Source organism: Acidiluteibacter ferrifornacis (genome assembly GCF_009909615.1).
Lineage (GTDB): Bacteria > Bacteroidota > Bacteroidia > Flavobacteriales_E > Vicingaceae > Acidiluteibacter > Acidiluteibacter ferrifornacis.
On record NZ_WWNE01000014.1, the window covers coordinates 454 to 58,124 of the forward strand.

The 57,671-nt window shown below is 36.0% G+C and carries 52 protein-coding genes; 18 read left to right on the top strand and 34 right to left on the bottom strand.

The window, feature by feature from the left end:
- Positions 1-258: 258 nt before the first annotated feature.
- The 4 genes from GQN54_RS13705 (at position 259) to GQN54_RS13720 (ending at position 6,761) form a co-directional block, all read left to right on the top strand.
- Positions 259-2,031: a T9SS type A sorting domain-containing protein gene (locus tag GQN54_RS13705; protein ID WP_160634137.1), complete on the top strand. Its 1,773-nt coding sequence runs from the start codon at positions 259-261 to the stop codon at positions 2,029-2,031.
- Positions 2,032-2,612: 581 nt separating this feature from the next.
- Positions 2,613-5,396 carry a DNA polymerase I gene (gene polA / locus GQN54_RS13710; protein ID WP_160634138.1) on the top strand — a complete coding sequence of 928 codons (2,784 nt, stop codon included), beginning with the start codon at positions 2,613-2,615 and terminating at the stop codon, positions 5,394-5,396.
- A gap of 52 nt (positions 5,397-5,448) precedes the next feature.
- Complete coding sequence (locus tag GQN54_RS13715) at positions 5,449-6,324, top strand: hypothetical protein (protein WP_160634139.1); 876 nt, start codon at positions 5,449-5,451, stop codon at positions 6,322-6,324.
- 11 nt (positions 6,325-6,335) lie between these two features.
- Complete coding sequence (locus tag GQN54_RS13720; RefSeq protein ID WP_160634140.1) at positions 6,336-6,761, top strand: hypothetical protein; 426 nt, start codon at positions 6,336-6,338, stop codon at positions 6,759-6,761.
- Positions 6,762-6,858: 97 nt separating this feature from the next.
- Here the strand turns inward: GQN54_RS13720 and GQN54_RS13725 are convergent, their stop codons facing one another.
- From GQN54_RS13725 to GQN54_RS13750, 6 genes are all read right to left on the bottom strand, one after another.
- Positions 6,859-9,009, bottom strand: coding sequence for a M43 family zinc metalloprotease (locus GQN54_RS13725; protein WP_160634141.1), 2,151 nt, complete (start codon positions 9,007-9,009; stop codon positions 6,859-6,861).
- 14 nt (positions 9,010-9,023) lie between these two features.
- Positions 9,024-11,093, bottom strand: coding sequence for a M43 family zinc metalloprotease (locus GQN54_RS13730; RefSeq protein ID WP_160634142.1), 2,070 nt, complete (start codon positions 11,091-11,093; stop codon positions 9,024-9,026).
- Position 11,094: 1 nt separating this feature from the next.
- The gene (locus GQN54_RS13735; protein ID WP_160634143.1) at positions 11,095-11,820 is read right to left on the bottom strand and encodes an SDR family NAD(P)-dependent oxidoreductase; all 726 of its coding nucleotides are present in this window, start codon (positions 11,818-11,820) and stop codon (positions 11,095-11,097) included.
- A 1-nt stretch (position 11,821) separates the two neighbouring features.
- Positions 11,822-12,520 carry a potassium channel family protein gene (locus GQN54_RS13740; protein ID WP_160634144.1) on the bottom strand — a complete coding sequence of 233 codons (699 nt, stop codon included), beginning with the start codon at positions 12,518-12,520 and terminating at the stop codon, positions 11,822-11,824.
- Between the two features lie 9 nt (positions 12,521-12,529).
- The gene (locus tag GQN54_RS13745) at positions 12,530-13,690 is read right to left on the bottom strand and encodes a cystathionine gamma-synthase (protein WP_160634145.1); all 1,161 of its coding nucleotides are present in this window, start codon (positions 13,688-13,690) and stop codon (positions 12,530-12,532) included.
- Positions 13,691-13,786: 96 nt separating this feature from the next.
- The gene (locus tag GQN54_RS13750; protein WP_160634146.1) at positions 13,787-14,827 is read right to left on the bottom strand and encodes a lysylphosphatidylglycerol synthase transmembrane domain-containing protein; all 1,041 of its coding nucleotides are present in this window, start codon (positions 14,825-14,827) and stop codon (positions 13,787-13,789) included.
- A gap of 71 nt (positions 14,828-14,898) precedes the next feature.
- On the opposite strand from GQN54_RS13750, the gene GQN54_RS13755 reads away from it, so the two are divergent.
- Entirely contained in the window at positions 14,899-15,255 is a 357-nt protein-coding gene (locus tag GQN54_RS13755; protein ID WP_160634147.1) for an arsenate reductase family protein, read from the top strand.
- A complete protein-coding gene (locus tag GQN54_RS13760) occupies positions 15,252-16,148 on the top strand; it encodes a DMT family transporter (protein ID WP_160634148.1) in 897 nt (298 codons plus the stop codon). Before GQN54_RS13755 ends, GQN54_RS13760 begins: the two co-directional genes overlap by 4 nt.
- A 13-nt stretch (positions 16,149-16,161) precedes the next feature.
- Here GQN54_RS13760 and GQN54_RS13765 read toward each other — a convergent pair whose 3' ends face one another.
- Positions 16,162-16,416 carry a T9SS type A sorting domain-containing protein gene (locus GQN54_RS13765; protein ID WP_160634149.1) on the bottom strand — a complete coding sequence of 85 codons (255 nt, stop codon included), beginning with the start codon at positions 16,414-16,416 and terminating at the stop codon, positions 16,162-16,164.
- A gap of 231 nt (positions 16,417-16,647) precedes the next feature.
- Here GQN54_RS13765 and ispG point away from each other — a divergent pair, with 231 nt between their 5' ends.
- Complete coding sequence (ispG, locus tag GQN54_RS13770; RefSeq protein WP_160634150.1) at positions 16,648-18,591, top strand: (E)-4-hydroxy-3-methylbut-2-enyl-diphosphate synthase; 1,944 nt, start codon at positions 16,648-16,650, stop codon at positions 18,589-18,591.
- Positions 18,592-18,907: 316 nt separating this feature from the next.
- Here ispG and GQN54_RS13775 read toward each other — a convergent pair whose 3' ends face one another.
- Complete coding sequence (locus GQN54_RS13775; protein WP_160634151.1) at positions 18,908-19,519, bottom strand: DUF3109 family protein; 612 nt, start codon at positions 19,517-19,519, stop codon at positions 18,908-18,910.
- Between the two features lie 80 nt (positions 19,520-19,599).
- Here GQN54_RS13775 and GQN54_RS13780 point away from each other — a divergent pair, with 80 nt between their 5' ends.
- Entirely contained in the window at positions 19,600-21,141 is a 1,542-nt protein-coding gene (locus GQN54_RS13780; protein WP_160634152.1) for a glycine--tRNA ligase, read from the top strand.
- A gap of 192 nt (positions 21,142-21,333) precedes the next feature.
- Here GQN54_RS13780 and GQN54_RS13785 read toward each other — a convergent pair whose 3' ends face one another.
- The 7 genes from GQN54_RS13785 to GQN54_RS13815 all read right to left on the bottom strand — a co-directional run bounded on the left by GQN54_RS13785 (position 21,334) and on the right by GQN54_RS13815 (position 29,146).
- Positions 21,334-22,851: a T9SS type A sorting domain-containing protein gene (locus GQN54_RS13785; protein WP_160634153.1), complete on the bottom strand. Its 1,518-nt coding sequence runs from the start codon at positions 22,849-22,851 to the stop codon at positions 21,334-21,336.
- 106 nt (positions 22,852-22,957) lie between these two features.
- A complete protein-coding gene (locus GQN54_RS13790) occupies positions 22,958-23,689 on the bottom strand; it encodes a LytR/AlgR family response regulator transcription factor (RefSeq protein WP_160634154.1) in 732 nt (243 codons plus the stop codon).
- A 65-nt stretch (positions 23,690-23,754) separates the two neighbouring features.
- Entirely contained in the window at positions 23,755-25,836 is a 2,082-nt protein-coding gene (locus GQN54_RS13795; protein WP_160634155.1) for a tetratricopeptide repeat-containing sensor histidine kinase, read from the bottom strand.
- 200 nt (positions 25,837-26,036) lie between these two features.
- On the bottom strand, positions 26,037-27,065 hold the full coding sequence (gene darG / locus GQN54_RS13800; RefSeq protein WP_160634156.1) for a type II toxin-antitoxin system antitoxin DNA ADP-ribosyl glycohydrolase DarG: 1,029 nt from the start codon (positions 27,063-27,065) through the stop codon (positions 26,037-26,039).
- 1 nt (position 27,066) lies between these two features.
- Positions 27,067-27,702, bottom strand: coding sequence for a type II toxin-antitoxin system toxin DNA ADP-ribosyl transferase DarT (gene darT, locus GQN54_RS13805; RefSeq protein ID WP_160634157.1), 636 nt, complete (start codon positions 27,700-27,702; stop codon positions 27,067-27,069).
- 217 nt (positions 27,703-27,919) lie between these two features.
- Positions 27,920-28,738: a T9SS type A sorting domain-containing protein gene (locus GQN54_RS13810; protein ID WP_160634158.1), complete on the bottom strand. Its 819-nt coding sequence runs from the start codon at positions 28,736-28,738 to the stop codon at positions 27,920-27,922.
- Between the two features lie 9 nt (positions 28,739-28,747).
- Positions 28,748-29,146: an energy transducer TonB gene (locus tag GQN54_RS13815; protein WP_160634159.1), complete on the bottom strand. Its 399-nt coding sequence runs from the start codon at positions 29,144-29,146 to the stop codon at positions 28,748-28,750.
- A gap of 128 nt (positions 29,147-29,274) precedes the next feature.
- On the opposite strand from GQN54_RS13815, the gene GQN54_RS13820 reads away from it, so the two are divergent.
- Positions 29,275-30,084 (top strand): TMEM175 family protein, encoded by an 810-nt coding sequence (locus tag GQN54_RS13820; RefSeq protein WP_160634160.1) that lies wholly within the window; start codon positions 29,275-29,277, stop codon positions 30,082-30,084.
- On the opposite strand, the gene GQN54_RS13825 is transcribed toward GQN54_RS13820, so the two are convergent.
- Positions 30,081-31,304, bottom strand: coding sequence for a T9SS type A sorting domain-containing protein (locus tag GQN54_RS13825; protein ID WP_160634161.1), 1,224 nt, complete (start codon positions 31,302-31,304; stop codon positions 30,081-30,083). The genes GQN54_RS13820 and GQN54_RS13825 overlap by 4 nt on opposite strands.
- Positions 31,305-31,425: 121 nt before the next feature.
- On the opposite strand from GQN54_RS13825, the gene GQN54_RS13830 reads away from it, so the two are divergent.
- The gene (locus GQN54_RS13830; protein WP_160634162.1) at positions 31,426-32,697 is read left to right on the top strand and encodes an acetyl-CoA hydrolase/transferase family protein; all 1,272 of its coding nucleotides are present in this window, start codon (positions 31,426-31,428) and stop codon (positions 32,695-32,697) included.
- A gap of 3 nt (positions 32,698-32,700) precedes the next feature.
- On the opposite strand, the gene GQN54_RS13835 is transcribed toward GQN54_RS13830, so the two are convergent.
- Positions 32,701-33,663: an alpha/beta hydrolase family protein gene (locus tag GQN54_RS13835; RefSeq protein ID WP_160634163.1), complete on the bottom strand. Its 963-nt coding sequence runs from the start codon at positions 33,661-33,663 to the stop codon at positions 32,701-32,703.
- Between the two features lie 93 nt (positions 33,664-33,756).
- Positions 33,757-34,239, bottom strand: coding sequence for a hypothetical protein (locus tag GQN54_RS13840; protein ID WP_160634164.1), 483 nt, complete (start codon positions 34,237-34,239; stop codon positions 33,757-33,759).
- A 152-nt stretch (positions 34,240-34,391) separates the two neighbouring features.
- Here GQN54_RS13840 and GQN54_RS13845 point away from each other — a divergent pair, with 152 nt between their 5' ends.
- Positions 34,392-35,036 carry a DUF2202 domain-containing protein gene (locus tag GQN54_RS13845; RefSeq protein WP_160634165.1) on the top strand — a complete coding sequence of 215 codons (645 nt, stop codon included), beginning with the start codon at positions 34,392-34,394 and terminating at the stop codon, positions 35,034-35,036.
- 51 nt (positions 35,037-35,087) lie between these two features.
- Here GQN54_RS13845 and GQN54_RS13850 read toward each other — a convergent pair whose 3' ends face one another.
- The 3 genes from GQN54_RS13850 to ctlX form a co-directional block, all read right to left on the bottom strand.
- Entirely contained in the window at positions 35,088-38,024 is a 2,937-nt protein-coding gene (locus GQN54_RS13850; protein WP_160634166.1) for a M16 family metallopeptidase, read from the bottom strand.
- 128 nt (positions 38,025-38,152) lie between these two features.
- Positions 38,153-40,249: a 7TM diverse intracellular signaling domain-containing protein gene (locus GQN54_RS13855; protein ID WP_160634167.1), complete on the bottom strand. Its 2,097-nt coding sequence runs from the start codon at positions 40,247-40,249 to the stop codon at positions 38,153-38,155.
- Positions 40,250-40,411: 162 nt separating this feature from the next.
- Positions 40,412-41,326, bottom strand: a complete 915-nt coding sequence (ctlX, locus tag GQN54_RS13860; protein ID WP_160634168.1) for a citrulline utilization hydrolase CtlX — start codon at positions 41,324-41,326, stop codon at positions 40,412-40,414.
- A gap of 134 nt (positions 41,327-41,460) precedes the next feature.
- On the opposite strand from ctlX, the gene GQN54_RS13865 reads away from it, so the two are divergent.
- The 5 genes from GQN54_RS13865 (at position 41,461) to GQN54_RS13880 (ending at position 43,374) form a co-directional block, all read left to right on the top strand.
- Entirely contained in the window at positions 41,461-41,724 is a 264-nt protein-coding gene (locus tag GQN54_RS13865; protein WP_160634169.1) for a hypothetical protein, read from the top strand.
- Positions 41,702-41,881, top strand: coding sequence for a DUF7793 family protein (locus tag GQN54_RS15655; protein ID WP_449369400.1), 180 nt, complete (start codon positions 41,702-41,704; stop codon positions 41,879-41,881). The genes GQN54_RS13865 and GQN54_RS15655 overlap by 23 nt, the downstream gene beginning before the upstream one ends.
- Before the next feature lie 88 nt (positions 41,882-41,969).
- A complete protein-coding gene (locus GQN54_RS13870; RefSeq protein WP_160634170.1) occupies positions 41,970-42,392 on the top strand; it encodes a DUF7793 family protein in 423 nt (140 codons plus the stop codon).
- 66 nt (positions 42,393-42,458) lie between these two features.
- A complete protein-coding gene (locus tag GQN54_RS13875; protein ID WP_160634171.1) occupies positions 42,459-42,887 on the top strand; it encodes a DUF7793 family protein in 429 nt (142 codons plus the stop codon).
- Between the two features lie 58 nt (positions 42,888-42,945).
- Positions 42,946-43,374: a DUF7793 family protein gene (locus tag GQN54_RS13880; RefSeq protein WP_160634172.1), complete on the top strand. Its 429-nt coding sequence runs from the start codon at positions 42,946-42,948 to the stop codon at positions 43,372-43,374.
- On the opposite strand, the gene GQN54_RS13885 is transcribed toward GQN54_RS13880, so the two are convergent.
- Positions 43,364-44,719: a PrsW family intramembrane metalloprotease gene (locus GQN54_RS13885; protein ID WP_160634173.1), complete on the bottom strand. Its 1,356-nt coding sequence runs from the start codon at positions 44,717-44,719 to the stop codon at positions 43,364-43,366. The two genes, GQN54_RS13880 and GQN54_RS13885, sit on opposite strands and share 11 nt — an antisense overlap.
- Here GQN54_RS13885 and GQN54_RS15545 point away from each other — a divergent pair.
- Positions 44,709-44,831, top strand: coding sequence for a hypothetical protein (locus GQN54_RS15545; protein ID WP_262885892.1), 123 nt, complete (start codon positions 44,709-44,711; stop codon positions 44,829-44,831). The genes GQN54_RS13885 and GQN54_RS15545 overlap by 11 nt on opposite strands.
- 180 nt (positions 44,832-45,011) lie before the next feature.
- Here GQN54_RS15545 and GQN54_RS13890 read toward each other — a convergent pair whose 3' ends face one another.
- The 8 genes from GQN54_RS13890 to GQN54_RS13925 are packed head-to-tail and all read right to left on the bottom strand — an operon-like array spanning position 45,012 to position 51,434.
- The gene (locus tag GQN54_RS13890; protein ID WP_160634174.1) at positions 45,012-45,524 is read right to left on the bottom strand and encodes a DUF2480 family protein; all 513 of its coding nucleotides are present in this window, start codon (positions 45,522-45,524) and stop codon (positions 45,012-45,014) included.
- Between the two features lie 4 nt (positions 45,525-45,528).
- On the bottom strand, positions 45,529-45,861 hold the full coding sequence (locus tag GQN54_RS13895) for an SUF system Fe-S cluster assembly protein (protein WP_160634175.1): 333 nt from the start codon (positions 45,859-45,861) through the stop codon (positions 45,529-45,531).
- Position 45,862: 1 nt separating this feature from the next.
- On the bottom strand, positions 45,863-46,288 hold the full coding sequence (locus GQN54_RS13900) for a SufE family protein (protein WP_160634176.1): 426 nt from the start codon (positions 46,286-46,288) through the stop codon (positions 45,863-45,865).
- Complete coding sequence (locus GQN54_RS13905; protein ID WP_160634177.1) at positions 46,288-47,508, bottom strand: aminotransferase class V-fold PLP-dependent enzyme; 1,221 nt, start codon at positions 47,506-47,508, stop codon at positions 46,288-46,290. Before GQN54_RS13905 ends, GQN54_RS13900 begins: the two co-directional genes overlap by 1 nt.
- A gap of 2 nt (positions 47,509-47,510) precedes the next feature.
- Positions 47,511-48,803, bottom strand: coding sequence for a Fe-S cluster assembly protein SufD (sufD, locus tag GQN54_RS13910; protein WP_160634178.1), 1,293 nt, complete (start codon positions 48,801-48,803; stop codon positions 47,511-47,513).
- Positions 48,804-48,827: 24 nt separating this feature from the next.
- On the bottom strand, positions 48,828-49,586 hold the full coding sequence (gene sufC, locus GQN54_RS13915; protein ID WP_160634179.1) for a Fe-S cluster assembly ATPase SufC: 759 nt from the start codon (positions 49,584-49,586) through the stop codon (positions 48,828-48,830).
- A gap of 57 nt (positions 49,587-49,643) precedes the next feature.
- Positions 49,644-51,086 carry a Fe-S cluster assembly protein SufB gene (gene sufB, locus GQN54_RS13920; protein ID WP_160634180.1) on the bottom strand — a complete coding sequence of 481 codons (1,443 nt, stop codon included), beginning with the start codon at positions 51,084-51,086 and terminating at the stop codon, positions 49,644-49,646.
- A gap of 21 nt (positions 51,087-51,107) precedes the next feature.
- Entirely contained in the window at positions 51,108-51,434 is a 327-nt protein-coding gene (locus GQN54_RS13925; protein ID WP_160634181.1) for a HesB/IscA family protein, read from the bottom strand.
- 405 nt (positions 51,435-51,839) lie between these two features.
- Here GQN54_RS13925 and thiL point away from each other — a divergent pair, with 405 nt between their 5' ends.
- Positions 51,840-52,907, top strand: a complete 1,068-nt coding sequence (gene thiL, locus GQN54_RS13930; RefSeq protein ID WP_160634182.1) for a thiamine-phosphate kinase — start codon at positions 51,840-51,842, stop codon at positions 52,905-52,907.
- A 76-nt stretch (positions 52,908-52,983) separates the two neighbouring features.
- Here thiL and GQN54_RS13935 read toward each other — a convergent pair whose 3' ends face one another.
- The 4 genes from GQN54_RS13935 to speE all read right to left on the bottom strand — a co-directional run bounded on the left by GQN54_RS13935 (position 52,984) and on the right by speE (position 57,603).
- A complete protein-coding gene (locus GQN54_RS13935; protein ID WP_160634183.1) occupies positions 52,984-53,931 on the bottom strand; it encodes a DUF4476 domain-containing protein in 948 nt (315 codons plus the stop codon).
- Positions 53,932-54,019: 88 nt separating this feature from the next.
- Positions 54,020-54,937 (bottom strand): DMT family transporter, encoded by a 918-nt coding sequence (locus GQN54_RS13940; protein WP_160634184.1) that lies wholly within the window; start codon positions 54,935-54,937, stop codon positions 54,020-54,022.
- 325 nt (positions 54,938-55,262) lie between these two features.
- Positions 55,263-56,315, bottom strand: coding sequence for an agmatinase family protein (locus GQN54_RS13945; protein WP_160634185.1), 1,053 nt, complete (start codon positions 56,313-56,315; stop codon positions 55,263-55,265).
- Positions 56,316-56,319: 4 nt separating this feature from the next.
- Complete coding sequence (gene speE / locus GQN54_RS13950; protein ID WP_160634186.1) at positions 56,320-57,603, bottom strand: polyamine aminopropyltransferase; 1,284 nt, start codon at positions 57,601-57,603, stop codon at positions 56,320-56,322.
- Positions 57,604-57,671 lie beyond the last annotated feature (68 nt).

The following is a 57,671-nucleotide window of genomic DNA, read 5'->3' on the forward strand; positions in this document are numbered from 1 at the left end:
GAAATGAAACTTTAGAGAGACGGAGAAGTTCCGATTTTAAGAGGAAATCACTCCGCCGAAGTTAAGATTTAGGAAGAGGGGGAATTTATTTTTTTCAAAGACTTGACCTTTTGTTTCATTTTGGGTCAAGCCAAAAGAAAAAAATGCATTTATAAATCACAATGTATTTAATTAAAAAAGTGTAATAATTACAAGTACTAGAAACACCAAAACAAAGAATCAGCCAACAATTGATTATCAACTCCAAATACTAAACCCATGAAAAATCTCAAAAAATACATTACAAGAATAAACCTCCAATTATTATTAATTTTTTTATTGCCTACTATAGCCACCGCCCAAGGCGGTTGGCAGTGGGCAACTAACTATGGGGGAGATAGGAACCCACCTTATGAGACTGTGAAAAGTCTACAAACGGATCAATGGGGGAATATCTACATTGCAGGAACTATAACAGACATTTACCAGCGGGATAGTGCAGGAAATGTGCTTTACGATAGCAACTTTTTTCCATTGCTACACAATTACGGCAAAGAAGACATTTGGGTAGCGAAGTATAGCCCTACCGGCAAGAGCCTTTGGCATGAATATGCTGGAAGTGGAAACCCTGATGTTATCTATGCTTCAATAACTGATAAAATTGGGAATACTTTTATCGCCGGCAGGTTAAGCTATAATTCCTTTCGATTGCCACATACTTTTAACAAAAAAAGAATTTCAAATGACAGTCTTACAACTTTTATTGCTAAATTAGATTCTTCTGGAAAGTTGCTGTGGCACAAGCCATTTGGGTTTGATTCTATTAATAATATCAGACTTACAATGGCTAACATTGGAGTATCAATAAACAAATACAATCAGCTAGTATTCTTTATTAATTCAGATTCTAGAAAATTGATTTTCAATGTAGACACCATTGATGAGGGTTGGCATGCTGTTAAGTTGGACTTGAATGGTAGTTTCATTCAATCGAAGCGATTGCCTTTTAAAGATTACCAAAATAGCCCATCTAATTTAAAAACAAATATTGACGCGAATGGCAATTATTATTTTCATGGTTCTTTTCAAAGAGATACGCTTTTTCTATTGAATGACACTATTGTGCGAGATGGGCAAAATGTCGCCAATGGCATTGTATTGGCGATAGATTCCAATGCCCATTACAAATGGAGCTTTGTGAGTAATAATAGTTACGATCCAATTACAAGTGGAAAGGTTCTTGGGGATACCATATTTACTTCCATTAATGTAACTTCTTTTCAGGTAGATACTGTTTCTTTTGGAAGTCATAAGTACAAAACCAACACAAAAACTACTCAAGAAAGTGTATTGTTAATGTTGAATTCCAATAATGGGAATGTTATAGGATTAAAGCATAATTCAGGCACACAGAGCCAATATTCAGTTAGCTATTCGGTTGCTGCCAATAAAGATTTTATGGCAATTGGCGGGAAGTTTGACAAAAAAATGACTTTTTCTGGTACGACTAATTATATGGAGAGTGTGAGTAAAAGTAGTGGGTTTACCAACTCCGATAACTATTTTGCATTATTCGATCGGCAGGGCAACTTTATCTGCGAAGATTTTTTATACACCTTTGGTTCTGTTGATGGCATTCAGCAAATTACATTTGTAGATTCCACTATTTATGTGGCTGGTTTTTTTAGCGATACCTTGTATGTGAATGGAGATACATTAATTGCAGCAGGAGGAAATGATATCTTCTTAGCTCGTTATGATTTGCCTTGCGGCAAAGGCATACCAGTAGGCATAAAAAACAAGTACATTCCTGCAGAAAATGGCGTATTGGTGTATCCCAATCCTGCTGCTGAATTCACTAACCTGATCGGAAAACCAATCAGCAACACGGCACAGTTATTAGACATAAAAGGGCGAGTAGTAAAAAGCTTTTCATTAGATGTAAATCTAATTCAACAACAAATTCCATTAGATGAAATAGAGCCCGGGATTTATTTCTTAACCATTGTTGGCAATAAAGAAAAGCAAGTGTTGAAGATTGTGAAGAAGTGAATGGGATAATGAATCAATGCGTTAATTAGTCAATTTTTAATGGTTGAATTAATGAATTCAATTCCCATACCTTTGTTATCCATAGTTTATTAAGTTTACATTGAGCGTAGCCGAAATGAAGCGACTGTCCTTGAAAGAAATGAATTAGAACTCAAAGTGAAACTATAGAGAGACGGAGAAGTTCCGATTTTAAGAGGAAATCACTCCGCCGAAGTTAAGTTTTAGGAAGAGGGGGAATTTATTTTTTTCAAAGACTTGACCTTTTGTTTCATTTTGGGTCAAGCCAAAAGAAAAAGGAGTAAAAACAACTTTATTTTTATTTGTCCAACATTTCACTTCGACTCTGCTCAGTGTAAACATCTCGCTCAATGTGACAAATAAAAAGAATACTCAGCTAACGATAAACCTCCGAGGGATCACGCTCAAGGGTTAAATTGAGGGATAATCAATAAAAATTAAACCCACACCAATTCAAAAAATATCTAAATAGAAGATATAATTCCTACCCATTTTTAGTTTTCAAAAAGCAGTGCTTTTATGTAACTTCAACTTTTCAATTGTAATTCATAAAATCACTGTTCATGTCCGAAAAAAAGACACTCTATCTCCTTGATGCATTTGCACTTATTTACAGAGCCTATTTCGCATTTAGTCAAAATCAAATCATCAACTCTAAAGGTCAGAATACATCAGCAATTTTGGGCTTCACTAATACACTATGGGATGTATTGCAGAACAACAATCCAACACACATCGCAGTAGTTTTTGATACCGACAAACCTACTTCCAGACACATTGAGTACAAGGAATATAAAGCACAGCGTGAAGCAATGCCCGATGATATTCGTTCAGCGATTCCTTACATCAAAGAAATTATAGAAGGTTTTGACATCCCTATTTTATTTTCAGATGGTTTTGAAGCAGATGATGTAATTGGAACGTTGGCTAAAAAAGCTGAAAAAGAAGGCTATACCACTTACATGATGACTCCTGATAAGGACTTTGGACAATTGGTTTCTGAAAACATATTTATGTACAAACCTGCTAGAATGGGAAACAAGGCAGAGATTTGGGGAATTAAAGAAGTGTGTGAAAAGTTTGAAATTACTGAGCCCCTTCAGGTAATAGATTATTTGGGTATGTGCGGCGACGCAGTGGATAATATACCTGGGATACCTGGGGTTGGCGATAAAACAGCTAAAAAATTCTTAAAGCAGTATGGGAGTATTGAAAATTTACATGCTCACAGCCATGAATTAAAGGGTAAAATGAGAGAGAAAGTAGAAGGCAGTATAGAGCAGGCACTACTTTCTAAAAAATTAGCAACGATTATTGTAGATGCCCCTGTCGAGTTTGACGAGAGCAAATTAATAAGAGGAGCTATGGATAAAGAAAAGTTGGGCGAAATTTTTTCAGAACTAGAGTTTAGGACGCTGGGTAAGCGAATACTTGGAGAGGAAGTGGTGGTTCAGCGAGCAACTACTGATGGTCAAATGGATTTGTTTGGTAGTGTCACTCAAGAAGAGATAGAATTGAATGCACCATCAGAATACGCCACCATAGAATCAACTGATCACGCCTATATTTTTGCGGATAACGAATCGAAAATGCAAACTCTTTTGGAGGTTCTTTCTGAAGCTAATACCATCTGCTTTGATACGGAAACCACTGGTTTAAATCCACAAGAAGCAGAATTGGTAGGGATTGCATTTTCTACCAAGAAAGGAGAAGGTTTTTATGTACCCATTTCTGCTGATTTTGAAACAGCTAAAAAGGAAGTGGCAATATTCAAACCTTTCTTTGCTGATGCAAAAAAACAGCTTGTAGCACAGAACTTGAAATACGATTTAGCCATTTTGAAACGCTATGATGTCCAATTCAAAGGTTCTTTTTTCGATACTATGATTGCCCACTATTTGATTCAGCCCGATATGAAACACGGCATGGATTTTTTGGCGCAAACATATTTACATTATGATCCAGTTTCTATAGAAACAATCATCGGTAAAAAAGGGAAAAATCAAAAAAGCATGCGTGATATTGATCCATCGGCTATAGCTGATTATGCTTGCGAGGATGCAGACATTACGCTGCAGTTAAAAGCACTTTTTGAACCACAAATTAAGAAGCTGAATCTTTCTAAGTTGTTTTATGATATTGAAATACCCTTAGTGGAAGTATTGGCAGATATGGAGAATGAAGGAATCAATCTTGATATAGCAGCTTTAAAAATATTTTCAGAAGAGTTAAAAGATGACCTTGCTCGATTGGAGCAGTCTATTTTTGACATGAGTGGCGAACAATTCAACGTAGATTCTCCAAAACAGTTGGGAGAAGTTCTGTTTGAGAAAATGGCAATCACCGAAAAGGCGAAGAAAACCAAAACAGGACAGTATTCTACATCTGAAGATACCCTATCTAAATTGGCTGATAAGCACGAAATTGTGGGAGTTATTTTAGAGTATCGTTCATTAAAGAAGTTAAAATCAACTTATGTAGATGCTTTACCAGAGTTGGTAAATCCGCACACACATAGACTGCACACCAATTATATGCAAACGGTGGCAGCTACAGGTAGATTGAGTTCTACGAACCCTAACTTGCAAAACATTCCTATTCGAACAGAAAAGGGCCGTGAAATAAGAAAAGCATTCATTCCTAGAAATGATGACTATACTTTGTTAGCAGCGGATTATTCTCAAATAGAATTACGGATTATCGCAGCTTTGAGTAAAGATGAAAGTATGATTCAAGCGTTTCAGAGTGGAGATGATATTCACGCTGCAACAGCTTCAAAAGTTTTTGAAGTGGACATCAAAGATGTTACTCGAGAGATGAGAAGTAAAGCCAAAATGGTCAACTTTGGAATAATATATGGCATTTCTGCCTTTGGGTTATCTCAGCGTTTAAATATATCTAGGGGTGAGGCAGCAGAGATAATCGAAAGTTATTTCAATAAATACCCGAGTATTAAAGCCTATATGGATAATGCGATCGAAACCGCTCGAGAAAAAGGCTATGTAGAAACCATTATGGAACGTCGCAGGTACTTGACAGACATCAACGCGAAGAACGCTGTGGTGAGAGGTTTTGCAGAAAGAAACGCCATTAATGCACCTATTCAAGGTTCAGCAGCTGACATTATAAAAATTGCCATGATAAATATTCATAAAGCATTTAATGCGAATAATTTTAAATCAAAATTATTGTTGCAAGTGCATGATGAATTGGTCTTTGATGTACTTAAAGAAGAATTGGAAACCATCAAACCTATCGTGAAAAAGGAAATGGAAAATGCGGTAAAACTCAATGTGCCTTTGACCGTAGAAATGAATAATTCGATTAACTGGTTAGAAGCACATTAAATTGGAACTTCAATAAGATTTATTATATTTAGTTCTTTAAAACTCAGAGAAAATGAAGAAACTCTTGATTGTTTTTATCTCCTTCTCCTCATTAGCAGCATGTGTCACTAAGCACGAAGAAAAAAAGGAAGTTCTAGATGATCCTGTATTAATAGAAGCAGAAGTTAGTATTAAGGAACTTTTTTATGCAGTCCCTTCACCGATGGAATTGAGTACTTTATTCAAAAAGGCCGGTTTGCAGTTTGAAAAATCATACTTACTTTCTCACGAAGAGATGAGTCATTATCACGAGTCTGAAAAAATGGCCTTGATTTTAGGTGTATATGGGGCAGACTTAAGCTACTCCAGTATTTTTAAACGAACACAAGAAGCCATGGTTTACATGTCCGTTTGCAAAGATCTATCAGAAAACTTAGGAATTGGCACAGGTTTCAACGAAAAAATGGTGATGCGATTGGAGTCTAACATAGAAAATAAAGACTCTATAATTTCCATTATAGCTGCTTCGTTTTTAGACATGGACAACTACCTGAAAGAAAACAAACAAAGTGAAAATGCTACATTGGTAGTTATAGGAGGTTGGATTGAAGGTATCTATCTTGGTACCTCAATGATACAGACTAGCGAAAGCAATCAAGAAATAAAAGAGGTAATTAGAGACCAATATGGATCTTTAAAGAGCTTAATAAAATTAGCAAACAGCCAGACCTACACTAGTCAAACTCAAATTGCTATGCTTTTGGCTAAGCTGGAGTCTGTTTTCAAAACTATACAACCAACATCCGCTAGCTCGGGAACAATGCAGCAAGAAGGAGAATTATTAGTTTTAAAACAGACAAAAATCCAAGAGCAAGAAATTGATGATACGGCTTTCGAAGAAATCAATGAACAAATAAAAATAATTAGAAACACGATTATTCAACATTAATTTAAACGGTTATGAAGAAATTATTAATCATTGCTTTATTGCTTTCTTCATCGTTACTAACCTTTTCTCAGTGTAAGTCATTTACTAAAAAGAATTGTCTGCCGGCGCTTCAACCTTTTATCTCAAACGGACAAATGAATGCAGCTAAATTAGCTCCTGGAGAATCTGCGGAACTGCAGATTTCTTTTTCTAAAGGATTAAAATATAGGTTGCTATTGTGTACTTCAGATTTTTTGGGAGAGGTGGAAATGATTATCCTAGATCAGAATAAGAATAAACTGTTTAATGATCAGGTTGAAAAAAATACCTCCTTTTGGGACTTTAAGGCAGAAGCTAGTCAAGTATTAACTATTCAAGTTAAAGCGCCTGAGAATACATCAGAAAACGAATTAATGGGGTTAGGGTGTGTCACTATCATGAGTGGCTTTCAAGAATAGCGCTCTTTCTTTAAATCTAACAATAGATAGTAAAACGAAAAAAAGGAGTTCAAATTTTGAACTCCTTTTACATTATACTACAGTTATTCTGTCAACCTTATTGTACGATGAGCTTTTTCACTAAACGTTCACCATTAATTTCTATTGTCATTAAATAAACACCGGAATGGACATTTGAAGTATTTATATCAAATCGTTGTTGTCCACTGGTTAATAGAGTATTGTCAACAATTGTCTGAACTCTCTTACCTGTTAAATCGGTAAGGAATATAGTTGAGATAGACGATTGATCTAGAAAAAACTTCAAGGTTGTCTGAGAATTCGATGGATTTGGGAATAAATTCAGTTGCAAACGGTTGGAGGCTTGCTCTTCAATTCCTACAGGAACGCCATAAATTCTAATATCATCAATATATGCATTGTTACCGTCTGCTGAGTTAAACTTAAATCTAAAGCGAACATCTGATTGCCCGTTTAAACCACCTTGAAAGGTGAAAACCTTTAACGTAGTCCATTGAGATGCAGCATTAGGTGTAAAGTCGGCTTGAGATATTCCATTTGAACCTGCCATTTCGCTAGTCAGGAAGGTCCATCTATTTTGCCATGTTTCTCCACAGTCTATTGATGTTTGTATTTCCAATTCATCAGCTGACAAACTTGATCGTCTCTGATAGGCCATTTTAAAATCTAATTGTGGGGAATTTACATTTGACATATCTATACTTGGAGTTGTAAAAGATTCTATTTCTCCACTAACTTGAGTAAAAGTAGTTCCATTTTTGGCATTGTTCTCCAATTTCATGGAAGAGGAGCTGTTGTGTCCTACGTTTCCTACTCTAGTCCATCTAGTGGTTCCTGTTGGGTTTTCAACCGCAAATTCTTGAAAAACACGAATTGAAGATTCAAAGCCCTCAGAGTAGGTTAATCCATCATAATTGGTAGCATTAGGGTCTAAAACAAAGACTTTTTGAGATAAGAACTGTGAGGAACTGCCTTGCGCATTCGACACCGTGAAAGTCACATCATAAGTTCCTACAGTGTTGTAAACCACTGTTGGAAAAGTATCTGTTGAAGTAGATGGAGTAGCTCCATTAAATGTCCAATTGTATGAAGTTGGAACACCATTATAGGAGAAGTTGTCAGTGAATTGAACAGTATCACCTACACAAGCATAAACTAGACTTTTGGGGCTTTCCATGTATGCGATAGGAGCACAGGGCTGAGTTACATATCCATCATTTGTCCCTGTTGCAATTAGATTGGAAGCAGAAACTAAATTTTGTAACCAAGGATAACTTGCAGAAGACAATGTAGCTCGCATTACCGCTACTTGACCTTCGGTAAACATGTATTGGCAATCATCATAACTCATGTAGTTTTCCATTTGATCCGGTACATTTGTTGTAAAAGCGGATGGTCCAGAAGCATCATTGGAGCAAGTGTTGTTTGAAGTATTACATCCAAAAGTTTCATTTGCTGCAGGTGGAGTGTCACAAATTCTGTCACCACTACTTGAGCAATTCGATCCACAGCCACTTTGAAAAGTGTGAAGTAAATTGAAGCAATGCCCCATTTCGTGAGTTACTGTTCTACCATTTCCACCTTGAGCAGTTCCAATACCTCCCCATTCGTCATGTCTAACTACGATACCATAAGTATTCAAAGAAGCAGAAGTAGTTGAAAATGGAAATTGTGCATACCCTAATGTGGTACCAGTTCCACCACTAGAAGCAATAGAGTTCACTAACCATACATTGAAATATTTGTTTTCATCCCATTGAGCTAATGCCTTAACTTCATTTCTTCTATTAAATGTTAGCATTGAGTTCACTCTTGTGACACCCTCAGTACATTGTCCATTAGGATCGATCTTCGCCAAACGAAATTCAATATCAGCTCTACCTGATAAATTTGCGAATACGGGTCGAATTAAATTGGTGTCGGCATTCAACTTATTGAAATCGACATTGATTTTATCTATTCCGTCTTGAATTTGAGCTAGTGAAATGTTCCCTCTTTCATTACTATGAATAACATGAACGACAACAGGGATTATTATTTTGGGAGCTTTATTTCCACTTGGAGCAATTTGTGCCTCTTCGTATATTTTTTGTAACTGTTTTCTGCCAGCAGGGTCTTGCATCATTTGCTCGTATACAGAATGATCTGTTCCACATTTTTGGGCACTAGTCGGGTGAAAAGCAAATCCTAAAAATGTAACCGCTACTATTTTAATTAATTTTCTCATTTTTACTTGTTTAATTATTTGATCAATAGTTTTTTATTGATCCACTTATTGTCAATTTTCATTCTTATTAAATACATACCACTTGTCAAACCCTTTGTAGCTATTGCTGTTTGGAATGGTCCAGCTTTAATATTGCTACTTTCAAATTCAGAAATTTTTACACCCTCTATACTATATACCTCAAAGTATAATTTAGCAATGTCTTGATTAGCTATTAAACTAACTGTTACATCCCCGGAGGATACTGGATTTGGGAAAATAGAAACGCTTCCTGACGCGATACTATTGCTATTGAGCCCAACTTTTGTGCCAGACACATTGAAATCGTCTAGATAAAAATTATTTCCGTCAGAACCTTTAAATTCAATTTTGAATCGTACGTTGTTACTGAAGTTAATAGAAGGAAGTGATATGGTGTATGTGACCCACTCTGATGGACCTGATGGGACAAATACACCAGTTGTTGGTGCAGCTGTTGCCATCAAATTTCCTACAAAACCAATTCTTGGAGACCATGTTTTACCACAATCAGTAGACGAATAGATGTTGAATTCATCATTACTATTACCATCTATTGTAGAGTAGGCATAATAAAATCTAAGCTTTGGGCTACTTAAAACGGATAAATCAAACGATGGAGTGATGAAGGAAACATTTTGATAGGAGACGTTGTCTGCTCGATTGTTGAAATAAATGCAATTAGACCCTGTGATTGCAGCGCTATTGAACACCTCAAACTTCCCATTACTGAACCCATCTTGAAAAATGTATTTTTCTGTTAAGAAATTCGGATCTTCAAATGATTCTGTGAAAGAAGTTGTAATGGTATCCGCAACATTCGATAATACCCTCACCATATTTGTTTTTGAAACCGATTTAGAGATAGAACCTTTTTGTACATTTAATGAAGCTCCATATTGTCCTGGTTGGCTGTAAGATACTTCTGGGTTTCGCATTGTACTATTAGAAGGAGTTCCGCCAATAAGACTCCAATCCCATGTGTCTGGTGTGTGGTAGGAACGGTCAGCAAAAATGACTGTATCACCAACACAAACCATTTTTTGATCAACATTAAAATCCGCTGCACATAATTGTTGAGGTAATCCTATTCCTGCTGCAGCTAGGTTGGCTGCCGACCATAAATTATTTCTACCTGCAACAGAACTGGTCATTGTAGCTCTCATTCTAGTTCCTTGGCCGGCAGTAAACATTCTGGAACAATAACTATATTCCATGTAGTTTTGAACATTATCCAATGAACCGCAAGTAGTCCCTGATAAATTACAACTCTCCCAACCGATTGTATTTGGTGTGTCTGCAATGCCATCATCAGAATTACAATTGCTTTGATCGGCAGGGTCATTAGTGCTACCCCATAAATGTGGTAAATCTAAGTAGTGTCCAATTTCATGAGTTAGTGTTCTTGATCTTCCAGGCACGCTTGTTCCAATGCTGCCAACATAGTTGTTCAGTACAACAATTCCATCAATTGAAGGATTAAAAACAGTACTTGACGGATAATAGGCATATCCTGCAGCTCCACTACTAATCACTTTTACTACCCATACATTTAAATATTTGTCTCTAGGCCATTGATTCAATTTTGAAGCATTAGTTCCGCTATTGGTTTCGCTGGTATAAATTCGATCAATGCCGTTTGTGCAATTGCCATTTGGATCTAATGTAGGTAATGCCACTTGAATTTCCATGTCAGCTGCAATTCCTTTAAAAGCAGGGACAATTGAAGTGGTATCTTTATTCATTTTTCTAAAATCTTCATTGATACCTCTCACGCAGTCATAAATCTGCTCGTCTGTGATATTCTCCGGACCATCTTGATGCAGAACATGAAACACAATCGGAATAGTGTAAACCGTACCTGCTTTTTCTTTATTTTGTTTTTCAAAATTAGCGGCATGTTCTAGCAATTCTTCTTTTGCTTTATGAATAGCGGCAGCTTCTTCTGGGTGTTCTTTAATATATAGCTCGTTCATTTCATCTGTAGAGCATGGCCTAACAGATTGAGAATTAGCATTTATGGAAGCTACTAAAGCTAAAAATGCGATGAATACTTTTTTTATCATTTTAATAATCTCTTAATGAACAAATAACATTTTCTTTGTCGAAAAGGAGGTGCAAATTACTAATTATTTTCCCCGCGGTTTGTTGTGCAGATTGCAATTCACCATTTTGTTTATATAATTTAAACTGTTCCACAGCCGAGAAATCAGAAGAGTTGGACTCACGTATTTCGGCTTGCATCTCAGTATCAATTACTCCAGGAGAAAGAGCAATCACCCTTATTCTTTTATAGACGTACGAAATTAAATTTTGTTCGGCTTGCATAACTTCCGAAAACATATTCAGCCCACTTTTAGTAGAGCAGTATGCAGCCCAACCATCGATTGGCTTTTTTCCAGCTCCACTACTTATGTTGATAATCATTCGTTTGCACTCCAACTGTTGGAATTGTTTTATAAAATGATTGCTCAACACTATGGGAGATGTAAGGTTTACTTGGATGTTTCTAGAAACTTCTTCAGCAGAAAATGTCCCTATTTTTTTGATGGGATTGAGCATTCCTGCATTATTGATCAATAAAATTTCTTCAGCATCACTTAATTGTGGGAAAGTAAAACTGTTTACCATTTCTGGATTGGATAAATCCAATGGGTGATGGGTATAGTTTTCATGTTGAATTGTGCAAGTTCTGGCTATTCCAATTACTTGTGTATTGGATTGCTCTAAAAAAAGTTCAGCAAGAGCTTTTCCCAAACCCTTGCTGCTTCCAGTTATAAATATATACTTCATTCTATTGATTTATGTCTATAAATCGCCCGATATCTTTCGTGGTGCCGAATACTACGATAGTGTCAGTTTCATAAATAATTGTCTCAGGGGTAGGTACTCCGATAATGTGCTGATCAAAAATATTTTCGCCTTCCTCAGACTTTACTTCATACTCTCGTTTAATAGTAACCAAGTTTAGCTTGTACTTTCCTCTTAAGTCGATGTCTTGAAGTGATCTATTCAAAACCCCTTTAGGCGCCTTAACCTCGGCAATTTCATAATCATCAGGTAATTGCAATACTGAAACCACTGATGGATTCATTAATCGCTCTGCTACTACTTTCCCTACTTCGTCTTCTGGAGATAGAATTTCTTCAACTCCCATTTTCTCTAGAATACGACGTTGTTGTGCATCGTTTGCACGAGAAATAATTCGCTTTACTTTCAACTCTTGGCAGTAAACAGTGGACAGTAACAAGGCCTCAAAATCTTCACCAATACAAATGATCACTGCGTCTACATCTTGAATATTTTGGGCCATCAAGGCTTTCTTATCCGTAGCATCCATACAAATAGCAAGGGCTACATCATCAGAAATATCTTCAATATTACTCTCACTATTGTCAATCGCAATTACTTCAGCTCCTCTTTCAGAGAGTTTTTTAGCTATGACATTTCCAAACTGCCCCAATCCTATTACGGCAAAACGACTATTCTTCATCGGTAACGATTATATTAAACTTAATGAGTTTTCGATATCTGATAATAAATCATCAATATCTTCTACTCCTACACTCATGCGAATTAATGATTCTACTACTCCAATTTTTTCACGCTCTTCTTTCGGAATTGCAGCATGCGTCATTGTAGCAGGATGACACAACAATGATTCTACTCCTCCTAAAGATTCGGCTAAAGTAAATACTTTACAATTGGATAAGAATGTAAACGCATCATCTTTTTTATTTCCCTTGATGGTAAATGAGATCATTCCACCAAAATCACTCATTTGCGCCTTGGCAATTTTATGACCTGGGTGATCTTCAAACCCAGGCCAATAGACCTTATCTACTTTGGGGTGATTTTTTAAATAGTAAGCCACCGCTTTCCCATTTTCACAATGGCGCTGCATCCTTAAATGTAGCGTTTTAATACCCCTTAAGACCAAAAAACTATCCATTGGCCCACAAATGGCACCTGAACTTTTTTGAATAAAATACAATTGATCAGCAATTCTCTCATCATTGGTTATTAAGGCACCCATTACAACATCTGAATGACCACCAATATATTTAGTAACGGAATGCATCACTATGTCCGCACCTAAGTCAAGTGGATTTTGTAAATAAGGAGAAGCAAATGTATTGTCAACGACTAGTGTTAATTGATATTTTTTAGAAATTTTTGCAGCGGCACCAATATCGAGAATACTCATCATGGGATTGGTAGGAGTTTCTACCCAAAGTATTTTTGTCTGTTCAGTAACGTGTTTTTCGACTTCACTCATTTCACTCATGCTGATGAAGGTGAATTTGATTCCAAATTGAGCATATATTTTTGTAAAAAGGCGATAAGAACCTCCATACAAATCATTAGTGGACAACACTTCATCTCCGGGTTGTAACATTTTTAGAACAGCATCAATAGCTGCCATCCCACTTCCAAAACAGAATCCAAACTTTCCATTCTCAAGAGCAGCTATATTTTGTTCCAATGCGCTACGAGTAGGATTTCCGGATCTCGAGTATTCAAAACCTTTATGAATACCGGGTGCTTCTTGATGATAAGTAGAGGTTTGATAAATTGGTGTCATTACAGCACCAGTAGCTGAATCAGGTTCTAATCCAGCATGAATTGCTTTTGTCCCAAATTTCATATCCTTACTCTCCATATTGTAGTCACCGAATTTAAAAATTCTATATAATAGACTTCGAAGTTAATCAATTTTCAAGCCTTCAAATCCAATTTAAGGTAATATTAACAAGGGTTAAGAATGCGTTTTTTTGATCCACTTTGGTAAAATAATCGCTCCAATAAATAAGTAGGGGTAATAGCTAATTAATCGCCACACTAAAGCCAAGGCAGCGATCAATCCTATAGGAATAAAGTCGCGAAGAAATCCTGAGAATGCCAATTCGGCAATACCCGCACCACCGGGTGTAGGGCTAATGAGCATAATGACCCACATCACTAATTGTCTACCGTAAATTAATAAATGATCAGTGACTGGAATAAAAGCCAATATGATAAAGTTGACCACCCAATATCTTGCAGTCCATGAAACTAAAGTAGCACCAAACGACTTTATCCAAAACCGTTTGGGTTTTCCTTTTAGTTCTTTTGAAGTTACAATGATTTCGTCTCCTGTTTCGGCTGCTGAGGATCTCCACTTTCGCAAAAACGGCAATTTGAAAATTTGCAATAAAATCCATTTAAACCCTCTTGGACGAAAAAAGATGGCGTAAGTAATGACACTCGTTAAAAAAACAATGAATAAGTATCCAACAATAAAAATTCCTGCAGTGCCTAAAGTTACTCCAAATATCGTTTTTTCCATCTCTACCGGAAAGAGATTAGAATAACCGACGGCTAGAATAATGATGGGAACCATCAGAATGTAAAACAATTCATCCAACATAGCTGAAGTCATTACTACAGCAGTAGATCTACCAATCTTGACTCCTTCTTTATTGACAATATATACTGCCACTGCTGAACCTCCCACAACAGAAGGCGTAATCGCTGAGGCAAATTCCCAAAGCATAATGGTATCAAAACTGTTTCGCCAACTTATTTGATAATCTGTCAAAACCCGAATTCGATACATATAAGCTAGGTCTCGAATGGCCATCATGATTACAGCAACAATAATCCAAAAAGTAGAATACCACGTCCATTGAACGGCTTCAAAAGCTTTGATATCGAAACTATCAACCACCTGATAAGTAGCTACACTCACCCCCAAGAGTATGGCGATTGCGATACGACCAGGAGAAAATAATTTAAGTGCTTTTGGACTTTCGGCCATTTGGTTCGATATGTTTCAAATTAGAACTTTACTTTTGCAACTCAAAGGAACTAAAACTCTTCTTTTAAGCCATGAAAAAAGTCTACTATCTTCCGTCTTGCAATACGTGTGTTAAAATAATCAAGCAATTAAATCTTTCTGATAGATTTGAACTGATTGATATCAAAACTAATAAAATTACCGCCGAAGAGTTAGAAGAAATGAAAAATTTAAGTGGCAGTTATGAAAGTTTATTTAGCCGTCGTGCCATAAAATACAAAGCACTTGGTTTAAAGGACAAGGTCTTATCTGAAGAAGACTATAAAAATTACATTCTGGAAGAATACACTTTTTTAAAGCGCCCAGTTATTCTGTTCGAAGATCAAATTTTCGTTGGAAATGCTGCTAAAAATGTAGCAGCTGCAGATGCCGCTATCAATAACAAATGATAAATAAAACTGTAAAAGCTCACCTTGCATTATTAGGTGCCAACCTAATTTATGGGGTCAATTACTCTATTGCCAAGTTAGTGATGCCTGAATTTATTGAACCTTTTGGCTTTATATTTTGCAGAGTTTTAGGTGCCCTCCTCTTGTTTTGGGGATTGACCGTTTTCATGAAAGGTGAAAAAATAGAACGCAAAGATTATTGGCGATTATTTATTTGTGGAGCATTTGGTGTTGCAGGAAACCAATTGAGTTTCTTTTACGGATTAAATATCACATCCCCCATAAACGCTGCTATCATCATGACATGCAATCCTGTATTGGTATTAATTATGTCATCCATCATTTTGAAAGAGCGCATTAATGGATTGAAGTTAGGAGGAATTTTTATGGGATTAACGGGTGCTGTTGGATTAATTTTATTCAACAAAAGTTTAACTATTAGCACAGACACTATCATAGGAGACCTATTCATTTTTATAAATGCTACTTCTTATGCCATTTATTTAGTGATGGTAAAACCTTTAATGAAAAAGTATGAACCTTTAACTGTGATTAAATGGGTCTTCCTTTTTGGTTTTCTTTTTGTTTTTCCTTTTGGATTCAATCAATTCAAGGCAATTGAATGGAGTACTTTTACCACTAATACATGGTTAGCGTTTAGTTTCGTAGTGGTGGCCACAACGTTTTTTGCCTATTTGTTTAACATTTATGCATTAAAATCTGTGAATCCTTCTGTTGTTAGTATTTATATATACTCTCAACCCATAGTAGCCACGATGGTCGCCTTATTTATTGGACAGGATGAATTGAATTTTTTGAAGTTGTTTAGTGCACTGTTAATCTTTGTAGGGGTTTATTTAGTCAGCCATAAACCTAAAATGAAGAGCACCTAATAGTGCTAAGTAATTAAAATTGAACTTTTTCTTTAATTACTTTTCCTTCGTCTATAATGTATAAGATATAAATTCCTTTAGGAAGATTTGAAACATCTATTTTTTCTGTGCCTTTGATGTGTCCAGATTTAAGAATAGAGCCACTTAAATCACAGATATCAAATAATGCATCTTCAGAATTTGTTGAATAGTTTATTTCCAACCAGCCCTCTTTATATTGAGCGATTGGAGCATTTGGATTTTGGTTGGTCACTTGGTCGGTTTGCACTAGGATTTTTTTATTACACCTTAAATCTACGTAAATTATTAGTTTATAGGATGTCTATATTTATGTAAATTCGACCAATTGTGCATATTGCTATATCTATTAAACAAATCAATAGATGAATAAAAGTTCATTTTTTATTCAAAATCAGATTTTAATAATTTAACCCCTCAAATCAACAAAAGCGCATCCCAAAATGTTACTTTTGATGTGCTATTTTTTTGCAATTCTAATATGAGCAACTATCTTCCATCCAATCATTATTATGTAAAAAGCTTAACACAGTTTAATCGAGTTCCTAGTCGAGAAGTAACGATTGGTGAGGTGCCATTAGGTGGAACTAATCCTATTCGTATTCAATCGATGACGACAACGGATACTATGGACACTGAAAAAACTGTGGCGCAGTCTATTCGAATGATAGAAGCTGGGTGTGAATATGTAAGAATTACGGCACCAAGTAAAAAGGAGGCTGAAAACCTGAGAGCAATAAAAGAGGCTCTTCGTGCTAAAGGTCATAAAACACCTTTGGTGGCAGACATTCACTTTACTCCTAATGCTGCAGAAATAGCTGCTCGAATAATTGAAAAAGTAAGGGTTAATCCAGGTAACTATGCCGATAAAAAGAAGTTCGAAAACATCGATTATACGGATGAAACCTACCAAAAGGAACTTGAAAGAATAGAAGAACGTTTTACTCCTTTAGTAAAAATTTGTAAGGAAGAAAATGTGGCGATGAGAATTGGAACCAATCATGGTTCGCTTTCAGACAGAATACTTAGCAGATACGGAGATACACCAGTGGGAATGGTAGAGTCTGCGTTAGAATTTTTAAGGATTTGCGAAAAGCATGACTTTAAAAATATTGTGTTATCTATGAAAGCAAGCAATACTCAAGTGATGGTTCAAGCCTATCGACTTTTGCTTATAAAAATGGCAGAAGAAGGCATGAATTACCCACTTCACCTAGGAGTAACAGAAGCTGGTGACGGGGAAGATGGGCGAATAAAGTCAGCCGTAGGAATTGGAACATTATTGGAAGACGGTATTGGTGACACCATAAGAGTTTCATTGACAGAAGAGCCTGAAGCAGAAATTCCTGTGGCAAAAGCTCTGGCAGAGCGCTACGAGAAAAGAAAAAATCATAAACCAATTCCACCTATTTCGATTAATCCAATTAACCCATATGAGTATAAAAGACGGGCTTCAAGAGAAGTAGTCAATATTGGTGGAAAGCATCATCCTATTGTGTTCGGAGATCTTAGTGGCCGTGAAAAAATAACTGCTGCCAGTCTCTTTCCTTTTGGTTACAATTATTCTGTTTCATTAGACAAATACACTATTTCTGATTTAGCATGTGACTATATTTTTATCGGAAATAATACCGTTGATTTCGAAATTCCTGGGACCCTTGGTTTGGTTACATCGGCTAAAAATTGGCAAAAACAAACCGATAAACCACGACTTTATCCATTGTTTAGTGTAGACGATTATTTAGAGACAGATTTTCATTCTCCTCAACTAAATTTCATCAACGCCAGAATAGAAGAACTTTCAGAGCTTTTCATGGAAACACTAGAGAATGATCCGACTGCAGTGTTGGTTATTGAAACAGATAACGAACACGGAATGGCGGAGCAACGACGAATGTTTATCGAACTGATAAATAATGAATGCTCGACTCCTGTTATAATCAAACGTAGCTACAATGATTTAACTGATGATAAATTCCAATTGTATTCAGCTACAGATTTTGGTGCTTTGTTGATTGATGGTTTAGGAGATGGTATATGGATTGACGCCAACAATTGTGGTTCCAAGCAGTTTATGAATTCTACAGCATTTGGAATTCTACAAGCAACTAGAACTCGAATCTCAAAAACAGAATATATTTCATGCCCTTCTTGCGGACGAACATTATTCGATTTGCAAGAAACGACCGCTAAAATTAGAGCTAAAACCAATCACCTAAAGGGTGTAAAAATTGGCATCATGGGCTGTATAGTAAACGGTCCAGGCGAAATGGCTGATGCCGATTATGGATATGTAGGAACAGGTCCAGGAAAAATCACCTTGTACAAAGAGAAAGAAGTGGTTCGTAAGAACGTACCTGAATTAGAAGCAGTAGATGCGTTGATTGATTTAATCAAACAGCATGGCGATTGGGTGGAGATTTAATTTGCTAATTATTAATTAATTGCTCAGTAATATTAAATTCAACGTTCAAAAATAGACATTGAATCCATTAGAATTCAATCAGTCAATTGATCAATATTCAATTCGTCAATAAATGCATTGGTTAACTCGCTTACTGGCGAGCTTGTAAGTCAATTTAGCAATGATGTAATACTTCGTATTATTTATTGGCAATGATTTAATCTGCCAATAAGTCGATTGGATAATAGAACAATATTCAACCAGTTAATTTTCCGTTATAGAAATTGCGGAGCAATTTTAATCAACCATTTACAACTAATAATTATGGTTATTAGAATTATATCTCGTCTCCATTTTCAAATTCTATTTTACCGTCTTTTTCGTCGGTTAACAATTTGTCCACTTCTTCGAGTTGCTGATAGAATGCAGCGCCATATTTAGTAGTCAGCGGCCCTTTTAGAAATCGGAATACTTTAACATCGAGCTTACTTCCACATTCGCAAGCGGGCTTACAGATGTCCCATTGGTGATAGTTCAATGATTGATGGTACTTTAGTTTTCCAATTCTAATGGGATATAAACTGCATGATTCTGGTTTTTTCCATGTTGTTAATCCTTGATTAAAGCCTTCTTCTAGTCCACATTTTGCAGTACCGCTTTTATCAAAAATAGTATAAGCACATTCCTTACCTTCTACCAGCGGAGTCACATACTCTCCATCATAATCAACCACAAAAGGACCATCCTTCTCAATAGCTGCTATTCCATCTGGTCTCAATAAATGTTTTACCTGCTCGTAAGCTTCAGAAATTTTATCGACCTCATCAGCTTCTACAGGCGCACCTGAGTCGCCCTCCACACAGCAAGCGCCTTTGCAAGCGTTTAAATCACACACAAATTTCTTCTCAAAAAGCTCCTCAGAGAGCAGGATGTCATCTACCATTATCATACGGCAAATTTAATAGATTTTATTGTGCCAAAACCTACTAGAAATTAGTGCAATTTTGATTTATCCATTACTTTTGCGCCATGGCAAATACGAATGAAGATTTATTTAAAAACATCATTGGTCATGCGAAAGAGTATGGCTACGTTTTTCAATCGAGTGAAATATATGATGGACTAAGTGCCGTTTATGACTATGGTCAGAATGGCGTAGAGTTGAAGAAAAATTTGCGCGAATATTGGTGGAAAGCCATGGTGCAGATGCATGAAAATATTGTAGGAATTGATGCTGCTATTTTTATGCATCCAACTACATGGAAAGCTTCTGGTCATACCGATGCATTCAACGATCCATTAATTGACAATAAAACTTCTAAGAAGCGCTATCGTGCTGATGTTTTGATTGAAGATTGGGTAGAAAAAATCCGTCAGAAAATCGATAAAGAAGTGACTAAAGCTGAAAAACGTTTTGGAGAAGCTTTTAATAAAGAAGAGTTTTTAGCAACAAATCAACGAGTGTTAGCAAACCAAGCTAAAATAGACGAAGTAGAAAACCGGTTTAAAACAGCTATGGAAAATGAAGACTTGGCTGATGTTAAGCAACTCATCATCGATCTGGAAATAGCTGACCCGATTAGTGGATCTAAAGACTGGACGGATGTGCGTCAGTTTAACCTGATGTTTTCTACTGAAATGGGTTCAACTGCGGAAGGTGCAAACAAGATTTATTTACGTCCAGAAACGGCACAAGGGATTTTTGTAAACTTCTTAAACGTTCAAAAAACCGGCAGAATGAAAATTCCTTTTGGGATTGCACAAATCGGTAAAGCGTTTAGAAATGAAATAGTTGCTCGCCAGTTTATTTTCAGAATGCGTGAGTTTGAGCAAATGGAATTACAATTTTTCGTTCGACCTGGCGAAGAAATGAAATGGTACGACTACTGGAAAGAAGAGCGAATTAAATGGCATAAAGCAATTGGAATCGCACAAGAAAACTACCGCTTTCACGATCACTTAAAACTGGCACATTATGCCAATGCTGCTTCCGATATTGAATACAATTTTCCATTTGGTTTTAAAGAGTTAGAAGGAATTCATTCTCGTACTGATTTCGATTTGAAGCAACATGAAATTCACTCAGGTAAAAAATTACAATACTTTGATCCGGAAATTAATGAAAGCTATGTGCCTTACGTGATTGAGACTTCAATTGGATTGGATCGTTTGTTTTTAAGTATCCTTTCAGATTCGTATAAAGAAGAGCAATTGGAAGATGGAAGTTCAAGGGTTGTGCTAAAAATTCCTGCATTTTTAGCGCCTACGAAAGTGGCGGTATTGCCATTGACAAAGAAAGATGGATTGCCAGAGAAAGCGAGAGAAATCTTAGATGAATTGAAGTTGGACATGACTTGCCAATACGATGAGAAAAACGCGATTGGGAAGCGCTATAGAATTCACGATGCAAACGGAACTCCATTTGCCATTACAGTTGACCACCAAACATTGGAAGACAACACGGTAACTGTTAGAGACAGAGATACCATGGAGCAAGAGCGCATGCCAATTGCTGAATTGGCTGCATTTTTAGACAAGAAAGTAAATATGAAATATGTATTGAGGAGGTAATTCTCGTTGCACAAAATCCAAAACGCCCTTTTGATTTTCAGAAGGGCGTTTTTAAGATATTTCTTTTATATAATTTGAAATCATTCTGGGCAAAAAAGAAAAACCCCAAGTAAAATACTTGAGGTTTTAGTTTGAGGCCTTACTTATAAAATTTCACAAATGGCTAACTATAAATCATTTTCAGTTTTATAGTTACAGCTTTATAAATTTTTTAGTGCCTACACCTTCTTTACTACTTAAAGAAATAAAGTAATAACCTGGCATTAATCCGTTAAGTGAAATAGTAGCATTCTTTCCGCGTAGCATTTCACTTTTAACTTTTGCACCCCTAAGGTTGTGAATGGCGATTACAACTTCACCATCAAAATCTTGCGACACCTTTAAGAAATCTTGCGCTGGGTTTGGATAAAGCTGAAAACGATTATCTAAATTCATATCCGAAAGCCCAGTAGTAACACCTCTCTCATAAGCACCAATGGCTATAGTTCCGTTTACATAATCCATACGATCTTCTCCTGCCAAATCGTAAGCAGTCCAAGTTGAAAGATATGAAGCCGTATCTCCTTGAGTGGAGTAACTAGTTGTAGGTCTAAAGTCGCCTGCAGCGTAGTTTGCAAAAGGAGAAGCAGTGTTTACAATACTACCTGTTAAATTGTTTAATTCAACCCAATCTCCGCCATTGTTTTTACAGTTGGTATCTATATACTTTGTATAAGTGAGCGCATTGTTATTCATGACAATACTGTCTAAATTTTCATTGTCAAAAAATAGGTTGTTGTCCATGTCCACAGTAACGTCTGAATTAAAGTTGTTGGCTCTTTCTACAACAAACAAGGTTTTATAGAAATTATCTTCATCATTTTTATTGCTAATAAAAGTGTTGTTGGTGTATTGAATGTGGAACTCATCTGTAGACAAATTTGTAAATCTACCACCGATTCCACCACCTGAAGTTACGTCAAGAATAATATCGTTGTTTTCAAACAGGTTATTGGTAAAGGTTGCATAACTGTCATTCTGGTAGCTATAGGTAACTCTAAACTCAAGTAAATAACTTGTATAACTGCGGTTGTTTCTAAAGATACAATTAGAAACCTCTAAAACAGGATCTTTGTAGCTTGTATAGAAATTAAATGCCGCTTGACTGTATTGAATGTTGTTTTCAAAAATACAGTTGTACATACGGATTCCTTTCTGGTAAACTCCCGGATAATCAGTACCAACTCCGCCACCTGTAGTGCTTGAGCTGTTTGCATCTGAAATCGTTAAACCATCTAAAAGAACAACTTCATCACCATTCGAGGAAGAAGCTGGGTCGAGTGGATTTATTCTAATTACGCGATTAGCATTGTCGAGTGTATTATATGTAGAGTCATCTCCGTTTATGTCTCCACTTAACCTAGTTTCATGTATAGATGGATTACGTTGAGAAAGCGAAGTTTCAGTTCCATTAAAACCACCGTAGAGCTTTTCCCCATGGCGAATGTGAAAATAAGTCGATTTTGAAGATGGCGTATAGGTTCCCTCAGCAATCCAAATGTGTGCGCCTGTTACCGTGTTGTTGTCTAATGCGGTTTCTAGGCTAGTGTAGGCACTTAACCAAGAAATTCCATTGTTAAAACCTGTAGCGTCTTTATCTACATAGATGATGGTTTGTGCACTCAAGTAACTACTTCCCAAAAGGGCAAGACTTAGTAAAATTCGTTTCATTTTTTTGATTTTTGGAATTAATTAAAGTTTTACGCAAACTTAATTCCATCAGAGAAGCTCTAGAAATAGCTTTGAGGAAGTGCAAATTTTATTTGAGGAAGTGCATTTATAAGCGAACCATCTCGTAGAATTCTTTTGCCTTTTGACGCGATACTTTTGCTTCAATTCCTTGCGATAAATGAACAGTGCGATTGGTCTTGTTGACACTTTGAATGTAATTCAAATTGACCATCCAAGATTTCTGGCAACGATAGAAAAATAGGTCTTCTTTTAGTTCTTCTTCCAGTTGAGCTATGTTTTTACTTGCCGTATATTGTTTATTGGTAGTATGTATGACAGAGTATGCAGATTGTGCTTCAATGGCTATAATATCAGATTTTTTGAGCAGAACACGCTCTCCTCTATTCATTACCTTTATGGTATTTCTAAAAGAGGTGTTGATGTGATTAACTTGCGTTTGAGTCATTTTGAATTGCTGCTTTTCAGCAAGTTTCAGCGCCACTTGTTTTAACCTACCTACATCTATGGGTTTTAATAAATAATCAATGGCAGAAATTTCAAACGCCTTGATGGCGTATTTGTCATAAGCGGTGCAAAACACAATATCAAAAGTAATTTCGTCAAAAAAATCTACAATTTCATAACCAGCATGCTCGGGCATTTCAACATCCAGAAATACAACATCTATCGGGTTTACTTTGAGGTAGTCTACCCCTTTATGTAAAACATTACAAGCGTGAACAACCTCTATATTTGGACAAAACCGTGAAAGTAACAACGTTAGATTTTCACGTGCACTTGCTTCGTCATCAATTATTAAAGCGCGTATAGATTTCATTGATTTCAAATAAACAAGTTGTTTTTCTGTATTTAAAATATTCTTTAGGAATGGCTATGATTATTTTAGGAATGGTCAAAAAGAGGGATTTTGACCGTTACTCGAGTTCCTAAAACTTGATCGCCTTTTTTTAAGTCTTCGTAAACAACCCCTATTGTAGTTTTGAGTTTTTCCTGCATTAACTCTAGTCTTTTTTGGATAGCGCTGATGGCGTATGATTTATGGTTTGTATTGCGCATTTGGTTGATTTTATTGGAAGCCTCACGACCGATACCATTGTCTTCAATGATACAGGTAAGTGTATCTGAAATCAATATATCAACCTTTAGTTTTCTGTTGGTTTCTTTATGAAATAGCCCGTGCTTTAATGCGTTTTCAACGAACGGTTGAATCAGCATCGGAGGGATTAACTTTTTAGGAAATTGACTTGGGGTATTGATGTCATAGTTAAAGTCGTCTCTAAATCGCAGTTTCTCTAGTCTTAAATACGTCTCAAGAGTTTCTATTTCTTTTTCAATTGGAATAAACTCTTGTTCCGAGGCATTAAGGGTTTCGCGAATCAACATCGCAAATTTGTTAATGTAGTCGTAAGAACTGTCCACATCTCCATGCAATACTAATGTTTGGATAGAGTTAAGCGCGTTGAAGATAAAATGCGGGTTCATTTGGGCCTGTAATGCTTTGAGGTTTGAAGCTAAAATCTTATCGTGATTGCGAAGTTCTAATTCATGGTAAGCTTCATTTAGTTGTTCTTTTTGATTTTTAATCGTTTGAAGTCTGAAATAATTGATTATCAAGGCAAGACTAATTAATGCTAGAATAATTGCAACGGCCCAAATCACAATACTTTGTCGGGTTTCACGTTCTGCAGCAACGGCTAATTCCGCTTCATGTTTGGTTCTTTCTAAAAGTTGCTGTTTTTCGTAATCGTATTGAATGGCCTGCTTTAAGGCTTCGTTTTTCAACGAAACATTCTTGATACTATCATTTAGAGTAGTGTATTCAAGCATATATTTATAGGCTGAATCCAATTGACCCACTGCGGCATAAACTTCGGCTAAGTCTCTCGATGTTCGGCTTAGCAAGCTTTGGAATTCGTGGGATTTTGAAATTTTATAGCCAATTAGGGCATGATGTTTTGCTTCTGCATAATTTGTAGCTTTATAGGCTACACGGCTCAAATTACTATGCGCCATAATAGCATCTTCTGGTTGTCGGTTTTCAGAAGCAATTTTTAGCATTTCTTGAAAAAACAAACGCGCAGAATCCAACTCATTTTCATACATCGCGATATTTCCTAAAATATTAAATCCGTTGCCTTTGGCATTTTCATGACCTGATTCATCTAAGATTTTCATCCCTATTCGGCTTAATATCTTCGCACTGTCTAGTTGATAATTTTCGTAATAATCTGTAGCTATTGAGGTGTATGCAAAACCTTCAATACGTTTTTGGTTTGAAGCACGAGCCGCATTAATAGCCAATTTATAATACTTTTTGCCCAAGGTAAAATTTTGGAGTTGACCATGTAAATCACCCAAGCTTACCGCTACATTAGCAATGGCAAGTGAATCATTGCTTGCTTCGGCAATTTTTAGAGCTTTGTTGTATACATCAATGGCTTTGCGCATATCGCCTTTGAGCTCGTATATCATAGCAAGTGCATCATAAATGAGACTCTCACCTTGTGGATGATTTCCACGTTTAAAATAGGAAAGGGCTTTGAGGTAATAAACAGTAGCAGAATCGGTATTGCCAACTAAATCAAATTGATAACCAATACCACCATTCCCACTGCCTTGATAATAGAGAAGCCTGCGCCATTCTGCTGACCCAGAGTCTGCTTGTGCCACCAAATCAGTAGCTTTATGAAGCATGTAAAGATTGTAGCGGGGCCAAAGGTCATCGTTCCAGCAAGCATCTACTAATGCTTCAATAATTGACAGTTTGCTGGTGTCATGGATAGCTGCATGATAGTTTTTTACTGTTTCAATAACTAGACTAGAATCATCTGCTGAAAGCACTATTTCATTCAAGGAATCAACAAGAAAATACGCTGAATTTGAAAAATCAATTTGTGCCTTGCCGATACTAACAGAGAATACCATAAAAGCAAGGACGGTTATTCTATTTATTATTCGCCACAAAACTTTAAAAAAATGAATAAAAGTAAAGAATTGTGTGTTATTTGCCTCTCAAAATTTTACTTTATGGAGTCAGTATTCGTGTAAATAGTGGGCTTTACGGTATGGTAGACATAAAACATAATTGATCATAAAGTTATTCTATCAAGGTTTCTTTAAAGTATTAACGGCTTGGCTATGCGCAGTGTCCCGTAGGGTATGCACTATAGCCATTGTTGGCGGTAGTATTCTTTCAATCTCTTGTGTGCCACATCAATATGAAAGGGTTTCATAATTTCTTTTTTTCGCTCCGTCCATTCTCCAATTTTAGCAACTATTTCCTCTGTACTTTTAATGTTTTCATTTTGAGAAACGTAATCAACAGTTGCAAGAAGCTCTAATCCATATGGAGACTCGAAACCTTCGATTAGTTCCCTTGTCTTTTTAAGTCGTTCGAGTTGATTACTATCTAATTCTTTTTGAGCATAAGTTGAAACTTTATCAAAATGATTAATAGTGACAGTTGAGCTTGGCTTAGTTTCTTCATGCTTAAAATTGAGGTAATATCCGTTAAGATACTTCAGTAAATGTTGAAGTCGGTTAGAATAAGGCCCGTAATGTCCTTTTTCATATTGTAAATTTAAAGGCTCTCCTATTCTTTGCAGAAAATAAGCGATTTTTTGAGCAACTAATAAGTTTATTGAATAACCTAATACTTGGTAGTCTTTTAATGCGTAAAGAAGCATTGCTCTTGCAGGTGTTAAGGCAATTTCTTTTTTTACAGGAACTGTTTGGTTATTGAAGCCTGGTTCATAAATGACCACTTCAATATCATTATTAATATTTTGTAATTCATTAATAATTATTGGTTTAACTTCGTTCCAATTCAGTCCTCCATTTCCACATCCCAAAGGAGGTATTGCAATTGATTTTATCTCATTAGTTTTAATTGTCTCCACTAATTCTTTCATTCCACTTTTTACAAAATCAATTTTTGAACGCCCTTTCCAATGTTCTTTAGTGGGAAAATTTATAATAAATTTTGGCATTAATTGTCCTGTATTAGTTGTGAACATTGTGCCAACAGTAAATTCTTTATTGTCACAAGCTTCTTTATACAGCTTATAATTTAGTGGAAATGCTTTTTTGAATGCTAAAGCAATTCCTTTGCCCATTACACCAACTGTGTTTACTGTATTTACTAAAGCTTCAACATCAGCCTTTAAAATATTTCCTTTTGTGAATCGTATCATCTTAATAGTAATAATTTGGTTTCACAACTACATTACAACTAATGTTATTAGCTGCAAGTTTAGTTAAAACAATTGATTTAGCATTTTCATTATAAACAACTATTGCAAGTATCATTGAAAAGGTCAATTCGTTGTGAATTAAGAATTCTGCTTGCTTCTTCCTTTTTCGGTCAGGGTCTTCTTCTGTATCATTCCACCTTATAAGATTCACGGTTTTCCAATCTACTTCTTTTAAATCAGTTTCTTGCTTGAAAAATTGAGACAAATGGTGATATCCATGACCATCCGTAAAAACAAAGTCTGAATTGTTGTTTTTTACAGTTTCGAAATTTGTAATCAAATAGACTATATCTTCTGGAGGACGCTTGGTAACATTGTTGTATCCATTTTGAATATTAAAAAGCATTGGAGACCTCGCACCAAAATAAAACGCAACGTAATCTGAGAAGTCTACATTTGGCACAATTGGTATCTGCCTGGATTTTCTTCTCTGTATCAACGAAGAATCGCCAATTCCAATAAAATTAGAATCACTATCAGGAGAATTTGGGCAACTAATTTTTTGAGACTTAAAAATGAAGTCTAGATTATTAATATGCGTTATTCGATACAAGTATATAGTATCTGGAATTTTCATTCGTTCTATGTTATTACAGCCAACATTCTAATAAAGCGAAAAGTACATTTATTCACCTTATATGTCCAAGTTAAATTTATTTATATAAACGGCTAAAAACAAACTATTATTTACCGTTTACAATCGAGCAGCCTTATGGTAATTAATGGACTTAGCAGAAGTTTCATTTTTAACTTTTTTGACTAAAAAAAGGGCAAGTAATTTTAAGAAAATCGACCTATTCCTTAACCAACTTTTGTTGATGAATCAATTCCTGACTTTCATTAAACAATTGAATCAAATAAACTCCTTTGACTAAAGCAGCAACTGAAATTTGTTGATTGCTTACCGCTCCAGATTGAATTGCTTTACCTTGCAAATCAGTAATTACGTAATTATAAAAGCTAGGCTTTGAAATACGCACCTCATCTTTTACTGGGTTTGGATAAAGTTCAATATTAGATTGGCTTGTCTCTTCATTTAATTCAGTAGTGATGGGGTATTCAATCACAAAATACAGTTGATTGGCTGTACTTATATCATTCCACTGACCTGCTACTCCTAATGGCCAATTGTTAATGGCCAGCCCTAATCCATCTTGGTTATTATTAAAATCATCTGGTTCATTTCCCCAATTGGTGAATGCACCATTTACAGGCATTCCATTGGCTTTGCCTTGCCAAAATGGAGACGTTGACCCTTGGTTATCGCCATCCCACACCCACGAACCTTCGGAAGCAATATCATTTCCGCCCAACCACAAATAAGATGCTCCCCCACCATCAGGGGCTACTGTTTGGCTAGCCGTAATACCAGCTTGGTTCACAAAATAATACACACTATCTTGTTCCAACTGAGAGGTAATTTCTGCCAAAAATCCATTCCTACTTACTGCACAGGCAGCAGCAGTAGTCCAATTGAGCTTTTGTTTAATAACCTCGTAGTTTTTTCCCTGAATAGTAAATGCATAGATATTATTAGAAGAAATTGAACATTGTGCAAAAGCACTACCTGCGCTAAAAATTGTTATGAATATAAAGGCTAATTTTTTTATCATTTTAAACTATTAATTAAATCTGACTACAAAATTCATGATCACATCAACTGCTTTTCCTCTTTGAAATCCTGGTTTCCATGTTGTCATGCTATTGATAATCGTAATGGCAACATTATTGGTTTCATCCGAAAGGCCTCTTAAAATATTTGCATTGGTGACTTTTCCTTCTGAATCAATGGTAACATTTACAAATACATTCCCTTTTTCTGTAACGCCGGATGCTTCAGCTTTTTGTTCAATGTAATTCATCACTTTTTGAGTACTTTCTTCTTGCGTTGTCGCTCCATCAAATAAGGGCATTTGTTCTACAATTGTAAATGTTTGTTCAATTTCCTCAGGTACATTACTTTGACAGAATGAGGAGAAGGCAAGTAATATGATTACTAACAGAATCCCAATTTTTTTCATATGCTAAATATATGTTTTTTGTTTATTTAAGCGTTGAACTGTTTTTACATAAATTGACCATTTATGCTACAGTAATTCTCTGAACATAAATTTTACTATCTTCAAACCTCAATTTAATTGTATTTATAATGCTTCGAAATCTTATCAGCAATACTAAAGATCAATCAAAATCAGGGTTTCGCTATCGTGGTGATGGAAATACCAGATTGGAAAACCTGACCGATGCTGTTTTTGCTTTTTCAGTAACCTTGTTAGTGATTTCATCTGAAGTGCCAAAAACTTATGTAGAGCTTGAAGCATCTATGTATGGTTTTGTTGGCTTTATTGCTTGTACAATGATGTTGTTCGGAATTTGGAATTCACACAATGAATTCTTTTTGAGATATGGCTTGACCGATAAACTGACCAAAACGCTCAATTTCTTATTTCTCTTTTTGCTGTTATTTTATATCTATCCGTTAAAATATCTCTTCTCTTTTATCGGCACACTTTTCTATTTAAGGATAAAAATGGCGTTGGGAGACCAATCTGAGGCGCTTCTTATAAAAATGAACGAATTGTCTGCATCAAATATGGAGGTCGAACAATGGACAGATCTAATGGTACGGTTTGGAGTAGGTATATTTTGTATTTACACGATATTCTTTGCATTTTATAGAAATGCATTGAAAAAGAGGGAACAATTGCAGTTGAATGATTTAGAAATTCATGAAACTAAAACGTACATGCATTGCTACCTTTTTGTCATGGCCGTAAGTGTAATTTCTATTTTAGTTGTATTACTTTTTGGAGGGGATTATTCTCATGTTTCAGGCCTTATTTATGTTTCGATTGCCATCTTCACTCCAATCTATAAAAAAAGAAGAAATAGGTTGTATGTAAAGGCATCAGAAAGAGCTGCGGAGGAAAAAACAGAGGAAGATGAGCGTAAAGCCTAATATTTTACGATTCGATGAAATTGATCTTTTAAACGAAGAAAATAAATACCATTCGATTGGAAGGATAAATCTATTTTAGTTTCAGTACTTAAATTCTGAATATTTATCTGTCCTGTTATATCCTCACCAATAATCGAGAAAACTCTTATTTCATTAAGATCAACAATAGTCGATGGAAAGTAGAAAATGCCTTTAGACGGGTTTGGGTATAGCTTAATAGTTTGAGTTGCATCAATTTCTATTGTTTCTATTGTAGAGCAAGAAAATTTTCCATTAAAGTCGGTTTGTTTCAATCGGTAGTATTTAGTTTTTTCTGGAGAATTAATATCTAAATGTGTGTATTCCTGAGTGACAACTGAATTTCCTGCGCCTTTTATTCTTGAGACAATTTGCCAATTTATTAAGTCAGTTGATTTTTCTATAGTAAAATAGTCATTATTGACTTCTGAAAGGGTTATCCATTTAATCAAGATATAATTATCAATCGTTTGTGAAATTTCAAATAGATGTAGTTCAATTGGTAATGCTGATCCAGAAAAGGACGGGGGAACATCTGAAGGGAAATCAGGTGCATTTCCATCATTGGACTGATCTCCAGCTCCATCGTCAGTTGTCCAGTTTATAGGTAAGCCAATTAATGCAGCACAAGCACTGACAGTAGAATTACAAATACTTAGTCCGGTATAAACCATCACGTCGGGATCACCTAAGATAGTTGTTGCAGAAACCAAATCTATTAATCCAGTGCCTAATAATGTTCCATCACTCAATGTAAATCCCGAGTTGGTGATTGCTGATAGAAATTTAGTTGGTGTGACGTCATCGGAACCCAAGTAGGCATATAGTACTTCGTCTGCTGCATTTAAGTTAATTTCCCCTGAGATTGACCCTACTGAGGCTCCATAATTAAGATCAGCATCATCAGATGTGCTATTAAAATTTACTACGGTGCCTGCTGGTACTACACTGCCGCCCGTAGACCATGTTATCTCACCTTCAGTTGTATTTATAAATGCCCCTCCCAACCCAATCACCGAGCCATTCCATTCATTATCTGAGAAGTAAATAGTAGAACTAGAGGGAATATCAATTAAAGAGACTATTGCAAACCCATCTGTTCCATCAGCATTGAACCCAACAAACATAATGGTCCCTTCTACCAACTGAGCACTGGTACTTGAATAAAACATCAAAGAAAAAAGGAAGCTTAAAATTCTCATCCTTTTAAAGTTATGAAAAAATTATGAAAATTTAACAAAAGTCAGATAAATACTTTAATCGACTGATAATTATCATTTAACTGTAATAGTGTCCTTTTTATCTTTACAAAAACAAAAAAACATGTCTAATAAACTTGCTGAAATAATTAAGAATATCACTAGAGATCAGCGTATTTTCATTCAAGGTGCTGCAATGACGCCGAAGTTTTTGGTCGATGCGATGTGTCAAGATTACAAACGAATGTCGAATATTGAGATTATACATTTACATACTGAAGGGGAAGCGCTATACACTCAGGATCCTTATCGGGACACTTTTCACATCAATAGTTTTTTCGTTGGAGGAAATGTTCGAAACTGTATTAATCTGGGTTTTGGCGGATATATCCCTATTTTTCTGAGTGAAGTTCATTTATTGTTCCAACGAAATAAGTTGCCAATTGATGTGGCATTGATTCAAGTTTCACCGCCAGATAAGCATGGGTATTGTTCGCTAGGCAGCTCTGTTGATGTAACTTTAGCGGCTATCGAATCTGCCAAAGTGGTTATTGCTCAAATTAATGAGAATGTTCCAAGAACACACGGAGACGGGATAATTCACATTAGCCAAATCAATTATAGTGTATATCATAATCATCCTATATATCAAGCAACCACAAAGTCAGCGACAGTAATAGAAGAGCAAATTGGGAAACATGTAGCCAGTCTAGTGGAAGATGGGGCAACCTTACAGATGGGTATTGGTGGAATTCCAAATGTCGTTTTGGCGAACCTGACCAATCACAAAGATTTGGGAATTCACACTGAAATGTTCTCAGATGGAATTTTACCCTTAATAAAATCGGGTGTTATCAATGGAAAATATAAAAAACTAAAACCGGGAAAAATTGTCAGTTGCTTTGCCATGGGAACTCAGGAGTTGTATGATTTCATGGATGACAATCCTTCGGTGCATATGAAAGAAGCTTCATACACCAATAATACCGGATTGATACGAATGAATCCCAAAGTAACAGCGATTAATTCAGCAATAGAAATTGACTTAACAGGACAGATTTGCGCTGACACTATTGGGCAATACCAATATTCTGGTGTGGGTGGACAAATGGACTTTATTCGAGGAGCATCATTATCTGAGGGAGGGAAGGCCATTATTGCATTACCTTCTATTACAAAAAGTGGAGTCAGCAAGATTGTTCCGTTCCTGAAGGAAGGAGCAGGAGTGACAACTACACGTGCTCATGTTCATTATATCGCCACCGAATACGGCGTAGTAGACTTATTCGGGTTGAACTTAAAACAGCGCGCAAATGCGTTAATTTCAATCGCACACCCTGACCACAGAGAAGCACTCGATAGAGCGGCTTTTGAACGATTCAATGAAAAGTTCTAAAACTTACTTACCGTGAAATTCAGTTTTAGGCAATTGCTCAACTGCTTTCAAGAATCGAGCAAACCAGGCCATGGCTTCCGCATTCGACTCCTTTTTGTGTTTCGAAATCCCATGATCGTCGCCTTCATAAACAATCAAGCGGTAAGGAATTCTGTACCTCTCAAACTCTAAAGCTAAAGTGAGACTTTGATTAGGCTTGACTCTCCAGTCTGAACCTCCATGCATCAACAATACCGGCGTTGTCTTTGAAAATTGATCGACCCAATAAATGGCAGAACGCTTCTTTAACTCTTGTTCTTTGTTCTCCTCATAGTTTGGGATCAACTCGGCATAGACAGATGCTTCCATTACAGGGCGATCTTTTATCAATTCAATATGATCTGTGACTCCACCACCGACAACAACAGCTTTAATGTTATTCATTTTGGCCATTGCCATATACGTCATCATGCCACCTCTACTCCAGCCATACATCCCAATTTTTGAGGTGTCCGCTTTTTCTAATTCAGCTAGAACGTTTGGTAAAACAATTACATCATTTACATCAGCACCGCCAAATTCCTCGGTTCCTTCGCCTCCTGCATTTCCTCTATACTGGCTCGCAATGACAACATATCCTTCTTTGGCTATGCTACTAAAAAAGCGAATTATTCCACTAGCATTCCAAGCCCCAAAATCTCGATTACCACCACGATTAAAAATGATACATGGGTATTTCCCTTCTGCTTTCGGCTGAATTACGTAGGCCTTTACTTTCAACCCATCACTTAAATAAGTCAATTCATTAATTTCAATGCTATCCAAATAATTGTAAGCAGCACTTTTTGCTTTTAAATCATGATAAATAGGATATTGAATAATATCTACCGATTGATTTTCAACAATTATTGACTGATTCGATTGCGCATGACATCCTAAACCGAATATTAGAATAATTCCTTGAAGAAATATTAGGATATACCTCATAGCTGATAAAGATAACCTATTCGCATAAAAAAAGGAACCTCAAACTGAGGCTCCTTTACTATTTATGAAAACAAAATTATTGAAATATTGCCTTTACTTCACATTCGAAAATTTTCCATCGGTTATCAACTTCCCACTATTGGTTGTTCCATTAAACGTTCCCGTTACGCCCGTTCCCGCAGGATCAAACGCTGTAATAGTGACCTTACCCGAAACCGCTTCGCCAACTCCAGAACTAGCTGAATAATACTCTATATTTGCTGTACCAACTGCACCTGTTGTGTCGATTGTGTAATCACCTACTGCACTGCCATAAATATCAAGCTCAACTTGCTCAAACGTACCTGCACTGCCATTCTCCCAATAAATTCGATTTCTACCATTTGCTAATGCCTTAAAAGTGGCATTTCCAGATTTCTGTACACCATCATAAACCATACAAAAGTTACCTGTTGCACATGTGTTAGTTATAGGGGTATTCTCCTCTTTGTCATCATCGTCGTCTTTACACCCTATAAAAGAAACAGCGCTACCAATTATTGCTATGACTAGAATTCTTCTTAACATACTTCTCATAATTACTATTTTAAGTTTTTATCAAAGGTTATAAAAGACAACAATATGTTTCTATAAGGGAAACAACGTATTTTAATCTGAAAGTAACAAAAGTAACTGTGGATATGGGAGATACCCTTTAACTTTATAGTCTAACTTAAAACTCCATAACAATGAAAAAGTCAAATTTTAAAACGCTTGGGTGGTTCGCAGTTCTTCTTTTCGGAGCCGCAATATTTACAGGTTGTTCTGATGATGATGAGAACACCGATCAAATAATTACCCAAAACCCTATTACAGGTGAGCAGATAAACGATCAAGATAAAGCAGCTCTTCAATTTATGCTAGAAGAAGAAAAACTTGCTAGAGATACCTACTTCTATTTGGATAGTGTTTGGTCTATTAATCAATTTTCCAATATCAAGTACAGCGAACAAGACCATATGAATGCTGTAGAAGGATTGTTAAAGAGTTATGATATTCCTTATAAAATAGAACCTATGGGAGTGTTTCAAGATACTTTACTACAAAGCCTATACAATCAGTTTGTTACCGATGGTGTGCAGAATAAAATCAATGCACTGACTATAGGTGCAACTATTGAAGAATTGGACATCTTGGATTTAAGAAACTTCATCTCCAAAACCAACAATCAAAATCTGATTGCCGTCTTTGCAAATTTAGAATGCGGTTCAAAAAATCACCTTAGAGCATTTATAAAACGGTTACACAAGGAAGGAGGTAGCTATACTCCTCAATACCTTTCACAAAGTGAGTATGATATAATAATTAACGGAAGCAATGCTCCTTGTAATTAAGTAAAAAGCCGAGCGTAGCTCGGCTTTTTACTTAATTTATAATTGCGGTTGTTAGTAGCCAAAAACTTGTTCTAAAGTTAAATAAGTAACTGGGCCGTATTTCTCTAGTTCCTTGATGTCTAATCCGCTTTTCTTACCAATCACCATGATGTTATATTTACTATCCTTAATGTATTGTTCATGGAATGCTTTTAAGTCGGCCATCGTCATATTAGGAACGGCCTCATAGACGTCCTTACGTATGTCATAATCTAACCCTCTTTTTTGGGCAGTTTCAAAATTCCAAAGTTTAGAAAATTTAGTGATTCGTTCAGTTCTTATTTTCTCCAATGCGGCTTTTTTCGCCAATTCAAAACTTTTTTCTGATTCTGGCATGTTGTTCAACAAATCTGTCATTCCTGCCATTGCTTCCTTTAATTTATCTGCTTGAGCACCGATGTAAGCCATAACATAATGAGCTTTGGCAGAATCCCCTGGTGAACGATAAACGGAATAAACAGAGTAGGCTAAGGCTTTAGATTCTCGCATTTCTTGGAATACAATAGAACCCATTCCACCACCGAAATATTCATTATAGATAGCAGCTGCAGCGACTGTTTTTGGATTATACAATTCCTTTTTAGAAAGCATCATAATTTCTGCTTGCTTCATATCATAATCCACCACAAATACTTTCGTCTTTTCATTGTCGATCTCTACAAAATCTTTGCTTGCTGGTATTGGCTTCAATGTTTGAGGCGTATTGTGATTCTTTTTTAATGAAGCTATCAATTCATCTTGTTCCATAGGCCCGTAATACAGCACTCTGTGCTCATAACTATTTAAACTGTGAATCATGTCAGTCAATTCACTTGAAGTTAAAGCATTCAATTCTTTTTCCGACAGAATGTTTGTGAATGGAGAGTTAGATCCGTATTGGGCGTATGCGGATAATCCACCAAATAAAATGGTTCCTTTTGATAATTTATCATCTGCTCTTTCTTTTAGAATATCATTAACTAAGTTTTTTAAAGGCGCTTCTTCTGGTTTTGCGTCTGCTAATAAATGCTCAAACAATTGAACGCCAGCCTCGAAATTTTCGGTTAAGCCTGATAAGGATACGTATACCTTTTCGTCAGAGGCGGATGCTTGAAAATTGCACCCAATTTTGTAAAACTCTTGTTGAATTTCTGAAGGAGAATACTTTGAAGTTCCTAAAAATGGTAGATAATCCAATGCTAAATCAATTTTGATATTATTGTTTTTACCCATGTCAAAGACATAATACAGGTTAAATAAATCATTATTGGAATTTTTGACAGATCTCACTTTTATGCCATTATCTAACTTCGCCTGATTGATATCTTGGTCATAATCGAGGAATCGTGGTTGAATATCATCAAATTTCATAGCAGAGATATCTTTCAAGAATGGAGAGGCATCGTCTCTATTGACTTGAACAGGAGTGATTTTTGGTTTTACTACCTCTTGAGTAGATTCATCTTTACCTGTTCTTTTATAAACCACTACATAATTATCGTTGTAGTTTGTTTTAGCGAAATTAACAACATCCTCTTTAGTATATTTTTTTAATACCTCAATATCATTTACTTGTTCTTTCCAATCACGTTTTTGAATAAATGCATCCACCATCATACTGGTTCTACCCCAGTTTTCATCTAATTGTCTTATTCTACTAATTTTTAAATCATTAATACACGCCTCCAATAACCAATCAGGGAATGCACCTGCTTTCAAACTATCCATCTGAGACAATAGTAGATCTTTCACTTCTTCTAAAGTTTGTCCTTGTTTGGGTGAACCATTTAAGATATGAGAAGAGTAATCAGACAAGATGTAAGTAAATGAGCTTGCATTTAAGACTTTCTGTTGTTGATTTAAATTCAAATCGATTAAGCCTGCAGTTCGATTAGCTAAAATCATGTCACATAATTGAATCAACTCTGAGGCTTTACTTCCCACACCGTCAAATCTATAACCCATGTACAAAAACTCGGCATCTGGTCCTTTTTCTTCTTTTACCACCACAGTGTTTAATGGAGATTCTTTGATAACTTCAAAGGTTGGAACTACCTTGGATTCCATTCCTCCGAATTTGGCTTTTATTTGCTCAAAAACCATATCTGGATCAAAGTCTCCAGACATGCAAATGGCCATATTATTGGGAACATAGTATGTATTGAAATATTTTTTGATCTCTGTAAGAGAGGGATTTTTTAAATGGTCAATGGTTCCTATGGTTGTTTGTTGACCATATTGATGATTGGGGTACAACCCATCAAATAAAGCGGTAAATGTTTTGCTAAAATCGCTATCTAAGCTGCGATTTTTTTCTTCATAAACAGCTTCTAATTCAGTATGAAACAATCGAAGTTGTGGGTTTCTAAAACGTTCGGCTTCTAATGTTAACCATTTCTCGATTTGATTTGTAGGTATGTCATTAATGTATACAGTTTGTTCGAAGGAAGTGTATGCATTAGTTCCTTTAGCACCCATTTCTGAAACCATTTTATCATATTCATTGGCAATTGCAAATGTTGATGCAACTTGAGAAATACTGTCTATTTGAGCATATAAAACAGTTCTAGCTTCTTCATCTCTTGTATTTCGGTATACTTCATATAGGCTGTCTATTTGATCTAGTAATGGGCCTTCTTGTGAAAAGTTTGACGTACCATACTGGTCTGTTCCTTTAAACAACATATGCTCTAGATAGTGCGCTAATCCGGTCGCGGTCGCAGGATCATTTTTGCTACCTGCCCTAACTGCGATAGACGTTTGAACTCGAGGGGCTTCCTCATTTACTGAAAGATACACTTTTAATCCATTGTCTAAAGTATAGATTCGAGTGTTCGTTGGATCATTTTCAATAGTTTCATAGGCTGGGTTTTGACTAGAACTGGTTTTCTCAGCACTATCTCCGCAAGAGGTAGTTATTGTTATCCCAAAGGATACTGCAAAGAGTAAAAAGTAATTTCTGATTTTCATGGTATTAGATTTGCTTGATTGAAAGGAAATGCTAATTTAAAAAAAGAAAGTGGTTTAAAAAGTAGTTTCGGTAGAACGGTTAAACTTATGGATAAAAGGAAATTATATCAATTCTGAAAGTTGTGATTTTAAAACTTCACATTCATCAAGCAAACATCATCAATTTGTTCTACACCCTCTTTCCAAATATCGAATCGACGGCCTAGCTCATCACTAATTTTTGAAGATTCTAAGTGGTTTAATTCTAACAAGTATTGTTTGAATGCACTGTATTTTAGTTTCTTTCCTTTAGGTCCACCAAATTGGTCTGCATAGCCATCAGAGAACAAATAAATAGAATCCCCTTCTTGTAAATCAAATTCATGAGTTGTGTAAAGAACTCTAGTAATGTATTTTCCAATCGGCTGTTTGTCTGCTTTGGTTTCTAGCAGTTCTCCGTTTCTTATTATGTATAAAGGGTTATAGGCTCCCGCATAACTTAACTTGCTTCCTTTATCCCAAACACATAGGGAAATATCCATGCCATCACTTACTTCGGAATTATTCTTGGTTAACGATAATTCAACCAATTCGGTAAGAGTATCTAATATTTTACCTGGTTCGCGTAGTTTATATTCATTGATGCACCTATTCAATGCATTGTTTCCAAACACACTTAACATGGCACCCGGAACACCATGACCGGTGCAATCTGCTACTGCGAAAAATACTAAATCATCTACTTCTTCCATCCAATAGAAATCACCTGATACTATGTCTTTTGGTCGATAAAGAACAGCACTATCTTTAAACAACTGCACCATCGTTTTCTCTGATGGTAAAGTGGCATTTTGCAGTCGTTTTGCATAGAGAATACTGTTTAATATTTCTTCATTTTGAACTTGCAACACCTCATTTTTCTCTCGAATTTCTTGAGTTCTTTCCTTGACTTGCTGCTCCAGCTCTTCCGTTTGTTTGTTTTTTAGAAAGTTTATCTCTTCTAATCTTTTAAAAGCTTGCTCTTGTGCTTCTACTTTCTCATTTTGTGTTTTTCTATATCTCCCTGCCATGGCCAATGATAGGAAGGTTAATTCAATGGCTGAGCTAATTTTTAAGGCATTAGTTGCTAAAAATTCACTTTTGATGATGTTCACATTTGCAGTAATAAAAACGACGGCACCAAGGCTCAGTGAGACAAATGCAATAGCAACGGCCACTTCAGGTTTATTTCCTTCTTTGTATTTAAAGTAAAGTCCGAAAAGGAAATAAATGACAACTATAAAAGACAATCCGTTTAATATGGGAAATATAGTGGCATATATCATTCCTGTGGTTAAGCTTAGCAGTAAAGAAACTAAGGTAAGTATGATGAATACATTATAGCCTTTAAAATACCTTTTGTGCCGCTGGAATTTACCCAAGTATTCTCTTACATAATATAACATGGAGATGAGGGATAGTGCTGCGAATAAAAGAATGGCATGATTACCTAACCACGGTAACCCCGGCCATAAATACTGAAAAGCGAAACCATCTAATGAAAATTGAAAAAGACCTAATAGGAAAACGTAGCTAACAAAGTAGAAGTAGATTCTTTCCTTTAGTGCAATACCAAAAAAGGTAAAAAGGATAAAAACCAGTAAGAAAAGACCATAATAAAGGCCTAGCAAAAAGTTCTCTTTGATGGAGAACTGCGTAAATGCATCAATTCTCCATAAATGAATGGGAAGTTTTAAAATTTCTCCATCACTTGTCGTTTTTACAACTAGTTTATATTGAGTCTGAGGGGGAAAGTTGATCGGGAAAATAAATCTTCTATCTTGATAAGGCCGAGTATTGAATGTAAAGTCATCACCCGTTTCAAAGGACTCAATTAACTGATTAGACTGATTTAGAATGTACAAATTCACTTTGTTAGTAAGTGGTCTAGCTAATTCTACATAAAAGCTTTGTTCCAGTGAAGATCTATTCTTTAAATCTAATAACATCCAGTAGCTAGACCTAGTAAAATCTAGGTAAGGAATTTCATTCTCAGGAGTGAATCCAGTCGATTTTATACTATCATTAGCCAAAACTGATGCAAAAGAGTAGGAGTGTTCACTATCTGGGATGATTACTGAATAAGGGGCTAAATGCTCAGATGATGAAACTGTACTAACATCAAAAATACTGTCAGATTGGGCATGTAGTTTTGTTGAGCCCAAAACAATAAGTACTATTATAAGCCAAAAGGGGCATTGCTTCATAAAGCTAAAGTTACATTCTTTTAGTAGTTAAAAAAAGGAAGTACAAAAGTATGGCATTGAATCTACGCAGTTAGTTTTTGCTAACAAAAAAAGAGGGGTTTTGTTTAGCAGAATAATAATTGGTCACCACTTATAAAGGCCGGATTCAAAAATAAATTGTGGTTACCTTTTTTCTAAAAAATTTTCTGCAATCATACACCTTACACTACCTCCTCCTACTTTCTCTATGGTAGGGATATGACCAATGATTAAATCTGATTCGGTAGTCAGTTTTTCTATTTGATCTGCATTTAGGCTGGCGTATGCTGACGAAGAAATGACTATGAATTTTTGATGGTCTTTATTTTTCAACTGAATGCAATTTCCTGCAAAAGAATTCATTTGATGATAGGAGATGTCAATCAGTGTCTTTTTTGCTTTTTTGAAATTGGCAATTATTGCTTTTCTCTCCATTGGATTTAAGATGGTACTCATGCATGCTAATGCATAATCATCTCCTATACACATCATCACATTTGTATGGTAAATGGCTTTCCCAAATTCATCAAATGCATGAAAACAGGTACAGTCATATTGCATATTTTTCGCCCAGGCTTGGACTAAATCTTGATTAGTCCGACTTGATATCGCTGCAAAAACGTGTCGATGATTATGATCCAATACCATGCTTCCCGTTCCTTCTATAAATTTACCCTCTTTTTCGGTAGCGCTTAGGTCATTAAAGCTGCTAAAAATAAAAGAGCTATACAGTTGTTCAATCAGTTCTGCACGTCTTTCTACACGTCTATTTACGGCTTCTAAAGGGTAAATAAATACACTTCCATCTTCATGTGTGCTGATCCAATTGTTTAAAAAAATAGCATCAGGTTTTGGTGGGTCTAAACTATCTTCAAGAACCAATACGTCTATTCCGACGGCTCTTATTTTTTCAACCAATTGCTCAAACTCATACGCTACTGCTGAGTATTCTACTTTTACGTTTTGCTGGAAAGAGTTCGAGTCAGCAGTTAACGGGTTGTATCCAAAGTTTTTTGGACGAAGCATTATAATCGAAGAAGCTGGGTAAATTTCTGACATAATGAAAGTTTTGATAAGTTGCAAAGTTAGTTCATGCAAATGAACCCTAAGCGATGCTCTTCCTGAAAGTTTATTCCAACGGGAAAAAAAAGAATTTATTTTTTAGTAAACTTTATATACATTAGTGAGAACCTATGATTAAACACCCAACTCACCAAAACAAATTGATTACAAGGCAGGAGGTCGTAAACTTATCTTTTGCTAGACTGTTTTTCATCGAAGAATTCAATATAGTTGAGGTCGAATATCAAGCCCATTCTACAATTGATACTGAAGAGGCTTTAGCAATTGTGGCTGCAATTTATCAATTTAATAAAGGGGAAAAAAGGTACTTTCTGATTAATGCCACTCAAGAGTTTATTAATCTGACTGCAGATGCCATCAACTTATGCTCGTGAACAAACTAAACAACAGTATGCAATTAAAATGGCAATTTTCGTGAACAGTTTGGCATATAGAATTATTGGTAATTTTTTTATTAGATATGATCGTCCACCTGCTCCTGCTCGAATTTTCAATAATAGAAAAAGAGCCATAGAATGGTTATTCGAATAAGAGTGAAAGATTTTTTCAACGAATTAAGTTGAAAGTCATTAAAATTAATATTCCAAAACTATTCTTTTAGTAATTTGGGTTTTAGCTTATGACTGATGAGAAAATAAATATATTCGATGTTGATTCGAGGACGTTAGTAAAAGACTTAACTTTTGCGAGGTTGTATTATATCAATGAAATTGATCTTTTTGAAGTGGAGTATCAAGCCAATTGTTTAATAGATCAAAAAGAAGCAATGCAAATCATTCAAGCCAATCGTGAGTTTAACAATAGCTCAAATAGATTGGCGATGGCTACTGCAACAAAGGAATATTTTAATATGACTTCCGAAGCTAGGGTCATTTTCTCTGAGCAAATGAAGCTTGATGTTGGATTTCAAAAAATGGCTCTAGTTGTAAATAATCTAGCCTACCGTATTTTATCTAACTTTTTTATTCGCTTCAATAGACCTGTGGTGCCAACTAAGGTGTTTAATAGTAGAAAGAAAGCACTGGATTGGTTGCTTGAGTAATTTTTCCAATCAATCTATGTGGCTTGATTTTAAGTAGTTTGTTTTTTTATATCTTAGTTACCGAATATGAAAAATGAAATAATTGATAAATACTCAATTGACTCCTCTATATTGGTGAAAGATATAGGAATTGCAAAATTCTACTTTAATAAAGAACTCAATATTCTTGAGATTGAATATCAAGCAAACGTTAATATCGGAAAGGAGGAGGTTATGGAAGTTCTTTTAACTAGAGCTGAGATTGTTAAAGGGAGTAGAGTTTTGGTTCTTGTTTCAATTACTAAAGAGTTCATCAATTTTACTGATGAGGCTAGATCTACTTTTGTTAATGAACAAAAAAAGGATGCTACTGCATTTAAAATGGCATTACTTATTAAAGGGTTAGCGGATAAGATCGTGGCCAACTTTTTTATTCGCTACAACAAACCTATTGTTCCTACAAAGATTTTTAGTAAAAGAGAAAAGGCTATTGCTTGGCTTCTCGAGGAACAATAATCTCAATTTTATTCTTGAATGATTTGAATAGTTGGAGAATTTGTAATTTAGGTACCTAATGAAATTTAGTGAGCAGCCAACTATATACACTACCGATAGTAGGATATTAGTCAAGGATTTAACCTTTGCCAAAATCTATTATTTTGCTGATTTAGATTTATTAGAGGTTGAGTATCAGGCAAACTTTTTGGTTGATAGAAATGAAGCGTTATTAGTTATGGAGCATTCTCGTCAATTTAGAAATGGAAGCAATAAATATACAATGATAACAGCTACGCAAGACTTCTTTAACATGACTCCTGAGGCTAGGTCTACATTTGCAGCGGAAATGAAAACAGGATTCAAGCTTCAAAAGATGGCAATATTGGTAAACAGTTTAGCATATCGTATTATGGCTAATTTTTTCATCAGATTTGACAAGCCACCTGTACCTACAAAGCTATTTAACTCCAGAAAAGAGGCGATCGATTGGTTACTCAAGAATTAAATCCGCTTCTTTCCTTTATATAACCCCAACTTCTGAATTTGAAATTACGGATAGTGAGTTTTGGTTCATCTACTTTTTTAAGGTCTATAATATCCATGATAGCTACAATTGGATACTTTTTGTTAATAGACTTTATGCCTCTTCGTTTTGGTTTTAAAGCAATTAACTTGGAAGGCCCAAATTCGTTATGTTCGTACAAACTAACAATATATACTGCTTCTTGATTTCTTAAAAATATCTTTTTTTGGATACAGGCTAAGCTTCGCTTTGCCGCTGTAGGTTTGGTTCTGTTCAGTTCTATCAACTGAAAGTATTCTTGAAAAAATGCGCTAACTTTTGTTTCATTAAAAGAGTCGCCATTGAATCGAATGGCCCATCGGTTATATTTACCATTAATAGATTCTCGATAGACGATTCTAAAAGGTAATTCAATAGATAAGTTTTCCCATTGGTGTTGAATCAATTGAAATCGGCTCATCCGAATAGAAGTAACTAATACAATAAAACCTATCACTAGTAGTGGAGTTCCTATACTATTTAATGCGGTACTGAAGCTACTGGTATAGGAAAGTAATGAAAATTGTATAATAAAAATGATGAAGTAATATCCGATCAACCTACTCGCAATCTTATTCGGATTGATGACCAACTTATGATCAAAAAAGTGGGAGTTATTAAGGGCATTATTGATGATTGTGGCAAAAGTGGAAAGGCCAAATAAAAAGAATAAAATGGTAATGATGATTCCTATTCCTGTGCTAATTCCGGTGTACATTAACCAAAAGTCGTAGAAACCGTGCGCAAGAGAGGCATAAATGAAGAATAGAATTAACTCAAGCTTCTTGTTTTTCCCTTTCTGGTATTTATATCGAATAATACCATAAGCGATTAGGGCCGTAAAAAACATATGTCCGACACTTGAAAGAATTGCTCTTCCACTAATAATTTGAGGTCCGTGGCGGTAAAAGTACATGACATTTTCAAAAGCGGAAAAACCTAACGCTGCCACACAGATGTATGCGATAAAGTCAATAGGCTCATTTACTTCCTTTTTAAACAATTTGTAAAAAATTAAAAAAGGAATCAGCTTAGCGAATTCTTCTAACATTCCAATTTGAATGGTACAGTAAAGGAAGTCGTTGATAAAATTGCCATTTAGGCTCCATCCGAGTGAATCAATAAAGAGATTGTGCAATCCAAAAACAATGGAAACAGAAGCTCCACCTAGTATAAAAATTAGGATAAAATACTTGAGGTCCTCCTTTTCGTAAATGTCAATTAATCGGTAGTAATCTACCCAAATCCAAGCGATAAAAAGAGCAACTAATGAGTAGATGAGTATCATATTCAGTCCAACTGTTTTGTTGGATGAAGATAAATATATTCTACCTAATGAAGTTGAGGGAAATGGAAATTTGCTTGTATCCATTTACCACAAAGAGACAGAGGCTTCATAGAGTATTAAAAAATCACAATCTGATGGCTTTCGGATCTAACTGCCTGCTTCTTTCTTTTAACAGCGCAGCGGTCTACTTTTATTTTTTTACCACAAAGAACACAAAGCTTTTCGCAAAGAGCACAAAGCCAATTTAACTGAGAGCTAAATTCAACTACTGAATAATTGACTTATTAATATATTATATCCTTGGCTTCTTATAAAGCGGAACTGTACTGCAGGGCTCGCCGTACATAATGGCTTTTGCAAAGGGGAGTAATTTGTTGGTCAATGAAACATAAGCCGATTCAGGAACGGCTTTATCTCCACAACCTTTGATGACAATTCTGACATCTTTGTATTGAGAAAAATCGATTTGATTGAGTTGCTCTTCGTAAAGCACTTGGTTCATGTATTCTACTGAACCGAAGAAAACACGTTTTGCATGTGGTTGCAATGCAATAGACAATAGCATATAGGCCCAAGTGGGAATGATAGCATCTACCGAACAATGAATGGCCACTAGCTTATCTTTGTAAACGGACCAATCATTCGTTTTTATAAATTCTCGAAAGTCTTTTTCTTTAAGTGCTATTTCTTGCCACAAATTTTGTTTGATATCATAGGCCACACGCTCTCCATCCACATAGTAATCTTCTAAGTTGAGGGTGATAATTCCGCTTTTCGCGACTCTATTGATAATCTCTTCTGCCATAATTTTATAAGAATCCCAATTCTAATTTTGCTTCTTCACTCATCATATCTTTATCCCATGTAGGTTCCCAAACGATGTTCACCTTAGCACTTTTTACCGACCATAAATCGCCAGTTTTCTGCTCTACTTCATTCGGCATAGATTCTGCAACTGGACAGTTTGGAGAAGTCAACGTCATTTCTATATTTACGTTAAACTCATTATCTACTTTCACTTCGTAGATTAATCCTAACTCATAAATATTTACAGGTATTTCGGGATCGTAGATAGTCTTAAGTACTTCTATCACTTGATCCTCTACTTGCTTTGGCGTAATGTCCGTTTTATTCTTTTCCATTTTAATTTTCAGTTTTCGCTTTGTATCCCAGGGCCAACAATTTCATTTTTTTCACCATGCTTACTAATCCGTTAGATCGAGTAGGTGATAAGTGTTCTTTTAATCCAATTTGGTCGATAAAGTACAATTCGTTTTTAAGGATTTCATCTGGTGTTTGATCAGAAACTACACGAATCAACAAGGCAATGATACCTTTCGTAATTATGGCATCACTATCTGCTGTGAAAACAATTTTACCATCCACTAATTGCCCATCTAACCACACTTGGCTCTGACATCCTTTAATGATGTTGTCTTCCGTTTTTTTGCTCTCATCTATTATTGGTAATTCCTTGCCTAAACTGATGATATACTCGTATTTATCCATCCAATCCGAAAAGATAGAGAATTCATCAATTATTTCGTCTTGTCGTTCTTTAATCGTCATTATCGTAACATTTTGATGGCTCTATTCAGCGCCACAATCATTTTGTCTACTTCTTCTTTGGTATTGTATATCGCAAAGGAAGCGCGTATCGTTCCCGGAATTTTAAACCAATCCATCAATGGCTGTGTACAATGATGTCCAGTTCTTACCGCAATTCCCATTTGATCTAAAATTACACCTACATCAAATGGATGAGTTCCATCTACTAAAAAGGAAATAACACTCGCTTTGTTGGCTGCTTCGCCGATGATTCTTAGCCCTTCAATTTTCTTCAATTCCGCCGTAGCGTATGCTAACAGTTCGGTTTCGTGTTGGTGAATGGCTTCCCAATCCAACTCGTTCAGAAAATCAAACGTAGCACTTAATGCTACACCTGCTGCTATATTCGGGGTTCCAGCTTCAAATTTATGAGGCAACTCATTGTAGGTTGTTTTTTCAAACGTCACCGTTTTAATCATGTCGCCACCACCTTGGTAAGGAGGCATTTTATTCAATAAATGTTCTTTGCCATATAGCATTCCAATCCCGGTAGGACCAAACATTTTATGAGCTGAGAAAACAAAAAAGTCACAGTCCCACGCTTGAACATCTATTTTCATATGCGGTACAGACTGTGCTCCATCTACTGCTACCAATACATCATGGGCATGGGCAAAATCAATAATTTCTTGAATAGGGTTGATGGTTCCCAATGCATTCGAGATGTGAACAATTGAAATCAATTTGGTTTTTTCATTCACCATTGCCTTCAACTCATCCAATAACAATTCGCCCTTTTCATTGATTGGAGCGATTCTCAACTTTGCTTTTCGCTCATCGCAAATCATCTGCCACGGCACAATGTTCGAGTGGTGCTCCATGGTGGAGATAATCACTTCGTCGCCTTCATTCAAAAAGGTTCTTCCGAAAGATCCTGCTAATAAATTGATGCTATCAGTTGTTCCTTTCGTGAAAATTATTTCCTCGCTCTTGGCTGCATTGAAATAAGCTTGAGCCTTCGTTCTCGCTGCTTCAAATGCCGTTGTTGCTTCTTGGCTTAACGAATGCACTCCGCGATGGATATTCGCATTCTGAAAGCTATAATAGTTGTTTAACGCATCAATCATTACTTGCGGTTTCTGCGCAGTAGCTCCATTGTCAAAATAAATCAATGGCTGCCCATTCACTTTTCTGCTAAGAATAGGAAACTGACTTCGTAATACTTCGATGTTAAAACTCATCTTTATTTTTTTAAACCGTTCTCGATTTTTTCTTCAATCAATTGTCGGAATGATTCGATTCCTACATGTTCTAACACATCAGCTGCAAAAGCGTTCAACAATAATCGAATGGCACTGTCTTCTGACAATCCTCTAGCTCTCAAATAAAAGATCGCTTCTTCGTCCAATTGTCCGATGGTAGAACCGTGACTACATTTTACATCATCTGCATAAATCTCTAACTCAGGCTTAGAGTTAATCGTTGCATCATCAGAAAGTAATACATTGTTATTCGCTTGGAAAGCATTGGTTTTTTGCGCATCTCTGTGCACCATAACTTTACCGTTAAATACAGCGGTTGCTTTATCGTCGATTACACCTCTATACAATTCATGAGATTCACAATGAGGAACCAAATGATCTACTCTCGTGTGGTTATCTACCAATTGCTTTTCTTTCGGAAGGTAAAATCCATTCAAAGAAGTATATCCATTTTCTCCCGCGACAGCGATGTTTAAGTTATTTCTAACAATATCACCGTTGAAAGTAAAGGTGTTGATGGTAAAGTTTCCGCTTTTCTCTTGCTGCACTTGATCCGTCGCAATGTGGAAAGAAGTTCCGTCTTCTTCTTGCAGTTTATTAAATTCTAAGTAAGAATTTTCTGCTGCAAAGCATTCGTTTACTGCATTTGTAAATGATTTTCCACCATTTAAATTGTGGTAGCTTGTCACTACTTTCCCTTCACTAAATGCTTCACCAATGATTAAGTTTCTTGGGTTGGTAATGATTTGATCTCCTTCCACTAAATTCAAAATGTGAATAGGTTGATCAGCTTTTTGTTTTTTTGCAAAGTGAATAAATGCACCATCTTGATGGAAAGCGGTGTTGATATTTGCAAAAATTTCATCAGTTGGAAGGTACTTTGAGAAGTATGCATTGAATAGGTCTGCATGCTTTTCTTTAGCTTCAGATAATGCACAAGCGATAACACCTTCTTGAGAAGTAATTGTTGAGATATCAGCTCGGTAAAATCCATTTACAAAAACCATTACGTTTTTTTCCATTCCTTCTATTAAAAAAGGAGTGATGTCAATTGTTGTAGTGCTTTCTGCTATTTTGTATTCCGCTTTTACGATGCGGTTGATTCTTGTATATTTCCAATATTCAGTCTTCGAAGTAGGAAATTCCAATCCCTCAATTCTTTTAGTTGCCTCATTTCTGGCTGCTTTTGAAGCTTCCGTGTCAAAATGAAAATCCTGCACACCAAAAGTCGATAGAAATTGTTCCTTTACGTTCATAGTTGCTATTTCGCTCATTGTTTCCTTTTTGAGTGGTGTAGATTAGGCTTCTATTACTTGGTCTTTCTTTAACCAATCGTAACCTTTTTCTTCTAGCTCCAACGCTAATTCTTTTGGTCCAGATTTGATAATTTTTCCGTTGTACAATACATGGACGAAATCAGGAACAATATAATCCAATAGACGCTGGTAGTGAGTAATAACAATACTTGCATTATCTGCTGATTTCAATTTGTTCACCCCGTTTGCAACAATACGCAAAGCATCAATATCTAAACCTGAATCTGTCTCATCTAGAATAGATAATTTCGGCTCTAACATCGCCATCTGGAAGATTTCATTTCTCTTTTTTTCTCCACCCGAAAAACCTTCGTTTACCGAACGAGAAGCCAACGAATTATCCAATTCTACTAAAGCAGACTTTTCTTTCACCAACTTCAAGAAATCTTTGGCAGGTATTGGTTCCTCACCTCTGTATTTTCTGATTTCGTTAATAGCCGTCTTTAAAAAGTTGATGTTACTCACACCAGGAATCTCTACAGGATATTGAAATGCTAGGAATATTCCTTCTCTAGCTCTGTCTTCAGCACCTAAATCCAATAAATCTTTACCTTCAAAAGTTACTGAACCTTCAGTAATTTCATATTCTTCTCTTCCTGCCAAAACAGAAGCCAACGTACTTTTTCCTGATCCATTAGGACCCATAATTGCATGTACTTCACCAGGCTTAACTTCTAAGTTAATCCCTTTTAAAATTGGCTGACCATCAATCGATGCGTGTAAGTTTTCTATCTTAATCATTGTGTTTCTTTTTCTATAATATACCTCCTCTTTCGAGGAAAAATAAAGTCTTTTAAATTATCCTACTGATCCTTCTAAGCTGATTTCTAATAATTTTTGAGCTTCTACAGCAAATTCCATTGGTAATTGATTCAAAATTTCTTTACAGTAACCGTTTACAATTAATCCAATGGCAGTTTGCTCATCCATTCCTCTCTGCAAGCAATAGAAGATTTGGTCTTCACCAATTTTAGAAGTCGTTGCTTCGTGCTCCACTTTCGCCGTTTTGTTTCCTACTTCGATATAAGGGAACGTATGCGCTCCACACTTATCACCCATCAATAAAGAATCACATTGCGTAAAGTTTCTAGCATTAGTCGCTTTTTTACCAATATTTACTAATCCACGGTAAGAGTTGTTGCTCACACCTGCCGAAATTCCTTTTGAGATAATCGTGCTCTTCGTGTTTTTCCCAACATGAATCATTTTAGATCCTGTATCTGCTTGCTGGTGGTTTGAGGTGACAGCTACCGAATAAAATTCTCCGATAGAGTTATCTCCTTTCATTATACAACCAGGATATTTCCATGTCACTGCAGATCCAGTTTCTACCTGCGTCCAAGAAATTTTAGCGTTGGTTTCGCATAATCCTCTTTTGGTAACGAAGTTGTAGATTCCGCCTTTTCCCTCTTTGTTTCCTGGGTACCAGTTCTGAATGGTAGAATATTTAATCTCTGCATTATCTAATGCAACTAATTCTACTACTGCTGCATGTAATTGATTTTCATCACGCATCGGTGCAGTACAACCTTCCAAATAACTAACGTAACTACCTTCATCAGCAATTACTAAAGTTCGTTCAAACTGACCAGTATTGGCTTCGTTGATTCGGAAGTAAGTTGATAATTCCATTGGGCATCTTACGCCTTTGGGGATGTAGCAAAATGAACCATCAGTAAATACTGCTGCATTCAAAGCTGCATAGAAATTATCTGTCTTTGGAACTACTGTTCCTAAATATTTACGCACTAAATCAGGGTGCTTTTGCACCGCTTCGCTGAACGAACAAAAGATGATGCCTAATTCGTATAATTTGTCTTGGAAAGTTGTTTTCACAGAAACAGAATCCATTACAATATCCACCGCAACACCAGCTAGTTTTTTCTGCTCATCAATTGAGATTCCTAGTTTGTTGTACATTTCCAATAATTCTGGATCTGCATCATCTAAGCTGTCTAACTGCTTTTTTGGTTTCGGTGCTGAGTAATAGTGTAAGTCTTGAAAGTCAGGTTTTGGATAACTGATGTGTGCCCATTCTGGCTCAACCATTTCTTGCCACGCTTTCAATGCACTCAATCGGTACTCCAATAACCACTCTGGTTCGTTTTTCTTGGCAGAAATTAACCGAATGATGTCTTCATTTAGACCTTTTGGAGCCTTGTCTGATTCAATGTTGGTATAGAATCCGTACTTATACTCGCTGGAGGTTACCTCCGCTAATAATTCATCTTCTGATGCCATAGTTCTTTGTTTTATTTTGAATTAAATAGAAAAGCTTTCGCCACAACCACAAGTTCGTGAGGCGTTTGGATTGCTAAAGCTGAATCCTTTACCATTTAGGCCACCAGAATATTCCAATTCAGTTCCCAATAAGTAAAGCATGCTTTTTTTGTCCACAACTACTTTTACACCATTGTCTTCAAATACTTTATCGTTGTCAGTTAATTCTGAGTCAAAATCTAGATTGTACATTAGGCCTGAGCATCCACCGCCCTTAACTCCTACGCGTACAAAACTACCCTCTGGCTTACCACTTTCGGCGAGCAAAGCAGTTATTTTCTCTTTTGCGTTATCGTTTACTTTTATCATTGCCTTAATATTTGCTGCAAAGTTAGCTATCTTTATTTAGATTTAATCTAAATAGCCGTTAAAATATACCACGAAGAGGGTATGTCCGACTGAGTAGATTTTTATAGTGATTAATGGTCTTCGCTTTTAGTTTTAGAACATTTTGATTGAAGGCGGAATTTTTAGTTGCAAAAAGATTTTTTTTGATTTCTTCGACATTTTTTTATGAAGAGTACTTCACAAAAGCTTTGGATGCTAAAGGCTTTAGTAGTCTTTGATAGAATTATAGAATGGAAAACCTCCAAGGTGTACAAATCAGCATCCTACTCAACCTTGAAGGTTTGAGCGTTGCCGAGATTATAGTTTCCAAAAGCAATAATTTTTCCAAATAGGACATAGTTATTTCGGTATTACTAACTTTGCCCCATGGAATTTGAAGACAAAAATAATGAGCCAACCCAATTGGGAGAATTGGGAGAGTTTGGTTTAATTAAACATTTAACACAGAATATTAAGTTACAGCAACCATCTACCGTTTATGGAGTGGGTGATGATGCTGCTATTATACAACCAACTGCAGATCATCAGACATTAGTGAGTACGGATATGTTGGTGGAAGGCGTACACTTTGATTTGTTGTATACTCCTTTAAAGCATTTAGGTTATAAAGCGGTGGTTGTTAATTTATCTGATATTTATGCCATGAATGGATTTCCAAAGCAGATTACTGTTTCTTTGGCTGTTTCCAATCGCATGAGTGTAGAGGCATTGGAAGAGTTTTACGAAGGTGTGTTGTTGGCTTGCGACTTCTATGCAGTTGACTTAGTAGGAGGAGATACTACTTCTTCCAACTCAGGATTAGTGATTAGTGTAACTGCAATTGGTGAAGTAGCCAATGGAAAAGCTGTTAAGAGAAGTGGTGCTAAAGAGAATGATTTGATTTGTGTTTCTGGTGACTTGGGTGGAGCTTATATGGGCTTGCAGTTATTGGAGCGTGAGAAAAGAATTTTTGAAGAAAATTCTCAAATTCAGCCTGACTTAGGAGGAAAAGATTACATCTTAGAGCGTCAAATTAAACCAGAAGCACGTCACGATATTATTACGAAGTTAGAGGAGTTAGGTATTCTACCAACTGCTATGATGGATATTTCAGATGGCTTGTCATCTGAGATATTGCACATCTGTGAAAGTTCAGAAGTGGGTTGTGCACTGTACGAAGAGAAGTTGCCAATAGACCCAATGACAGTAACCACTGCTGAAGACTTTAACTTGGACCCTACGGTTTGCGCAATGAATGGTGGCGAAGATTATGAATTGATCTTCACTGTTCCAATCGAAGATCACGAAAAGATCAGAGGAATGGAAGGTATTTCTATAATCGGACACATCACAGAAACGAACACCGGAAGGATGTTAATTACGAAAGGTGGAACAGCTCAACCAATTATGGCTCAAGGCTGGAATCCGATATTGAATAAGAACGACGAAGAATAAGAACGAGATTTTAATAAATAAAAAAGCAGCTACCGTGAGGTAGCTGCTTTTTTAGGTTTAAAGGCTGAGATCAATTCTATTTTCCTTCCAAAAACTCATTCAATTCGTTGATTGAACTAGAATAGGTAAAGGCATCGTTTACTTTATAGTAATTTCCTTTGTCTGTGGTCTTATCAAAAGCAGCTTTAGCAAATTCTACTTTATTGTCTTCAAAATTAAAAAGGTTCATAATTTCAACCACCTGGTCGGTAGAAACACAATTGGCGCGCAACACCTGTTTCGCTAAAGTCATTTTATCTTCTGCAAATGATTTGCTGCCAATCGACTTCTTCGCACTTGCAAAATCATTCGTCGTCATTGGAGCACAAACTACTTCAAACTCTTCTTCCATTTCTTCAGTTGCGGTATAAGTAGGATTTATAGCATTTGTAGTTGTGGTGGTCGTTGTAGTAGAAGTAGTGGTAGTGCCAGAGACACTCTGCGTAACTCCTACACCTATATTATTCAAGTTGATATTTACATTCATATTTAGGCTCTCACCACTGTTCGTTGTGCCCGTTTCTGAACTGATTTTTTGCGATTCTATGGTGGTCGTTGTCGTTGTAATTTCTCCAGTATTTAAAACGATATCTTGATTTTTAGGAGCTGAAATGTCTTCAACGACTGGTGCTGGAATATAGTTTCTTTCAGGGGCTTTTTCAATATCTACGATGCTCATAGGCCGAATGACATATGCGCCCTTTTTATTTTTTTTCACTATAGCAGTTATTTCTTTATTGGGCTCTATCATAAACCCTTTTTTGATTTCTCCAAGAACGGTTTTTTGGAAAGTAATTTTTACTTGGACGAAATCTGCTTTTATGCCATCATACACCGCCTTAGATTCGTTAAGATTTTGAGCCAATGACCCATCAACTGTCATTTTAAAAGCTTCACCATCTTCTGTAAATACAATCAAGTTGGATTGTGCATAGTTGATGGTGTAAATAAGTGTTGCAACTACTATTAAAAGTATTTTTTTCATATTGTTATCGTGTTAGTTTCGAGCAATTTTACAAGAGTTGTACCAAAGAGGCAACGAAGATACTATTTTCTTAAAATTGTGTGAAAACCTAATCAATCAAAGTAGGAGGAGTGGTATTCTTCCTCTTCAATCGTTTTTTAATCAACACATTCGCAAATAATGTAGATAGAATAATGATTGCTCCAGCATAAAACCCTGGAGACATTTGTTCATCTGCTCCGAAGATAAAGATGGCTAGAATTATACCATAAACTGGTTCTAAATTAATGGTTAAACTAACTGTAAACGGAGTCAATTCTTTCATCACTTCTACACTAACCACAAATGCAAAAGCGGTACAAACCACTGCTAGAATTAAAATGTAAAACCAATCGGAGGGACTTAACATGAAGTCACTCATGGGTGGAAATCCTTTGAAGAAAAGAAGGTAAGCAGTAACGGCTAAAAAACCACCACCCAATTCATACAATGAAATTTTTTGTGAATCGTATTGCTTAGTTAATGTGCCATTAATTACGGTGAAAGTAGCAGCTAAAGCAGCCGAAATTAATCCTAAAATTAGTCCCAATTTATTGTCCAGTTCAAACTTAAAAATGAAATATAGTCCAACGATGGCTGCGCCGCCCAAAATAACTTCATACCACAATAATTTGCGTTTGAACACAATGGGCTCCAGTAGAGAAGTAAACAAAGATGTAGAAGAAATAGCTGCTAACGTTATCGATACATTCGATTGGTTGATGGCCTCAAAAAAGAAAATCCAGTGTGCTGCAATGACAAAACCAGTTAATACAGTTTTCCAAACCCCACCTTTTTTCATGCGAAGGGTACTTTTATTAAAAGCAATATAAGCAGCCAGAATAATGGTAGCTATCCCCATTCTAAACCACACCAATAAGTCAGACTCTATTGTAATTAGCTTTCCTAAAATTGCAGTAAAACCAAAGATGAGCACAATCAAGTGCAGCAGAAGTATGTTTTTGTATTGAGCTAGTTTGGCTTTCATGGGATTAATAAAACAATGTGTAAATATAACAATGAATCAATTGAAAATTGCTTCGCAATTTTACTACCCTTGAAATTAATTCCAATTTAAAGTGCATCTCGATACAACTTCGCTTAACAGCGAAATCACTCGATGTCCTTTAAATTAATCAGCCAAAATTGAATAAAAGAAGTTGTGAAATCTATACTATTTTTCTTTGTGCCCTTTGCGAAATCTCCGCGTTCTTTGCGGTTATTAATTACAAGTGAACAAAAGGGTATGATTTCGGAGAAATCTTTAATTAACAATTAACCATTTTTACGCTGAGCGGAGCCGAAGTGAATAATTAACCATTAGAAGACTTATATGTCAAATTACATAACTTGAACAACACCCTAGCGCCCACATTTTCATTCCAATCGTGGTCTTTAGCTGGGCTAACTTCACACAAATCAAAACCAATAATTTCCTTGTTAGATTCAGCCAATAGATTAATCAAATGGAACACTTCTTGAAATTGAAAACCACCCGCTACCGGAGTTCCTGTATTTGGGCAAAGTGTAGGATCTAATCCATCGATATCGAAACTGATGTACACTTTCTGTGGTAGATTCATGATGATTTCTCTGCATTCGTCTTCCCAAGTTTTGCCAGCATAATGTGCCGATTTTAAGTCCCAATCAAAGAAAGTTTTAATTCGGTTGGGGTTTGCTTCAATTAGCTCAACTTCCTCTGGGCAAATGTCTCTAATTCCGACTTGAACTAATTTCTTGACACTCTCAATCTTCAATGCATTGTAGAAAATAGAAGCATGCGAAAATTCAAAACCCTCGTATGCTTTTCGCAAATCAGCGTGGGCGTCTACTTGTAGAATACCAAACTCATGCTTTTCTGCTAATGCCTGCAAATAACCATAAGGTGTACTGTGATCGCCACCCAATAAACCAACTAATTTCCCTTGGTTCATCCAATGTGTTGTTCGCTCTTTTACCCAAGCATTCAATTCAGCGGAAGCTGCGTTGATTTTAGTTAAAACAGTTTGCATTTCTTCAGAATCGGAAAGTTGATTTCCTTCTTCTAAGAATGTAATGTAACGTTCAGCATTTTTACGGAGTAGGGTGCTTTTTTGGGCAATATCGTCAGAGATGGATTCCATTGCAATGCCATATTTCCATGCATCCTTTAGGTATGGGTCGTAAAAATCCAATTGTAAAGAAGCATCTAAAATGGCTTTTGGTCCTTTGGCAGTGCCAGGGCTATAAGAAGTGGTGACATCCCAAGGAATTGGGATAATCACCACTTTTGCATCTTCTAATGAATAGGGAAAACCGAAAATGTTTCCATTCTCAACAGCAACACTATTTGGATTAAAGTCCCCGTATTTTTCTTCCCAATTCATCAATTTATGCGTTTAATTTTTTCTTGATAAAGGTTGGTAAAGCAAATGCAGCAGTATGAATTCCTTCGTTGTAGTAATTCAAGTTATTACTTTCTGCAAATGCAGCAGATTTATCTGCATCAAAGTTTTTAGTCGGATGTGCACCACCTTTTGTAGCCATTTGGAAGCTCCAGATACCTGTAGGGTATGTTGGTATACTAAAAGTAAAGCAGTGAACAGCTTCTTTTCCAAAAACACCTTTCAATGCATGGTTCAATTCAACAAATACTTGCTCGTTGAACATTGGGGATTCACCTTGTGCAACTAAAATACCGTTGTCGTTCAATGCTTTGTTACAGTCTTGGTAGAATTTATTCGTGAATAAACCTTCAGCAGGACCAACAGGATCAGAACCGTCAACAATAATGATATCATAAGAACCAGCCGCAGCATCTTCTACGAATTTGATTCCGTCACCTATGATTAAATCTAATTTTTCATGACCGAAAGCAGAAGATAATTGTGGTAAATGCAATTTAGACGCTTCAACAACTGCTTCGTCAATCTCTACCATGGTTACTTTTTCTACTGAACTGTGCTTTAATAATTCACGAATAGTACCACCATCACCACCACCAATAACTAAGATGTTTTTTGCATTTCCGTGAGTCAACATTGCAGGGTGAGCAATCATTTCGTGGTAATGTGTTTCATCCTTTTCAGTACACATAATCATGTTGTCAATGGTCAACATTTTTCCGTATGCATAAGTGTCTAACACTTTTACTTTTTGGAAATCTGATTGCTTATCGAACAACACTTCTCCGGTGTATCGGATAGACAATGCTTGGTTATCATCCTTATCGGTAAACCATACATTTCTCGTATATTTTCCTGGGTTCTGACGCTCTTTTGCTTCGCTTCTCATGGTCGACAAGTCGAAATCAATACGCTCTAACTGATCTACAGAACCTCTTCGCATTTCTAATGCAGAGTATGAAGTAGCTTCGAAAGCTTTCTTCAAGTAGTCAAACGATTTCCATGGGTTTACCTCGTCACCACAAGTAAATAAATCTACTGCAGCATACTGGTACTCAGGCCAGGTATGTATCGCCAAGTGACTTTCTTGGATTACTACCACACCGCTCACACCATAAGGTGAAAAGTGGTGAAAAGTTGAATTAATTACAGTTGCACCGGCTGTTTCAGCAGCCGTAACCATACCATTTTCAATAGTAGAAACCTGGTTCATGATTTCTGGATTACAACCAAAAAATTCAACCAAGATGTGTCTTCCTAATGCGCTCATTTTAATTTAATTTCTAATGTATATTTAATTGTAAAAAGTTGGCAAAAATAGATTTTTAATCCAATTTG

Bases quoted from the DNA above. Each gene is read 5' to 3' on its own strand.
- GQN54_RS13705 (WP_160634137.1), top strand. From the start codon at position 259: ATGAAAAATCTCAAAAAATACATTACAAGAATAAACCTCCAATTATTA.
- polA (WP_160634138.1), top strand. From the start codon at position 2,613: ATGTCCGAAAAAAAGACACTCTATCTCCTTGATGCATTTGCACTTATT.
- GQN54_RS13715 (WP_160634139.1), top strand. From the start codon at position 5,449: ATGAAGAAACTCTTGATTGTTTTTATCTCCTTCTCCTCATTAGCAGCA.
- GQN54_RS13720 (WP_160634140.1), top strand. From the start codon at position 6,336: ATGAAGAAATTATTAATCATTGCTTTATTGCTTTCTTCATCGTTACTA.
- GQN54_RS13725 (WP_160634141.1), bottom strand. From the start codon at position 9,009: ATGAGAAAATTAATTAAAATAGTAGCGGTTACATTTTTAGGATTTGCT.
- GQN54_RS13730 (WP_160634142.1), bottom strand. From the start codon at position 11,093: ATGATAAAAAAAGTATTCATCGCATTTTTAGCTTTAGTAGCTTCCATA.
- GQN54_RS13735 (WP_160634143.1), bottom strand. From the start codon at position 11,820: ATGAAGTATATATTTATAACTGGAAGCAGCAAGGGTTTGGGAAAAGCT.
- GQN54_RS13740 (WP_160634144.1), bottom strand. From the start codon at position 12,520: ATGAAGAATAGTCGTTTTGCCGTAATAGGATTGGGGCAGTTTGGAAAT.
- GQN54_RS13745 (WP_160634145.1), bottom strand. From the start codon at position 13,690: ATGGAGAGTAAGGATATGAAATTTGGGACAAAAGCAATTCATGCTGGA.
- GQN54_RS13750 (WP_160634146.1), bottom strand. From the start codon at position 14,827: ATGGCCGAAAGTCCAAAAGCACTTAAATTATTTTCTCCTGGTCGTATC.
- GQN54_RS13755 (WP_160634147.1), top strand. From the start codon at position 14,899: ATGAAAAAAGTCTACTATCTTCCGTCTTGCAATACGTGTGTTAAAATA.
- GQN54_RS13760 (WP_160634148.1), top strand. From the start codon at position 15,252: ATGATAAATAAAACTGTAAAAGCTCACCTTGCATTATTAGGTGCCAAC.
- ispG (WP_160634150.1), top strand. From the start codon at position 16,648: ATGAGCAACTATCTTCCATCCAATCATTATTATGTAAAAAGCTTAACA.
- GQN54_RS13775 (WP_160634151.1), bottom strand. From the start codon at position 19,519: ATGATAATGGTAGATGACATCCTGCTCTCTGAGGAGCTTTTTGAGAAG.
- GQN54_RS13780 (WP_160634152.1), top strand. From the start codon at position 19,600: ATGGCAAATACGAATGAAGATTTATTTAAAAACATCATTGGTCATGCG.
- GQN54_RS13785 (WP_160634153.1), bottom strand. From the start codon at position 22,851: ATGAAACGAATTTTACTAAGTCTTGCCCTTTTGGGAAGTAGTTACTTG.
- GQN54_RS13790 (WP_160634154.1), bottom strand. From the start codon at position 23,689: ATGAAATCTATACGCGCTTTAATAATTGATGACGAAGCAAGTGCACGT.
- darG (WP_160634156.1), bottom strand. From the start codon at position 27,065: ATGATACGATTCACAAAAGGAAATATTTTAAAGGCTGATGTTGAAGCT.
- darT (WP_160634157.1), bottom strand. From the start codon at position 27,702: ATGAAAATTCCAGATACTATATACTTGTATCGAATAACGCATATTAAT.
- GQN54_RS13810 (WP_160634158.1), bottom strand. From the start codon at position 28,738: ATGATAAAAAAATTAGCCTTTATATTCATAACAATTTTTAGCGCAGGT.
- GQN54_RS13815 (WP_160634159.1), bottom strand. From the start codon at position 29,146: ATGAAAAAAATTGGGATTCTGTTAGTAATCATATTACTTGCCTTCTCC.
- GQN54_RS13820 (WP_160634160.1), top strand. From the start codon at position 29,275: ATGCTTCGAAATCTTATCAGCAATACTAAAGATCAATCAAAATCAGGG.
- GQN54_RS13825 (WP_160634161.1), bottom strand. From the start codon at position 31,304: ATGAGAATTTTAAGCTTCCTTTTTTCTTTGATGTTTTATTCAAGTACC.
- GQN54_RS13830 (WP_160634162.1), top strand. From the start codon at position 31,426: ATGTCTAATAAACTTGCTGAAATAATTAAGAATATCACTAGAGATCAG.
- GQN54_RS13835 (WP_160634163.1), bottom strand. From the start codon at position 33,663: ATGAGGTATATCCTAATATTTCTTCAAGGAATTATTCTAATATTCGGT.
- GQN54_RS13840 (WP_160634164.1), bottom strand. From the start codon at position 34,239: ATGAGAAGTATGTTAAGAAGAATTCTAGTCATAGCAATAATTGGTAGC.
- GQN54_RS13845 (WP_160634165.1), top strand. From the start codon at position 34,392: ATGAAAAAGTCAAATTTTAAAACGCTTGGGTGGTTCGCAGTTCTTCTT.
- GQN54_RS13850 (WP_160634166.1), bottom strand. From the start codon at position 38,024: ATGAAAATCAGAAATTACTTTTTACTCTTTGCAGTATCCTTTGGGATA.
- GQN54_RS13855 (WP_160634167.1), bottom strand. From the start codon at position 40,249: ATGAAGCAATGCCCCTTTTGGCTTATAATAGTACTTATTGTTTTGGGC.
- ctlX (WP_160634168.1), bottom strand. From the start codon at position 41,326: ATGTCAGAAATTTACCCAGCTTCTTCGATTATAATGCTTCGTCCAAAA.
- GQN54_RS13865 (WP_160634169.1), top strand. From the start codon at position 41,461: ATGATTAAACACCCAACTCACCAAAACAAATTGATTACAAGGCAGGAG.
- GQN54_RS15655 (WP_449369400.1), top strand. From the start codon at position 41,702: ATGCCATCAACTTATGCTCGTGAACAAACTAAACAACAGTATGCAATT.
- GQN54_RS13870 (WP_160634170.1), top strand. From the start codon at position 41,970: ATGACTGATGAGAAAATAAATATATTCGATGTTGATTCGAGGACGTTA.
- GQN54_RS13875 (WP_160634171.1), top strand. From the start codon at position 42,459: ATGAAAAATGAAATAATTGATAAATACTCAATTGACTCCTCTATATTG.
- GQN54_RS13880 (WP_160634172.1), top strand. From the start codon at position 42,946: ATGAAATTTAGTGAGCAGCCAACTATATACACTACCGATAGTAGGATA.
- GQN54_RS15545 (WP_262885892.1), top strand. From the start codon at position 44,709: ATGAGTATCATATTCAGTCCAACTGTTTTGTTGGATGAAGATAAATAT.
- GQN54_RS13885 (WP_160634173.1), bottom strand. From the start codon at position 44,719: ATGATACTCATCTACTCATTAGTTGCTCTTTTTATCGCTTGGATTTGG.
- GQN54_RS13890 (WP_160634174.1), bottom strand. From the start codon at position 45,524: ATGGCAGAAGAGATTATCAATAGAGTCGCGAAAAGCGGAATTATCACC.
- GQN54_RS13895 (WP_160634175.1), bottom strand. From the start codon at position 45,861: ATGGAAAAGAATAAAACGGACATTACGCCAAAGCAAGTAGAGGATCAA.
- GQN54_RS13900 (WP_160634176.1), bottom strand. From the start codon at position 46,288: ATGACGATTAAAGAACGACAAGACGAAATAATTGATGAATTCTCTATC.
- GQN54_RS13905 (WP_160634177.1), bottom strand. From the start codon at position 47,508: ATGAGTTTTAACATCGAAGTATTACGAAGTCAGTTTCCTATTCTTAGC.
- sufD (WP_160634178.1), bottom strand. From the start codon at position 48,803: ATGAGCGAAATAGCAACTATGAACGTAAAGGAACAATTTCTATCGACT.
- sufC (WP_160634179.1), bottom strand. From the start codon at position 49,586: ATGATTAAGATAGAAAACTTACACGCATCGATTGATGGTCAGCCAATT.
- sufB (WP_160634180.1), bottom strand. From the start codon at position 51,086: ATGGCATCAGAAGATGAATTATTAGCGGAGGTAACCTCCAGCGAGTAT.
- GQN54_RS13925 (WP_160634181.1), bottom strand. From the start codon at position 51,434: ATGATAAAAGTAAACGATAACGCAAAAGAGAAAATAACTGCTTTGCTC.
- thiL (WP_160634182.1), top strand. From the start codon at position 51,840: ATGGAATTTGAAGACAAAAATAATGAGCCAACCCAATTGGGAGAATTG.
- GQN54_RS13935 (WP_160634183.1), bottom strand. From the start codon at position 53,931: ATGAAAAAAATACTTTTAATAGTAGTTGCAACACTTATTTACACCATC.
- GQN54_RS13940 (WP_160634184.1), bottom strand. From the start codon at position 54,937: ATGAAAGCCAAACTAGCTCAATACAAAAACATACTTCTGCTGCACTTG.
- GQN54_RS13945 (WP_160634185.1), bottom strand. From the start codon at position 56,315: ATGAATTGGGAAGAAAAATACGGGGACTTTAATCCAAATAGTGTTGCT.
- speE (WP_160634186.1), bottom strand. From the start codon at position 57,603: ATGAGCGCATTAGGAAGACACATCTTGGTTGAATTTTTTGGTTGTAAT.